The sequence below is a fragment of the Nocardia puris genome (assembly GCF_036051655.1).
In the GTDB taxonomy this organism is placed as follows: domain Bacteria; phylum Actinomycetota; class Actinomycetes; order Mycobacteriales; family Mycobacteriaceae; genus Nocardia; species Nocardia puris.
The window spans coordinates 5,951,416-6,008,443 of sequence record NZ_CP107943.1 but is presented as its reverse complement, the minus strand read 5'-3'; the positions used below and the strand labels follow the sequence as shown (position 1 = coordinate 6,008,443).

The following is a 57,028-nucleotide window of genomic DNA, read 5'->3' as shown; positions in this document are numbered from 1 at the left end:
GCGCATGGTCGACGACGCCTACGACTACATCGAGCGCGGAGTCGAGGCGGGCGTGATCAAACCCAGCCGCGACCCCATGGCGCGGGCGCGCCTGATCGTGACCCTCAATACCGGCGCCGTGATGCTCTGGGTCCAGCTCCACCACGCCGACGGCGAGGAGGTGGACTTCGCGCAGGTCATGCGGGCGGTCGCCGAGGAGTTCACCCCGCCCGTGCTCGAGATCTACACCCAGGGTCTGCTCGCGGACCCGTCCCTGCTCGACATCCTCACCAAGGAGAAGTGATGACCGACGTCATCGATATCCGCGGCCTGCGCAAGACGTTCGGCCACGTCACCGCCCTCGACGGCCTCGACCTCACGGTGCGCGACGGCGAGATCCACGGATTCCTGGGCCCGAACGGCGCGGGCAAGTCCACCACCATCCGCGTGCTGCTGGGCATCCTGCGCGCCACGTCCGGACGGGCCGCGGTGCTCGGCCGCGATCCGTGGACCGACGCGGTCTCACTGCATCGCGAATTGGCCTATGTGCCGGGCGATGTCACGCTGTGGTCCGCGCTCAGCGGCGGTGAGACCATCGATCTGCTGGCGCGCATGCGGGGCACCCTGGACCCGAAGCGCCGCGACGAACTGGTCGAACGCTTCGACCTCGACCCGACCAAGAAGGCGCGCACCTACTCCAAGGGCAACCGGCAGAAGGTGGCGCTGATCTCGGCGCTGGCCTCCGACGTACCGCTGCTGCTGCTCGACGAACCGACCTCCGGCCTGGACCCGCTGATGGAGCAGGTGTTCCGCGACTGCGTGCGCGAGGCCAACGACCGCGGCACGACGGTGCTGCTGTCGAGCCACATCCTCTCGGAGGTGGAGGCGCTGTGCGACCGGGTGACCATCATCCGGGCCGGGCGCACCGTCGAGAGCGGCACCCTCGCGGACCTGCGGCACCTCTCGCGCACCGCCATCACGGCCGAATTGCTCGGTGACCCCGGCGATCTCGGCCGCATCCCGGGCGTGGCCGACATCGAACTGGACGGCACGACCCTGCGGTGCCAGGTCGACAGCGAACACCTCGGCGAACTGATCCGCGTGCTCGGTGACGTCGGGGTGCGCAGCCTCACCAGCGCGCCGCCGACGCTGGAGGAACTGTTCCTGCGCCATTACCACGTGGACGGGCAGTCCGCCGACACCGCGACCGAGAGCGCGGTGGCGTCATGACCGCCACGCTCACGGCGGGAGGTGCGCATCGCGCTCCCGCCACCACCACCGTGCGGGGCGTCGTGGCCGACTTCACGGGCACCGGCCACCTGCTGCGCCTGGCGCTGCGCCGGGACCGAAGCGTGTTGCCGGTCTGGGCGATTCTCATCGGCCTCATGCCGGTGTTCCAGTTCCTCAGCATCCGCGACCTGTACACCACGCAGGCGCAGCTGGACACCTTGGCGCAGACCACCGCCGCCAATCCGGCGCTGCGCGCCATGTACGGGCCGGTGTTCAGCTCGGAGCTCGGGTCGATCGGCACCTGGGAGGGCGGGGCGATGTACTCCGTCATCGCGATCGCGGCCGTCCTCACGGTCATCCGGCACACCCGCGTCGAAGAGGAGTCCGGGCGTGCGGAGCTGGTGGCCTCCACCGCCGTCGGGCGCTTCGCCGGGCTCACCTCGGCGCTGCTGCTGACCTGGGGTGGCGCGCTGCTCGCCGGAATCGTCTGCGGCGCATCGCTGTACGCGTCCGATCTGCCCGCCGCCGGGTCGGTGGCGTTCGGCGCGGCGCTGGCCGGGTCGGGTGCGCTGTGGGCGGGTGTGTCGGCCGTGGCCGCCCAGGCGAGTGCGGGCGCCCGGGTCGCGCGCGGTGTGGCGTTCTCGGCACTCGGCGCGGCGTTCGGCCTGCGCGCCGCCGGTGACGCGGGAAACGGTGTGCTGTCGTGGTTCTCACCGCTGGGGTGGAGCGCGCAGATCCGTCCGTTCGCCGACGAGCGCTGGTGGGTGCTGATCCTGTTGTCCGGCGGCACCGCGCTCACCGTCACGGCGGCGTATTCGCTGCTGCGGCACCGTGATACGGGCTCGGGCATGCTGGCCGAACGGCCCGGCCCCGCCCGCGCGGCCCCGACGCTGAACGGGCCGTGGGGATTGGCGACGCGCTTGCAGCGCGGCACCCTGCTGGGTTGGACGTTCGGGTTCGTGCTCTACGGCCTGCTGATCGGCGGCACCGTCGGCAGCATCGGCGACATGCTCGCCGAGAGCGAGGAGCTCGCCGAACTCGTCACCCGCATGGGCGGTTCGGAGAGCCTGGAGGACTCCTTCATCGCCTACGCCGTCACCGTGCTGGCCGCCGCGGCCGCCGCCTATTCGGTGTCGGCGGCGCTGCGCCTGCACGAGGAGGAGACCGGCACCCGCACCGAGTTGGTGCTGGCCTGCTCGGTCGGCCGGATCCGCTACGCCGCGAGCCACCTCGGCTACGCCCTGCTCGGCCCGGCGGTGGCCCTGCTGGCCGCGGCGCTCGCCATCGGCGGCATCCACGGCGCCACCACCGACGACCTCGGCGGGCAGTTGTCCGGCACGCTGGGCGCGGCCCTGGTCCAGCTCCCCGCGGTCTGGGTCGTCACGGGACTCACGGTCGCGCTGCTCGGCTTCCTCCCCCGCTACGCGCCGCTGGCCTGGGGCGTCCTGTCCACCCTGATCGCCGTCTACTTCATCGGTTCCTTCGACCTGCTCCCCGACTGGACGATGAACCTCGTCCCGTTCAACCACCCGCCCAAACTCCCCGGCGCCGAATTCACCGCCACCCCGATCCTGTGGCTCCTGGCGATCGCCGCCGCCCTCCTCACGGCGGGGTTGTTCGCCTACCGGCGCCGCGACATCGGCTGAGAGAGCTCGACAAAAAGGTGACCCCGTCCGGGCCTGAACCGGGCGGGGTCACCTCGCGCGCCGGGCGATCGGGGCCGCGGCGCGCATCCCGGACGGCAGGAAGCACGCCGCACCGGAACATCTTTCGAGTCGGGCGTCAGGTCAGGCCGAGCTTGCCGGCGAGGCGTTCCAGATAGGCGCGGACCTCGTCGGCGGAGCGGTCGGGGACGCCGAAGACGGCCTCGGTCACGCCCCGCTCGGCCCAGTGGGCCAGTTGGGCGGCATCCGGGCGGCCGGCCAGGGCGATGATCTCCGGAGCGCCCTCGCGCCCTTTCTCGCGCCAGACCCGGTGCAGGAGTGCGATCTTGTCGTCGATGCCGCCTTCGGTGGGAGTGGTGATCCAGCCGTCGGCGTTGTCGGCGAGCCAGCCGAAGGTCTTCTCGGTACCGGCCGCGCCGAGCAGGACGGGGATGTGCTTCTGCACCGGCTTGGGCCACGACCAGCTGGCCCCGAACCGCACGAAATCCCCACTGTAGGAGGCCTCTTCGTCGGTCCAGAGGGCGCGCATCGCCTCGAGGTGCTCGCGCAGCACGGTGCGGCGCTTGTTCGGCGGCACCCCATGGTGGGCGAGTTCGTCGGTGTTCCAACCGAATCCGACACCCAGGCTGACCCGGCCGCCGGACAGATGGTCCAGCGACGCGATGGTCTTGGCCAGCGTGATGGGGTGGTGTTCGGCGGGCAGCGCCACCGCCGTGGACAGCGTGATCCGCTCGGTCACCGCGGCCGCCGTGCCCAGCGCCACCCACGGATCGAGGGTGCGCAGGTAGCGATCGTCGGGCAGGCTCGCGTCCCCCGTCTGCGGATGCGCCGCCGCGCGCACCACCGGGATGTGGGTGTGCTCGGGAACGTAGAACGAGGAGAACCCCGCCTGTTCGGCCGCCGCCGCGGCCTCGGCGGGCGTAATGCCCCTGTCACTGGTGAACAACACGATTCCGTACCGCACCGTCCGCACTCCCATCGCCGGAAACTAGAACAAGTTCTACCATCCTCGACGGCCGTGTCCAAGGGTTCGGCCTCGATCGATACGCGGCGGGCGCGCGGCGTGTGCCAGGGCACGATGCCGGACCCCACCCCGGGCGACTACGTTCGCGGGCATGGATGTGGACGCGCTACCGGGAGGAGACAATGTCGATCCGCGAGCCGATCCCATCGGCCGGCGGCACCGGCGGTGGCCACCGAAGGCAGTGAAACTGCCGGTGGTCACGCAGGCCATCAGCCTGCTCGTCGCCGACCGCCAAGCCACGGCCGACACCATCGTCGCCGCGCCCGCGCCGCTGCAACCGATCGATCTCACCGACGACGCCGCGGTGGCCGAAGTGCTCGGCCTCGCCATCCGCGTCGGCGAGGTGGTGCTCGCCTCGGGCACCGGCGTGGTGGACACCGCCACCCAGGTCCGCTTCATCGCCGCCACCTACGGACTGGCCCGCTGCGACGTCGACGTCACCTACGACTCCATCCGCATCTGGGCCGACCGCGGCCCCCAGCTCCCCCCGGCCAGCACCATGCGGGTCGTGCACTACCGCTCGCTGGACTTCACCCGCCTGGCCGCCGTCGACCGGCTGACCCGCCGCATCCGCACCCAGGTGGTGCCGCCCGACGAAGCCCGCGCGGCCCTGGACGCCATCGTCACCGCGCCCCACCCCTACCCGAGGTGGTCGGCGACGTTCGGCTGGTCGCTGCTCGCCGCCGCCATCGCGGTGCTGCTCGGCGGCGGCGCGCTCGTCGCCGCGGTCAGCTTCGCCACCACCGCCGCCATCGATCGGGTGAACCGGCTGCTGAACCGCTTCGGCCTGCCGTTCTTCTTCCAGCACATGATGGGCGGCCTGATCGCGGTCACCCCCGCCATCGTGCTCACCGCGCTCGCCGAACCGCTGCAACTCGAGGTGGACTCCACCCTGATCGTCGCCGCGGGCATCACGGTGCTGCTCAGCGGTCTGCAACTGGTCGGATCGGTGCAGGACGCGATCACCGGCGCACCCATCACGGCGACCGCCCGCATGCTCGAGGTGGTGATGATGACGGGCGGTATCGTCGCGGGTATCGCGCTGGCGCTGCGCTTGGCGCAGGTGGCGGGACTGCCGGTGCCCTCGATCGAGATGACCTCCGGCCGCGACATCACCGATCTGCCCGTCAAGATCGCGGCGGGCGCGGTGGCGGCCGTGGCGTTCGCGCTCGCCTGCTACGCGGAGCGGCGCGCGCTGGCCGCCGCGGCGTTCGGCGGCGCGGCGGGCACCATCTGCTACTTCCTGGTGCAGCAGGCGGGCTTCGGGCCGGTCATCTCCTCGGGGGTCGCGGCCACCGCGATCGGCATGGCCGGCGGTCTGATGGCGCGGCGCGCGCTCACCCCGCCGCTGGTCGTCGCGGTCGCGGGCATCACGCCGCTGCTGCCCGGACTCGCGGTCTACCGCGGGCTGTACTCGTTGCTCGACGACGATCCGCTGCTCGGCCTGAACCAACTGCTCGGCGCCTTCGGCATCGGCTGCGCGCTGGCCGCGGGCGTCACCCTCGGCGAATGGTGCGACCGCACGCTGCGCCAACCCCAGATCCTCAGCCGCTTCGGCTCCCTGCGCCGCCCCATCATCGTGCGCCGACGCCGACGCCCAGGACCCCCGACCTCCCGTCCCAAACCCATGCGCTGAGCACGCCGGGCGGGCCTGTGCCGGGACCGGCGATGCGGGTTGCGGGGGCCGCTCCCCCGCGACCGCTCGGGCGGCGCACGCCCCCGGACCCACCCACCGAGCGCGGGCGTCCGGCACACTGGGACTGTCGTGGGAACACCGGTGCGCGAGAAGATCGAAAACGGTATCGTCGGACCGGTTGGTTAGGGTAGCCATACTTCGCGGGTCGCCGCAGAGGAACGAGGTGGAGAACCATGTCGGAGACGGTGCCGTTCTCGGCGCGCATCCAGTCCGCCACCGCACGTCAGCACGAGCAGGCCGAGAACTCGAGCTTCATCGGTGACATGCTGGGCGGCGCGCTGGGGATCGATTCCTACCACCGCTACACCGGCCAGTTGTGGTTCGTCTACCGCGCCCTGGAATCCCGCTGGGAGGAGCTGGCGGCCGATCCGGTGGCGGGTCCGTTCATCAAGCCCGAGCTGGCCAGGACCGCCGAACTGGAACGTGATCTCGCGGCGCTGCTCGGCACGAACTGGCGCGCGGAGGTCACGCCGCTGCCGGCCACCCGCACCTACGCCGAGCGCATCGAGGAGTGCGCCCGCGACTGGCCCGCGGGCTACGTGGCGCACCACTACACCCGCTACCTCGGCGACCTGTCGGGCGGCCAGGTCATCCGCGGCACCGCGGAGAAGCTGTGGGATCTGCCGCGCCGCGGCGACGGCGTGCGGTTCTACGTCTTCGACGGCATCGCCAACCCGGCGGCGTTCAAACGCGAATACCGGGCACTGCTCGACGATCTCAACGTCGACGAGCTCGAGCGCAGGCGGGTGCTGGAGGAGAGCCAGCGCGCCTTCGACTACAACACCGCGCTCTTCGCGGAGCTGGCGGCGGAGTTCCCGGCCCGCCGCCCGTCCTGAGCCGGTCAGTACGCGCCCTCGCCGCGGGCGACCGCGCCGAGGGTCTTGGCGATCAGCAGCAGATCCAGCACCATGGACCAGTTCTCCACGTAGGACAGGTCCAGGCGCACCGAATCCTCCGGTGACAGATCGGATCTGCCGCTGACCTGCCACAGTCCCGTGACGCCCGGTTTCACCAGCAACCGCCTGCGCGTCTCGCCGTCGTAGCAGTCCACCTCGCGCCGCACCTGCGGGCGCGGGCCGACCACGCTCATCTCCCCGCGCAGCACGTTGAGGAACTGCGGCAGCTCGTCCAGGCTGAATTTGCGGATCACGCGCCCGACCGGCGTCACCCGCGGATCGTCCTTCAGTTTGAAGAACACCGGATTCCCGCCGTCCGCCTCGATCAGCGCCGCCACCTCGCGATCGGCGTCGGCGTACATACTGCGGAACTTGATCATCCGGAACGGCAGCCCGCCGCGCCCGATCCGCTCGGAGAGGTAGAAGACCGGCCCGGGGCTGGTGAGTTTCACCGCCACGGCGATCGCGACGAGGACGGGCGCGATGGCGAGCAGCACGATCCCCGCGGAGCACAGGTCGAACACCGCCTTGCCGGTCGACTTGGCGCGGTCGTACTGGGGTTTGGCGATGTGCTGCATGGGCATTCCCGCCACCAGCCGATTGGTCAGACGGGTGCCCGCCACGTCGACCACGCCGGGCGCGACGATGAGTTCCACCCCGAGCGGGTCCAATTCCCAAGCCATGCGGCGCAATTCGGCCGGGCCGAGATGTTCGGTGGCCGTCACCGCGACGGTGTCGGCGCCGCTGCGGCGCACCGCGTCCAGAACCGTGCGATCGTCACCCACCACCGAGACCATCCGCCCCGACGCCTCGAAACCGCCGTGCGCACCGCGCGGAACGCACACACCCACCACGCGATACCCGGAATCCGGGTCCTGGGAGAACGCGTCCGCCATGGCCCGCGCCGCCTCGGGGACGCCGACCACCAGCACCGAGGTGAGGTATTCGGCGTACCCGCGCCTGCGACTCCTGGCGTGCACGCGCCAGCCCAGCCTGCTCAGCATCAACCCGAGCAGGCCGAGCGGGAACGCGATGGCCAGATACCCACGCGCCACATCGATCCGGAACAGCAGCGACACGATCGCCAGCGCGCCGAACAGGCGCAGCGTGGCCGCGACCAGCCGCCGGTACTCCTCGGTGCCGCTACCCACCACCTGGGGCGAGCGGGTGTGACAGACGGCGAGGAATCCCACCCAGGTGAGGGCCAGCGACAGCGACACCGCCGTGTACCCCACGTCGTAGGGCAGATTCCACGCCAGCGGCGGCGCGACGGGTCCGCCGAAGCGGATCAGCTGCGCCAGCCCCACCGCCGCCGCGACCACGACCGAGTCGGTCACCACCAGCCTGCGAATGTAGGTGGCCTGCCAGCGTTCTCGCGCGGAGCGCGGCGCCGCGAGGCCGTCGCCACCGATCTCGTAGGTCATGGAACTCATACCTCCCCCTGGGAGTGATTCGTCGCCCCGATCCCCGTCGATCGGGCCCGCCGCCCCGCACCGGACCGCCGGCGGGATGCTCGCTCTGTCGACGGCCAACAGACGATTGTTACAGAACAAATTGCGTTTCGGGAATCGGATCGCAAGGCGCGCAAGGTATTCCGACAATTAGCTGAAGACTCGCGCACGGGGAATTCACCGCGGATATCTCGAACCCCGCCACGGGAATCTCACGAAGAACCCTCGACGGACGATTGCCACCAGGTGTCCGACCGGCATGCCGCACACGGCGTGTCACCGGTAGCGAGACGCGAACTCGGTCCTTTTCAGCCGATTCACCCACCGCCTGCGCGCCGGTGTGAGAAATGCCCCCCCGTGCGGATTTCCGCATTGATCGGCCGGCACTGTTCACGGTTCCCGCGTATTCCGATGCGTATTGGGAGAATTGAGTTCGGCGCGCCGAGAGGTTCGCATCCACGGATTCATCGCGCCGTCCGCGCGACCGGATCATTCCCCACCCACAAGCGCCCGGCGCGAAGGCGGTCCCCCGAGGATGCCGACCTCGGCGGCGGGCGGTACCGGGTCGCGACGGACGACTGGCCGCACGCCCCACAGACCGCGACGCCGGGAGCACCGATACGCGAACCACGAGGGGCGCCCTGAACAGTCACAGTGATAGCTGAAGATTAGCGACGCCCGGTACCCGCACTCGAAGTAACTGGAAAAGCTTGTCACACATACCGTTTGACCTGGTGCGATGGGTGAGGATTCCCACACCGTCGCGGAGCCGCCCCCGCTTGCCCCGGCGACGCCGCACCCATTACTGTTCCCTATCAGTCAGGACGAAGGTGTTCCTACTTTCGGCCCGGCCGCAGTTCTGGGGGGCCGAATCGTCGATGCCCGCATTCACCGCCGCATGCCGGATCACATTGTGCGACAACAGGTTCGAGTGAACAGCAGGAGGAAACGATGGTCTCCTACATCGTGACGGGCGGAACCGGATTTCTCGGGCGGCGGGTGGTGCAGGGCCTGCTCGACGCCGACCCCGACGCCATCGTCCACGTGCTGGTCCGCCCCGCGTCGGCGGCGAAGTTCGCCGAGCTGGCCGAGAACTGGCACGGCGGCGAGCGCGCGTTCGCGCTGCCCGGCGACCTCACGGCCGAGCACCTCGGCCTGCGCCGCGAGGCGCCGCAGGCCGACCACATCGTGCACCTGGGCGCGGTCTACGACATGACCGCCGACGAGCACACCTCGCACGCCGCCAACGTCACCGGCACCAAGTCGGTGATCGCCCTGGCGCGCGAGCTGGGCGCGGTGCTGCACCACGTCTCCTCGGTCGCCGTCGCGGGCGACCACAAGGGCAAGTTCTTCGAGGAGGATTTCGACCTCGGCCAGAACCTCACCTCGCCCTACCATCGCACCAAGTTCACCGCCGAGAAGCTGGTCCGCGAGTCGCGTGACCTGCGCTGGCGGGTGTACCGGCCCGCGATCGTGGTCGGTGACTCGCGCACCGGCGAAATGGACAAGGTGGACGGCCCGTACTACTTCTTCCCCGCCATCGCGAAACTGGCGAGCCTGCCCGCGGAACTGCCGGTGCCGCTGCCCGACCTGGGCGCCACCAATATCGTGCCGGTCGACTTCGTCGCCGACGCCATGGTGGAGTTGGTGCGCAGGCCCGGCCTCGACGGACGCACCTTCCACCTGGTGAATCCGGAGCCGCAGCCCTTCGACGCCGTCTACGGCGCGCTGGCCGCCGCGGCCGGCGGACCCACCGGGATCGGCCCGGTGCCCGGCAGCGGCCGCGTCCTCGAGGGGCTCGCGCAGCTGCCCGGCGTGCCCGCGGTCCGCGATTTCCTGTTGGGGCAGGTGGGGATTCCGGCGGAGGTCGCGCCGCACACCTCGTTCGCCTCCGAGTTCGTCTCCGATTTCACCCAGGCGCAGCTGCGCCCGAGCGGCATTACGGTGCCGCCCTTCGAGTCCTACGCCGAACGGCTGTGGACCTTCTGGCGCGAGAACATGAACCCCGACCGCGACCGGCCCGTCGCGACCGGCGATCAGCTCGCCGGCCGCACGGTCCTGATCACCGGCGCGTCCTCGGGGATCGGCCTGGCCACCGCGCACGCCGTCGCCAAGCGGGGCGCGATCGTGCTGATGGTGGCGCGCCGCCGCGACGATCTGGCCGCCGCGGCGGAGTCGGTGCGCGCCGAAGGCGGTGTCGCGCATGTCTATCCGTGCGACATCACCGATCCGGCCGGCGTCGACGAGCTGGTGCGCACCGTGCTCGACGAGCACGGCCACGTCGACTACCTGGTGAACAACGCGGGCCGCTCGATCCGCCGCGCGGTGGTGAACTCCACCGACCGCATGCACGATTTCGAGCGCACCATGGCGGTCAACTACTTCGGCGCGGTCCGCCTCATCCTCGGCCTGCTGCCGTCGATGCGGGCCCGGCGCTTCGGCCACGTCGTGAACATCTCCTCGATCGCGGTGCAGACCAAGGTCCCCCGGTTCGCCGCGTACGTGGCGAGCAAGTCGGCGCTGGACAATTTCAGCGAGATCGCGGCGGTCGAGAATCGCGATGCGGGCATCACGTTCACCTCGGTGCGGATGCCGCTGGTGCGCACGCCGATGATCGCGCCCACCGACCTGTACCGGTCGCTGCCGGTGCCCGATCCCGACCGGGCCGCCGCCATCGTGGTGCGCGCGCTGGAGGATCGCCCGGACCGCATCGACACCCCGGTCGGCACATTCGCCCAGGCCGTGGAGTTGCTGTTCCCCTCGGTGAAGCGCACCATCCTGCACCAGGGGTTCCGGATGTTCGGGGAGTCCACCGCCGCCCAGGGCACCAAGGTTCCCGCGCAGGTGTCGCCGGGCGCGTCCGCGGACAGCCCGTCGCGCGGCCCGCTCACCCTCCTCGCGCCGGTGATCCTGCCGCTGATGGCGTTGCCCAACCCCGCGGCGCGGGTCGCCCGGGTGGTGCCGGGTCTCCAGTGGTGAGCCCCTGCTGAGCACAGACGATGGGGCCGGATCGCGAAATCCGGCCCCACCGTTCGTCTTTCGACGGGTTCAGATCCGGCTCACCGCGAAGTGCGCGGCGGGCCGGATCGCCCATCCGTACAGGGTGTGCGCCCCGGTGTCGATTCCGCTACTGCACACGGGATCGCCTCCGGCACAGTAGTTCCCGGTGCGTTCCGCGTAGTGCCCCGGCACGCCCCACCCGGCGAGCCGCAGCGGATCACCGAACAACAGCACCGCCGCGATCCTCGGCGCCAAGGCAGGTGGCGCCGGATGGACACCGGGCACCGTCGTGACGAAACCCGTACCGAGTACGCCGTGCGTCACGACCGCACCCTGCGAATACCCCACCAGGAGGAAGCGCTGATGCGGGCAGCGCGCGGACTGCTCCACGAGATGCCGTGTCATATCGCGTGTTCCGTCGCTCAGCGAGGACGGCGCCAGCAGGTCGGCCGGGTAGCGCACCGCGTACGCCGACGCACCCGCGGGCAGCACCTGCCGCAAGGTGCCGAACAGTGGATCGCCGACGACGGCGCCCAGCCACCCGGGTTCCCCGGTGCCGCGCGCCACGACCACATCGACGGGAGCGCAGGCGTCCGCGGACGCCCTGGTACCCAGCCCTGTCGCCGCCCCGATCCCGACCACCAGCAAGAGCACCGCGAATACCCGTGCCAGTCTCCGGTTTCCGTGCAGAGTTCCCTTCCGATTCGCCATGTCGACCACCCACTCACGCCGTTGTGAGACTCACCGAGTGACGATTGTCACTGACAATTACTCGGTATCCGCGAGGGTACGAACGGCGGGGTATCGCGTCGAGCGATGCGATCCAACCGACACCGGTTCAGTGCACAATCGTTGTGCGCGTGGCCGATTCGCGCGAACAGGCGGCTGCGCCCGGCCGTGCGGCGACGCCGCGCGAGACGAGTCCCGCGCGGCGGCAACCTCATCCGGTGAGTACCCCGTCCACGCCTCGGTTATCCACCCGGTGACGACGAATTCGGCGTGGCCGCAGCCACTCTCAGCATCCTTCCGGCAAATGCCTGCGGCAAGGACACGAGGGTGCCCCTGGCGCGAATGCTGTCGCCGGGCGCAGGCAGGTGCAGGGCGCGCGCAGCGCGCGGAGGAAGGTCCGGTGTCGATCACGGCTCACAGCGCACGGCGTCCACGTCCACCGGCGGCGCGGCGGTCGCGGGCGGGGCCGGGTCCGGTACGGCGACCGGCGAGCCGTACAGCGACGCGTCGACCGGAACCACCCCCGAATCCGGCGATACACCCTCGATCTCCACTTCCCGCCCGAACGCGTCGGTGATGCGCAGGGCGAACGGCCCCGCCCCGGCACCGGAGACGGTCCAGTAGTTGTCCATGCCCCGGTACAGTTCGCGCCAGTGGCCGTCGGAGCCGCGTAACGCCACCTGCCGCAGCGGATTTCCCGCCCCGGTCACGAGCACCGCGAACCACGCGGGCGACGAGTCCGGCTTCACCACCACGCTCAGCCGCGGCGCGGGCTCGGGGTCGCGCACCAAGTTGTAGCCGACCGGCGCGACGCCCTGCGCGCGATCGGCGATGCGGTCGAAGGCGGCGGCGCTCAGATCCACCTGTCCCGGAGCACATCCCGGGCAGCGGTCCGCCACCAGCACCCGCACCTCGCCGCGCGGCCCGCGCACATCCAGGTACGCGCCGCACAGATCGGCCTGCCCGTACTCGGTTCCCGACAGCCCGACGTACAGGCCGTCGGGCGGCAGATCACCGAACGAACACGCCACAGCCTGCGACGACGCGTAATACCTGGCCTCACCCGGCACCTGCGGCCCGGCGTGCGTCGGCCGCGCCGCCACACCGGATCCGCCGAACGGGAAGGTCTTCGTAGCTACCACCCGCTCGCCCTCCGGCGGCACAGACTCACAACCCGCCGCGCCCGGCCGGGCAACCCATACGCCGACCGCGACCGCGACCAGCGCGGCACCCACCGCCGACCACCAGAACCCACTCCGAAAACCGCGCTGCTCCATCGGTGTTCGATGCACCGCTGTCTCAGACCTCCGACTCGCACCCCGCACACGGACTGTCCATCCCGACCGGTACAGCAAACCATCCCGCGGCGGCGGGCGGTAGTCGAACGAAAATTCTCCACCGGGCGCGTGTCGCGTGCTGGCAATTTCTCGGCAAACGCGAGGCGGGGTGCCGGGGACACGCCCGGACCGTCGGAAAAGCTCCGGTTCGGCCGCTACGACCCCACGCGCTCGAGCTCCGCGCCGATCTCCGGCAATCGGTGGTCCATGCGATCGCGTTTGGCACGCAGGTACCGGATGTTGTGTTCGGTCGGGGCCGTCCGCAGCGGCACGGCGCGCGTCACCGCGATCCCGTGCGCCTCGAGCCCGCCGCGCTTGGCCGGATTGTTGGTCAGCAGACGCACGGATCGGATGCCGAGATCGGCCAGCACCTCGGCGCCCGCCCCGTAGTCACGCGCGTCCACGGGCAGGCCGAGCGCCAGATTGGCCTCGACGGTGTCGGCGCCAAGGTCCTGTAACTCGTAGGCGCGCAACTTGTTCAGCAACCCGATGCCGCGCCCCTCCTGCCCGCGCAGGTAGACGACCACACCGCTGCCCTCGACCGCCACGGCGCGCAGGGCGGCGTCCAGTTGGTCACCGCAGTCGCAGCGCAGCGACCCGAACGCGTCGCCGGTGAGGCATTCGGAATGCAGCCGCACCAAGGCGTCCTCCGGGCCGGGCTGTCCGAGCACGAGCGCCAGCGTTTCGACGCCGGTGGCCGCGTCGAGATAGCCGAGGGCGCGAAAATCCCCGTGCGCGGTGGGCATTCGCGTCTCGGCGACCCGCGCGAGCGTCCGCTCCGCGCGGCGGCGGTGCTCGATCAGATCGGCGATGGAGATGATCGGAAGACCGTGCGCGCGAGCGAATGCCAGCAGTTCGGGCAGGCGCGCGACCTCGCCGTCGTCGCACACGACCTCCGCGATCACACCGGCGGGCGGGAGTCCGGCCAGCCGGGTGAGATCCACGGCCGCCTCGGTGTGTCCGGGCCTGCCCAGCACGCCGTCCGGGTGGGCGCGCAGCGGGAATACATGGCCCGGCCTGGTCAGATCGGCGGGTGTGGTGGCGGGGTCGGCCAGCGCGCGCAGGGTCCGGGCCCGATCGGCCGCCGAGATGCCCGTGGAGACGCCGCGCGCCGCGTCGACCGACACGGCGTAGGCGGTGCCCTTCGGGTCCTCGTTCACCGCCGTCATCGGCGGCAGCGCCAGCCGGTCCAGCGCCTCGCCCGGCATCGGCGCGCACAGCACGCCGCTGGTGTGCCGCACCAGGAACGCGATCGCGGCCGGGGTCGCCGCCGCGGCGGCCAGCACGAGATCGCCTTCGTTCTCGCGGTCCTCGTCGTCCACCACCACGACCATGCCGCCCGCCGCGATCGCGGCGACTGCCGCCGGGATCGGGTCCAAGGTCCGTTCGTGTGCCATGACCACACCTCCTATATGACTATTAGAAATAGATCTAGTAGTCATAGGAAGGCGGTGTCCCGCTCAGCGGGCCGCGCCGCGCGCCTTGCCCTTGGCCGCCCGCTTCGGCTTGCGCTGCGCGGTCAGCTTCTCCACGTCGGCCAGCAGTTCCCGGGCGAGATCGCGCTCGGCCTCGTAGTGCCGCACGCACCAGCGCAGCACCGCTCCGGGATAGGCCCACTGCGGATTCTCTTCCGCGCCTTCGGCATCCACCTCGGCGAAGTGGCGCATGCGTTCCACGTTGGCGATGTGCTCGGTGAGGATCTCGCGCAGGCGTTCGGGCTCGGCGAGGTGGCCGAGCCAGGCGCGCAGCATCACCGTGTGCTTGAGCACGGGCGGTTCCACCGGCGCGTGGTTGACCCAGTGCGCCACGGCGTCGCGGCCGGTCTCGGTGATGGCGTAGACCCGCTTGCCGCGCACGCCGTCGTCCTGGAGGACGGTGCGCGAGCGCGCGTAGCCGTGTTTCTCCAGCCGTTTGAGTTCGGCGTAGATCTGGCTGAACGACGGACTCCAGTAGAAGAACTGGAGGCTCCAGTCGGCCCACTTCTTCAGGTCGTAGCCGGACAACTCGTCGGCGTGCGAGAGCATCCCGAGCACGGCCCAGCTCGTGGCGGGCAACTCGGGGATCGCGCCCACCGCGTCACGCTTGGCTTCGGTCACCACCGGACTATATCGCTCAGGCATATACCGGACGGTAACTTGCTGTCAACGCCAGCGCGCGTGGCGCGGGAACAGCGCACGGCCGGCTTCGTGCGAGACCTCGACGAGCACGCGGGCCAGGCGCGCGGTGTCCAGCGCCGGGCGTTCGGCGGTGACCCGCCCCGAGAGCGAGAGCGCCGCGATGGCCGCGCCCCGCCCGCGGATCGGCACGGCGACGCAGGAGACACCCGCCAGCGACTCCTCGTTGTCCACCGCGACACCCTGGCGGTTGCGCACCCGGTGCAGTTCGCGGTGCAGTTCGGCGCGGTCGCACACCGTGCGGGAGGTCAACTGGGGCAACCGATCCCGCAGCGACGCCTCCACGATGCTCGGCTCCAGCGTGGCCAGCAGCGCCTTGCCCAGCGCGGTGCTGTGCGCGGGCATCCGCCCGCCGAGGCGGGTCGGAATGGTGGCGGCCAGGCGCCCGCCCGCCTTGTCGAGATACAGCACCTCGCGCCCGTCCAGCACGCCGAGGTGGCCGACCATGCCGGTGCGCTGGCACAGATCGTGCAGCAGCGGGCTCACCACATCGCGAATCTCGTTGTGGTCGGCCACGAGTCCGCCCAGTTCGAGCGACCGCATACCCAGCCGGTACCCGCCGGGCGCGTGCGCGAGCCAGCGCAGGCGGATCATCTGGTCCAGGATGCGGTGCACCGTGGAGCGCGGCAGGCCGGTGCGCTCGGCCAGTCCGAGCAGGGTCAGGGTCGGCGTCGCGCCGTCGAAGGCGTCTAGGATCAGCGTCATCCGCTCGATCATCGACACCGGCGGCGGCGCCGTCCTGGCGGTCGCACGACCCGCTCCCGTCCACTCACCGGACTCGGGATGGGTCAACATCTCGACCGTCATGGGGCACCTCCATCATCTAGCGGGTCCAGCATAGAAGTATTTCGATTAGGAATGTGTGGTTTCGGCACACATTCCTGTGTCACCCATCACAGTGCCGTCCGCCCGGCCGGGGCGAATCCCGGAAACTACGGAGATCGGTACGGAACTCTCCCGGCAGCCGGAATCCGCGCTTGACAGCATCCGCGCGCCACCGCCTACCGTCATGGCGAAACGACATATTCCGAATCGAAATCTGGAGCACCATGACCGCCGCACCCGACTACAAGGCCGTCCTGGGCCGGTTCTGCACCGGTGTCACCGCGATCACCGCGCACAGCGACGGGCAACCGGTCGGCTTCGCCTGCCAGTCCTTCTCGGCGCTTTCGCTGGACCCGCCGGCCGTCGCGCTCTTCCCCGCCCGCACCTCCACCACCTGGCCGCGCATCCGGTCGGCTGGACGGTTCTGCGTCAACATTCTGGCCGACGACCAGCGCGAGGTGTGCCGCAGGCTCGGGCGCAGCGGCGCGGACAAGTTCGACGGCCTGGGCTGGCGGCCCTCGCCGAACGGCTCACCGCTGCTGGACGATTCGCTGGCCTGGATCGACTGCGTGCTCGAGCGCGAGGTGGACGGCGGCGATCACACCATCGCCATCGCGCGCGTCACCGGCCTCGCCGAACTGCGCGAGGCCGCTCCCCTGCTGTTCTACCGGTCCGCCTACGAGCGGCTGGCCGCCGTCTGACACCTCCCGATCAGTGGGACCGCGCCTACCGCGCGTCCCCGTGCGGACCGCAGCATCGAAAGGGTCCGGATCGGCATAGTCCTGAGCGAAACACCGTGGAGGAAGCGACATCATGAGCACGGCGAACACCGACGACCAGGTGCGCGTGATCGACACCGGCGCGCCCCCGGCCCGCTACGCGCGCGGCTGGCACTGCCTGGGACTGGCGCGCGAGTTCCGGGACGGCAAGCCGCACACGGTCGCCGTCTTCGGCACCGAACTGGTGGTGTTCGCCGCGTCGGACGGCGGCCTGCACGTGCTCGACGCCTACTGCCGGCACATGGGCGGCAACCTCGGCGACGGGACCGTGAAGGGCGACGCGCTGGCCTGCCCGTTCCACGACTGGCGCTGGAAGGGCAACGGACGCTGTTCCGGCATCCCGTACGCGCGGCGGGTGCCGCCGCTGGCGCGCACCCGCGCGTGGCCGACGCTGGAACGCAACGGGCAGCTGTTCGTGTGGCACGACCCCGAGGGCAATCCGCCGCCGGAGCACATCACCATTCCGGAGATCGAGGGCGCGGGCAGCGCGGGGTGGAGCGACTGGACGTGGAACCGCATCGTCATCGACGGCGCCAACTGCCGCGAGGTGATCGACAACGTGGTCGACATGGCGCATTTCTTCTACGTGCACTTCGCTTTTCCGACGTACTTCAAGAACGTCTTCGAGGGCCACGTCGCCAGCCAGTACATGACCTCGATCGGCCGCGCCGACGTACAGGGCGAGCTGGCCAAGGAGGCGGGCGGCGAGAACGTGCTGCACTCCGAGGCGCACTACTACGGCCCCTCTTACATGATCGACAACCTGGTCAACGAGTCCGGCGGGCAGCGCACCCGCGCGGTGCTGATCAACTGCCACTATCCCGTGACGCGCACGAAATTCGTCCTCCAGTACGGCGCGATCGTGGAGAAGTCGCCCGGTCTCACGCCCGAGGAGGCCGACGCGATGGCCCAGCGGTACGCGAGCAGCCTGGGGCGCGGGTTCGAGCAGGATGTGGCCATCTGGCGGCGCAAGACCCGCATCGACAATCCGCTGCTGTGCGAGGAGGACGGGCCGGTCTACCAGCTGCGCCGCTGGTACGAGCAGTTCTACCGCGATGCGGCCGAGGTGGACGAGAAGATGACGGCCCGTTTCGAATTCGAGGTCGACACCTCGCGCGCCGTCACCGCGTGGGAGGCCGAGGTGGCCGAGAACCTGGCCGCGCGGGCCGCGGGGGCGTGAGCGCGCCGTGGCCGCCGTCGACTGCCTGCGCTGCGGAAACCGCGTCGCCGTCGTGAAATTCAGCCCCGCGCACACCAGCGTGCAGTGGAGCGCCGCCGCCGCACGCTCGTGCGCCGAACTCGGTGACGGGCCGTCGCCGGGGTGCGCGGCGCTGCGGCGCAGCATCGACGGCGCGGTGACGGCGGGGGCGCTGGGGTTGAGTATGCGGGAGCAGGATCTGCTGTGAACGAGCGCGAGGAGCGAAACCGGCGCCGCCGCACCGTACAAAGGCCGCATCCCGGCGAGGAGCGGGTATGAGTCTGTCGCTGCGCATCGTGGAGGTCGTGCCCGAGACCGCCGACGCCGTGTCGATCCGGTTCGAACCGGTGTCGGGCGAGCTGCCGCCGTACCGCGCCGGGCAATTCCTGACGTTGCGTCTGCCGTGTGCGGAAGGCGCGGTGGCCCGGTCGTATTCGCTGTCCATCGCGCCGCACGAGGGAGGTCCGTGGCAGGTCACCGTGAAGCGGGTGGCGGGCGGGCGCGGTTCGAACTGGTTGTGCGACAACGCCGCCGAGGGTCTGGTACTGGAGTCGCTGCCGCCGGGTGGCGTGTTCACGCCCGAATCCGATGCCGAGGATCTGCTGTTGCTGGCGGCGGGGAGCGGGATCACGCCGGTGCTGTCGATCCTGAAGTCCGTGCTGGCCAACGGAACCGGGCGCTGCGCCCTGGTGTACGCCAACCGCGACGAACGGTCCGTGATCTTCGCGCGGGAGCTGGCCGCGCTCACGCAGGCCCACGCCGACCGGTTCACGGTGGTGCACTGGCTGGAGTCCGTGCAAGGACTGCCGACACCCGAGCGGTTGACCGCGCTGATGGCGCCGTGGTCGCGGCGGCCCGTGTTCGTCTGCGGCCCAGAACCTTTCATGGACGCGGTCGGGGTGGCCGCCGGCGCCCTCGGCATCGAGCGCGTGTGTTCCGAACGGTTCGTCTCGATGTCGGCGGATCCGTTCGCCGCGCTGTCCACGTCGGCCGACTCCGCCGCCGCTTCCGTCGAGATCGACGGCATCACACACGAATTCGCCTGGCCGCGCGAGCGCGTCCTGCTCGACGCCCTGCTCGCGCGCGGCGTCGACGCGCCCTACTCGTGCCGGGAGGGCGCGTGCAGCGCCTGTGTGTGCCGGGTGCGCGACGGTGAGGTGAAGCTGCTGCGCAACGACGTCCTCGAACAGGAGGACCTGGCCGACGGCTACGTGCTGGCCTGCCAGGCGGTTCCGGTCACCGACACGGTCCGGATCAGCTACGACTAGGAGAAACAATCCATGGGTGTGATCAGTTCACTCGGCTACGTGCGGGTCTCGGTGCGCGAGGCGGCGGCGTGGCGGGAGTTCGCGTTCGACGTGCTCGGCTTCGCCGACGGCGGCGGCACCGACACCCTCCGGCTGCGGATGGACGAGCGCAGCGCGCGGCTGGAACTCGTCCCCGGCGCGACCGACAGCGTGCTCGCCGTCGGGTGGGAAGTGCGGGACGGGCGGGCCCTGTGCGAGGCGCGAAACGCCCTGCGCGACGCCGGTATCGAGGTGAAGACGCTGTCGGTCGCCGAGACCGACGCGCTGCGCGTGGAGGAGGCGCTCGCGTTCACCGATCCGGCGGGCACGCCGGTGGAGATCTTCCACGGGCCGGTGCTCGACCATAGTCCCGTCGTCCCCAAGTACGGCAGCCGTTTCGTCACCGGGGGTCTCGGGCTGGGCCACGTGGTGCTTCCGGTGCCCGACCTGGACGAGGCGTTCCGCTTCTACACCGACGTGCTGGGTTTCCTGCCGCGCGGGGCGTTCCGGCTCCCCGCGCCGCCGGAGGCCGGGCCGATGCGGCTGCGCTTCCTCGGTGTCAACCCGCGCCACCACAGCCTCGCCCTCATCCCGGCCGGCGGGGCGGACGGGCCCGGTCTCGTGCACGTGATGGTGGAGGTGGACTCCCTCGACGATGTGGGCCGCGCGCTGGACCGCGTCACCGCCGCCGGCTACCACCTGTCCTCCACGCTCGGCCGCCACACCAACGACAAGATGGTCTCCTTCTACGTCCGCACCCCCGGCGGCTGGGATCTGGAGTACGGCACCGACGGCCTGCTGGTTGACGAAACCGCTTACACCGCAGAGGAAATCACCGCCGACAGCTATTGGGGGCACGCTTGGGCCCGGTGACCGGCCCCGATCACCCCGACACCCGCAGGGCGTCGTATAACCACCGATGCGCGGGTCCCGCGGTCTCGACCATCCCCGCCTCGGCGGTCAACGCCCAGTACCGGTCGAAACACGGGTCGTCGTGGGCCGAGGCGGCGAGCAATCGCCCGCGCAACGCGGGCAGGTCGGTGACGCCCCTCGCCGAGGGCGCGGCGCCAGAAGCGCACCAGGGTGTCGCGCGCGCCGGCGCCGTCCACGATCTCCGCCAGCAGGGCCAGCCGATCCCCTGCCCGGGCCGGGCCACCGCACCGTCGAGCAGCGCGCACCGCCATTCCAGCGCGCCGATCTCGCGTTCGATCTCGTGCCGCCGCCCGGCGAGGGCCCTCCACCCAACTGGAGTTTCTACGGCGACCGGGCGCCCGGTCGCGCTGGACTTCTTCGACGGTCCCGGGGTGGCGTCGCTGCGCGGCCGGTTCGACTGAACAAACTGGAACACGTTCTTGTCCGGACCGGTGGGCTGTGGGAGGGTGGACCCGTGGATCTCGCGGCCGTAGAAGCCATCCGGCAGCTGAAGTACCGGTACTTCCGGACTTTGGACCTCAAGGCGTGGACCGAGTTCGCGGACACGCTCACCGAGGACGCGATCGGGCGATACGGGACCCGGGCCCTCGGCGAGCCGCTCGTCCTCGACGGGCGCGCGGCCATCACCGCATTCCTACGCGAGAACCTCGGCCCCGACGTGATCACCGTTCATATCGCGAACCATCCCGAGATCACCGTCGACGGCGACACCGCCACCGGGTCCTGGGCCTTCGAGGACACCGTCCTCGCGACCGCCTATGGCGTGGAGATCCGCGGGGCGGGCTACTACACCGACCGCTACCGGCGCGAGGACGACGGCGTGTGGCGGATCGCCGAGACCGGGTACCGGCGAATTTATGAGGCCAGCCGCTCGCTCGCCGACACCCCGAGCCACCGGCTCCTGTCGAACATGTGGGCCGCTACCGACTGATCGGGCCCGCGCGACTCCCCCGTATCACCGTGCCCCGCATCGCAATCCGGGCGAAGTTACTCACGCGACAGCTTGCGAGCGCGACGAGAACACGCAATAGTCCCTTCGACACCCGACACGAAAGGTCACACGATGCCGATCCGGTTCCGTGGATTGCCGTCGCGCGCGTTCGCGCTCACCGCGGCCGCCCTGGCGCTGCTCGCGCCGACCGCCGCGGCCGACGAGGGGAACCCGCGCGCGTACGTGCCCGTCGCGGGCGACGGCTCCGTCGTGGTGGTCGACACCGTCTCCGACCGGATCGTGGGGCGCGTCGAGGGCGTCGGCCCGCACACGGCGTCGGTGGCCGCCGCCCGCGACGGGCGGCACGTGTACGTGCAGGCGTTCAACCCGCCGTTCCTCGGCGCCGACGACGTCGCGGTGGTCGACACCGCCACCGGCGAGGTCAGCGCCCGCGTGCCGATCTCCGGCACCGACGGCTTCACCGCTCCCCTCGCCGACCCGGTCCGCGACCTCGTGTACGTGGTGACCGCGTACCCGGCGATCGACGTGATCGACACGACCACCCACACGCTGGTGCGCTCGATGCCGCTGCCCGGTCTGCCGCTGGCCGCCGAGATCGCGCCCGACGGCAGCCGTCTCTACGCGGTGTTCGCCGACAGCACCGCCGCCGTCTTCGATCCGGAGACGGGATTCCAACTGGGCGAACGCATTCAGATCGACGGCTCCGCGCCGTCGGGCGCCGCCGTGTCCCCCGACGGCGGCACGCTCTACGTGATGAACGCGATCGGCGACAACGTGTCGGTGATCGACACCGCGTCCTGGTCCCGGGTCGGCGCCATCATGCTGCCTTCCGGTAGCGCGCCGGTGTCGGGCGCGTTCAGCCCGGGCGGCGACCGCCTGCTGGTCGCGACGCCCGGCGCGGACGCGGTGCAGATCATCGATGTCGCCGCCGGCGCGGTGACCGGTTCGGTGCCGGTCGACGCGCCCGTGTCGGTGGGCTTCACCGCCGACGGCGCCAAGATGTACGTCGGCAGCCTCGGCCCGCAGGCCGCGCCGCTGCTGCTGCCCGCCGCCGGTTTCGAGGTCACCTCCGTGCTGCAACCGATCCTGCGTGCGGCGGGCGCACCGGGCGCGCTGGTGCCGTTCGACGCGTCCGACCTGACGCCCGCGGGCGCGCCCATCGCCACCGGCGCGGGCCCGGGCGGGAGCGTGTTCACCGGCTGAGTGCAGTACGGCCCGGCCTCTCCCGGTAGTCGGCCAGAGGGTCGTGACTGACGAACCGTCGCCAGGCGAGCCCAGGGTTGTCCCGGCGACGACAGCGTGGCCCGGCGGCGATCCGGACCGCGGGATCCCCGGACGATTCCGGGCAGGGCCTAATCTCGACGGTGACCAGACCACCGAGGAGGCCGGGTGCCCGCACACTCCCTGATCGGCAGGGATCATCCGGCGGCGCTGCTGCGGGAGCGGTTGCGCCGCACGGTGTCCAGCCACGGCGGCGTGACGCTGGTGTCGGGTGAGGCGGGCATCGGCAAGACCGCGCTCGTCACCGAGGTGGTCGGCGAATTCCCCGCCGCCGACGCGCTCGTGCTCACCGCGACCGCCTGGTCCGGCGACGGCACGCCAGGACTGTGGCCGTGGGTCCAGATCCTGCGCGGGCTGCGGCGCGCGGGCTGGGCGCAGGTGGACGCCGCGCTCGCGCACCTGATCGGCGAGACCCACGCTCCGACGCCGCCCGCCACCCCGCTGTTCCGCCTCGGTGATGCGGTCACCGAGGCGCTGCTGGCGGCCTGCGCCGAGCGCGCGGTGTTCGTGGTGATCGACGATCTGCACGCCGCCGACGCGGCCTCCCTCGCACTGCTCGCGTTCGTCGCCCGGCACTCCTGGTTCGAGCGGATCGCGGTGGTCGCCACGGTGCGCGCCGCCGAGATCGACCGTCCGGATCACCCGTCGCACACCGCCTTCGCCGATATCGCGGCCACCGCGCACACGATCGAACTCGGCGGACTGGACCCCAGCGACACCGCCGCCCTCATCGCCGCGCTGACCGGCCAGGCGCCGCCGGAGCGGATCGCCGCCACCGCGCACGCCCTCACCGGCGGCAACCCGTTCCTGGTCGACCAGGTGGCGCGGCTGTGGCAGACCGGCAATCCCATCGACACCCTCACTCCCGGCGTGCGGCACACCCTCGAGGCCCGTCTGGCCCCGCTCGCGCCCGCCACCGTCGAGGTGCTCACCACCGCGGCCCTGCTCGGACGCTCCTTCGCGGTGCCTGCGCTCGCGGCCACGACCGACGCGGTCGGCCGGGTCGACTCGAGCCTCGACGCGTCGGGAGCGGTCGGTGCGGCCGCGAGCGGCGCGGCAGTGGTCGGTGCGGGAGCGAACGGTGCCGCCGCGTCCGACGCGGAGGTGGACGGCGCGCTCGCCGAAGCCGTCCGCGCCCGTCTGATCGTCGCGGAGCGCGACGGCCGCTACCGATTCGCCCACGACTTGATCCGCGAAACCTTGGGCGCACGAGCCGGTTCCGCCGGCTCGAGCGCCCGTCACGCCGCCATCCTGACCGCGCTCGAACGTCTCCCCCGCGCGGTGTCCGGCGCGACCGCGGCCGACCTCGCCCACCACGCCGACCTGGCCGGCGACGCCGTCGATCCCGAGCGCACGGTGCGCCTGCTGCTCGACGCCGCCGCCGATGCCTGCGGACGCCTCGCCGCGGCGGAAGTGGCCGGCCACTACGGCCGCGCGCTGGCGCTGCTCCCACCCGAGCGAACGGCGCTGCGCGACACCGTGATTCTCGGTATGGCGGCCGCCCAGCAGGACGCGGGAGAGCTCGGCGCCGCTCGCCGCACTTTTCATGCCGCGCTCGACGACGCGCGGGCACGCGGCGCCGCCGAGTTGTTCGCCCGCGCCGCGCTCGGCCTGCACGAACTCGGCATGCCGGACCCGGAGCGCGAGGGCCGCCGCGAAATCGCGCTGATGGACACGGCTTCCGGCATGCTGCGCGCCGAACGGCCGCCCGCCGACGCCTTGGCGGTGCGGGTGCGCGCGGCGGGTCTGCGGGTGCGCGTCCACACCGGATTGCCCTTCGACCGCACCGAGATCGAGCGCGACAGCGCCGAAACCCTCGCTCTGGCACGCGAATCCGAGGACCCGACCGCGTTGACGGCGGCGCTGTTGGCCCGCCACGATGCGGTGTGGCGGCCGGGCACGGCGCGCGAACGTCTCGCGCTGGCCGGTGAACTCGCCGTCGCCGACCCGCTCGACCGCGACGACACCGCCGTCCAGGCCGCACTGCTGCGGGCCACCGCGCTGCTCGAACTCGGCGATCCGCGCGCCCACGCCGAGCTGACCGCACTGGCCGCGCGCGCCGACCGTTCCGCGCAACCGCGCCATCGGTTCGTCGCGCGTTCCCGCACCGGGGCGCTGGCCATGCTGTGCGGCCGTTTCACCAACGCGCGCACCGACATCGACGAGGCCTACGCGCTCGGCGAGCGGCTGGGCGAGGTGGACCGGATCCCGCTGTGGCTCGAACAGCGGTGGGCGCTGGCACTGTTCACGGAGAACCTGTCCGACGCGGACGGCTTCCTGGCGCGCTACCGCGAACTCGCGGGCGACTACACGACGGTGCCCGAGGTGATCACCGCCGCGAACCACGGCGACATCGCGGGGGTCACGGCCCGGCTGGACGCGGTCGAGGCGATGTACACGCGGTATCCGGCACACTTCCACGCGGGCATCCTCGTCGCGCAGGCGCACGCGGCCGTGGTCGTGGCCGACGAGGGGTTACGAGAGACCGTGCGCGCCAGGTTGTTTCCGCTGCGGGAGTACTGGGCGGTGGTCGCGGGCGGCGGTGTGGTCTACGGCCCGTACGCCTATTGGCTGGGCCGGGTGTGCCAGGCGTCGGGCGATCCGGACGGCGCCGTCGAGCACTTCACGGCGGCCGCCGAGGCGGCGCACCGGCTGCGCGCCGACCCGTGGCGGAGCGCCGCCCGCCATCGGCTCCGGTTGCTGGCCCACCGACCCGGCCATTCCCTTGCCGCGCGGGAACCGCAGCTGGACAACGAGTTCCGCTTCGACGGCTCGGTCTGGGTGCTGCGGTTCGCCGGGCACACGGCGCACCTGTCCGACGCCAAAGGGCTGCGCGACCTGCACACCCTGCTCGGCCATCCGGGGCACGACATCTCGTCGCTGGAGCTGTTCGGCGCGCCCGACGCCGGGGTCGTGCGCGCGGCGACGAAGCTGGGCGCCGATCCGCTCCTCGACGACACCGCCAAGACCGCCTACCGGCACCGCCTGGACACCCTCGACGCGGAGATCGAACGCGCCCTCGCCCGCGGCGACGACGAGCGCGCGTCCCGCCTGGACGGCGAACGCGCCGCGCTGCTCGAGCAGTTGCGGGTCGCGGCGGGGCTGGGCGGGCGGACCCGCCGCCTCGGGGACGACGCCGAACGCGCCCGCAAAACGGTGTCCTCCCGCGTCCGCGACAGTCTGCGCCGGGTCGCGCGGGTCCACCCGGAACTGGCCGAGCACCTGCGCGCCGGCGTGGCGCTGGGCACGGTGTGCCGCTACCAGCCCGCGCGCGACGTGGCCTGGCGGCTCTGAATCGTCTCGCGCCGCTGGTTCCGATCCAGCGCCTTGTGAGTGACAGCGAAAGGAGCACGACCATGCGACAGCTGACACCGTCCCTCTGGCAGACCGAGACCCTCAGCCCGTTCCCGGGACTCACCACCAGCGCCTACCTGTGGACCTCCCCCGAGGGCAACGTGCTGTTCTACAACACGACGTTCCCGGCCGAGTTCGACCACATGGCCGAACTCGGCGGCGTGGCGCACCAGTACCTCAGCCATCGCGACGAGGTGGCGTCCTCCCTGGCCACCGTGCGCGAGCGGTTCGGCGCGCGGCTGCACATCCACAAGGCCGACGCCGACGAGGTCACCCAGACCACCGTCGACGACCCCTTCGACACCCGCCACACCGCCGTCGCGGGGCTGGAGGTGATCCCGACCCCCGGCCACACCCCCGGCAGCGCCTGCTACCTCGCCACCATCGACGGCAGGACCCACCTGTTCACCGGCGACACCCTCTTCCGCCGCGCCGACGGCCGCTGGATGGCGGGCTACATCGAGGGCCACAGCGACCGCGAACCCCTGCTGGCCACCCTCGACCTGCTGGCCACCCTCACCCCCGACGTGGTGGTCTCGAGCGCGTTCATGGGCGACACCGGCGTCACCACCCTCGGCGACCGTCCGTGGGCCGACTGCGTCGCGGAGGCCCGCACCGCCCTGCTGGCGTCGGCGTAGGGGCGGTCCAGCGGCCGGAGCGGTCACCCACGCCCGCTCCACGAGCCGGCGCGCGGACACGTCCGCGGTTCGCCCCGCCGTCCTGGACGGGCCCGGGTCGGCCGTGGACCCGGCGGTGCCGTAATCGGTGGACGACGGGCGAGCGGGGCAGCATGCTCGGGGGATGACCTCGCTCGCGCCCGATGAATTCCGCTCCGAGACGATCTATCTGAACACGGCCTCGCACGGGCTGCCGCCCCGGCGGTCGCTGGCGGCGGTCGCGGAGGTGACCGAACGCTGGGCGGCCGGGCGCGGTGCGCCGATGAGCAGTGATCACCTGGTGCCGGAGTTCCGCGCGGCCTGTGCGCGGCTGCTGGCTGGGGCGCATGCCGATCACCTCGCGATCGGCGGCGGGGCGGCCACGCTGATCGGACCGGTCGCGGCCGCGCTCGCGCCCGGCGCGGAGGTGCTGGTGGCGAAAGGGGAATTCGCCTCGGTCACCATGCCTTTCGTGCATCGGGGTGATCTGGTGGTGCGAGCGGTGCCGCTGGAGAAGCTGGCGGCGGAGGTGCGGCCGGGGACCGACCTGGTGGCGGTGAGCGTGGTGCAGTCCGCGGACGGGCGGGTCACCGATCTCGCGCCGTTGCGCGCCGCGACCGAGGCGGCCGGGGCGCGCCTGCTGGTGGACGCCACGCAGGCGGCCGGGTGGTTGCCGTTGCGGTTCGCCGACGCCGACTACTGGGTGTGCGCGACGTTCAAGTGGTTGCTCGGCGCGCGGAGCGTGGCGTTCTTCGCCGCGGCGCCCGAGGCGGCCGCCGCGCTGCGCCCGCTCGCGCCGAGCTGGTACGCGGCGCGCGATCCGTGGGCGGAACTCTACGACCCGATCGCCCTGCCCGACACCGCCCGCCGCTTCGACGCGACGCCGGACTGGCTCGGCGTGGTCGCCGCGCACGCGGCCCTCGAACTGCTCGAGGAGCTGGGCATCGACCGCGTGCACGCGCACAACCTCCGCCTGGCAAACCAGTTCCGCACCGGACTCCGCGACCTCGGATTCGACCCTGTCCCAGGCGATTCCGCGATCGTCGCGGTCCCGGGCGCCGGTGATCTCGCGCCCCGGCTGGACGCGGCGGGCGTGGTCGCGTCGGCGCGGGCAGGCGGGCTGCGGTTCGCGTTCCACCTGCACAACGACGACGCCGACGTGGACCGGGCATTGAACGCACTGGCGGGCTGAGCTGGGCGGCGGTCACGTCGGCCGCCACTATTCCGCCGCCTCCCGCCCCGGCCTCGTCGCCGGGGCCGTGATCAGGGGGAGGTCGAGGGCGGTGCGGATGCCGGGCGGGGCCGCTACGACGGCGGGGACCACGTTGACGACGCGCATGGCGGTGGCGAGCAGGGTGGCGAAGTTGTGGTCGCCGCGCGGGCTGGAGGTGACGAGATCCAGTGCGTAGCAGGGGTCTCCGGTGATCTGGACGCGGTAGCAGCCCTCCGGGTGGGCGGGCTGGGGCCAGTCGGGGCGCAGATCCGGACGCAACCGCGTGACGTGCTCGAGCACGGTGACCACCCGGTCCCCGACCATGCCGCGCACCTCGAAACGCAGTGCGGCGGCGGTGCCTTCGGCGATGTGCCCGGTGGCGATGTCGAACGCGTCGGGGGCGGGCACCCGCTCGTAGGTCTCGGTGACGGCGTCGAGGGTGACGCCGATGCCCGCGGCCAGCTGGCGCACCACGCTGCCCCACGCCAGCGACAACACGCCGGGCTGCAACAGCATCGGCGTCTCGTCCATGGGCTGCCCGAAGCCCATGATGTCGAACATCACGGCGCGGTTGTCGTAGCTGGCGTAGTCGACGATCTCCACGCAGCGCAGCTCATCGATGCGCAGGCAGGTGCCCGCCAGCGCGAGCGGCAGCAGGTCGTTGGCGAAGCCCGGGTCGATGCCGTTGACCCACAGCGACGCGTTGCCCCGCGCCGCCGCCTCCTCGACCGGTTTCAGCAGGTCGTCGGGCAGCACGCCGTACGGGTATTGGAAGAACACCGGTGCGCACGCCACCACGTTGATACCCGCGGCGAGGAACCGGCGCAGGTCCTCGAGCGCCTCCACGAGGCGGTTGTCGGTCATCGAGCAGTAGACGACGCAGTCGGGACGCGACGCGATCAGCGCCTCGGCGTCGGTGGTGGCGGCGACGCCGACGGTCTCGTCGAGCCCCGCGAGGGTGCCCGCGTCCACGCCGTTCTTGGCGGGCCCGGACACCCACACGCCGGCCAGTTCCAGGTCGGGGTTGGCGAGGATGCCCGCCAGAGCGTGGCGGCCGACATTGCCGGTGCCCCATTGCACTACGCGAAAAGTCATGTCACAGGTCCGGTATCGGGAGGTCGAGGTTGGGAGAGATGAGCCCGCCGTCGGGTTCGAGCACTTTGCCCGTGAGATACCCGCCGGCCGGGGAGACGAGATAGAGCGCCGCGGCGGCGATGTCCTCGGGCGCACCGAGCGTGTGCAGCGGCGTCTTCGCCTCCAGTTCGCCGCGCATCGCGTCGTTCGCGGCGACGATCTCCAGCGCCGAGGTGCGGATGGAGCCCGGCGCGATCGCGTTGACGCGGATACGGGGATTGAGATCGAGCGCGGCCAGGCGGGTGTAGTGCGCCAGCGCCGCTTTCGCGGTGCCGTACGCGGCGAACGCGCGACCGGGCAGCCTGCCCATGGTGGAGGTGATATTGAGGACCGATCCCCCGCCCGCGGTGGCCAGGATGTGCGGCACCGCCGCGCGCACCAGGGCGTGCGCGTTGACCACGTTGAAGGTGAACGCTTCACTCAGCATCTCCGGCGTGGTGTCCAGCAGCGGGCAGGGCAGCGCGCCGCCGACATTGTTGACCACGATGTCGAGGCGGCCGAACCGTTCCACCGCCGCGCCGGCCAGCGCGGCCGCGGCGGCCGGATCGCGCAGGTCGGCGGGTACCACGTGTGCGTGGCGGCCGGTGGTGGCGACCTGCTCGGCCACGTCCTTCAGTTCGCTCTCGGTACGGGACGCGATGAGCACGTCGGCGCCCGCCTCGGCGAAGGCGACGGCGATCGCCCGCCCGAGCCCGCGCCCGGCGCCGGTGACCACCGCGACCTGCCCGTCGATCCGGAATCTGTCCAGGATCATGTGCGCTCCGATCCGCGCCGGGGTGCGGCGCGCGTCGCTCTCGGCGCGGTGCCGACCCGGATCACTGTCGAATATTCGACACCGCTTGTTCTATATTCGACATCGTAGGGTCCAGAAGCACACCGGCACAAGGGGTCGCCATGCCTGATATCGCGTCCGCGCGCTCACCGTCGCCGCCGACGCGGCGGGTAGTCGAGATCGTCGGGCTGCTCGCCGCGCGTCCCGGACCGAGGACGGTGGCGGGGATCGCCGAACAGCTCGGCATCGCCCGCGCGACGGCCACGGCGGTGCTCGCCGAGCTGGAAGCGGCGGGCTGGGTGGTGCGGGTGCCCGAGCGCGGCTATCGCCTCGGTCCCGGGTTTCTCGCGCTGACCTCCGCCCCGCTGCCCGGCGCGGTGGGCGACGTGCTCACCGCGCTCGCCGAGCGCACCGGGTGCGGCGCCACGCTCAGCCGCATCGAATCCGAGCACCTCACCGTGCTCGACGTGCGGCAGGGCCCGGACCGCGCGATTCCGGGAATCCCCGTGGGACATCGCATTCCGTTGCGTTTCCCGGCCGGGGCGGCGGTGATGCCGTGGCGCGCCGCCGCCGAGCAGAACGCCTGGCTGGCGACCGCCGCGGCCGCGGACCGGCGCACGGCGAGCGCGTTGCTGACGCTGGTCCGCCGTCGCGGGGTCGCGCTGTTCCGCCCGACCTCCGACGACGCCGGCCTGGTCGCCCTGCTCGCGGATCTGCTGTCAGCGGCGGGAACCGAACTGCTGCAACCGAATCTGCGCGCGCGGGCGCTGCGCCAGCTGGCCGCGCTCACCGCCCGCCCGTTCACCGCCGCCGAACTCGACGCCGACGCCGACCTCCCGCTCAGCTACCTCGCCGCCCCGGTCTTCGACGCCGACGGCGCCGCCGCCTACGAGGTCCAGCTCGGCCCCCTGCGCCCCACCACCACCCGCGCCGAACGCGACGGTTTCGTGAGGGCGACGCTCGACGCGGCGCGCGCGCTGACGGAGACGTTGACCGCGCGGGACGGGTGAAGGAGAGCCCGACGCAGGGGCCGCGATGGATCTGCCCCGGCCCGAGCGGAGGACCTCGCCTGTCTGGGGCGAACACGCCGGCTCAGCGCGTTAGGCGCACCGCCCGGATGTCCGCGGCGTCGATTCCCGTGGCGGGCGACCGCGCGCCGGGAAGCGCTCGGGGTCGGGTACACGCGGCAGTCAGCCGCCCAGCGGCTCGTACAAGATGATCGACCACACCGCGCCGGAGTCCACCACCACGCGACGTTCGTGCGGACCGGTCACCGGATCACCGACGCGAATTCCCGCCGCTCGCAATCGATCCAGGATCTCGTCCAGACCGGACACCTTCACCGACAGTGCGGCACCGTCGTTCTCACGGTCGGTGCCCGCGACCATGATGCGGGCCGGGCCCACGTCGAACTGGGCCCAGCGATCATCGTCGACGAATGTCGGTGGCGCGCCGAGCACCGCCTCGAGCAAGCCCACGGTCGCGAGCAGGTTCTCCGCGGGCAGGATCGTGCCCACGCGCTCGATGCTCATCACACCCCCAGTGCCCGGCGCAGCACCGAGAACAGCCCCGCCACCGCCTCTTTCGCGTCCGGCAGGTGGTCGGCCATACTGACGAAGCCGTGGAACTGCCCCGCGCACCGCACGATCTCGGTGTCGACCCCCGCGGCACGCAACCGCGCACCGTAGGCCTCGCCTTCATCGCGCAGCGGATCGCATTCGGCGGTCAGGATGTACGCGGGCGGTAGGCCCGAAAGGTCCTCCGCCAGTACGGGTGCCGCGTACGGGTCGGCGGTCGCACCACCGGGGCCCAGATATTGCTCCCAGTACCAACGTAAGTGGGCCGCCGTGGTGAAGTGGTCGTCGGCGTATTCCCGATACGAGTCCGTGTCGCACGACGGATCGAGCATCGGATAGATCAGCGCCTGAGACGCGAGCGTCGGGCCGCCCCGATCGCGCGCCATGAGCGCCGTCACCGCCGCGAGATTCCCGCCGGCACTGTCGCCCGCCACCGCGATCCGCGCCGGGTCACCCCCGATCTCGGCGGCGTGCGCGGCGACCCACCGCACCACCGCGTAGGCGTCCTCGGCGGCTGCCGGAAACCGGTCCTCGGGCGCCTGCCGGTAGTCCACCGACACCACGACGGTCCCGACACCGTTCGCCAGCGTCCGGCACAGCCGATCGTGACTGTCCAAGCCGCACAACGTGAATCCCCCACCGTGCAGGAACACCACGACCGGCAGATCACCTTCGCGCGACTCACGCTGCCCACCGTCATCCCCCACCGGCCAGTACACCCGCACGCGGACCTCCGACCCACCCGGCAGCCCTGGCACCGTCCGATCCACCACGGCCCCCACCTCGATAGGCTCCAGCACCGGGCTGGGCCGGGCAGCCAGCATCCTCCGCGCCTCGGCCGCGTCGAACACCTCGGTGCCCAGTTTCGGGAACGCCGCCGAGGCCAGGTCCACGATCACCCGCGCTTCCGGTTTCAACACGTCACCACCTCCCGAGAGCGAATTCCATTACCGGGCCGCTCATCTCACACCTCGCTCGGCGCGGCATGCCGTCCCGCCGACACGGCTGATCCGTTCGACTGCGCGCGGAAGTGCGGGATCACCGTCTCACCCCAGTGCCGGATCGTCTCCAGGCACACCTCCTGCGGCACGGTGCCCATCTGGATCAGGCACAGGATCTCGTCCGCACCCGCCTCCCGCAGCCGCTCCACGTAGGCGATGGCGTCCTCGGGGCGCCCGTAGGCGTGTTCGACGTTGAACACCGAGGTCGCGCCCGGCTTCACCGGGATCTTCGCCTCGTGCAGGTACGCCACGTGCTCCTCGGCGGCCTGCTGGATCGCCGCGACCTCGTCCACCGACCGGTCCACCGCCTCGTCCGGCACCGGGCCCGCGCCGTACCAGTGCTTGATCGACTGGGCGAAGAACCGCTGCCCGCGTGCGCCGATCTGCTGCGCCCGCTCCCGATCCTCCAGCACCACGGTCGGGCACAAGGCCGCGAAATGGTCGTTGACCACGGTAGAGACAAATTTCTCCCCCGTGCGCGCGGCGATCGCGCGATCGTAGGTGCGGCGCAGCTCGGCGATCTCCTCCACGCCGGCGAAACCCAGCACCAGCGCGCCGATGCCGTAGTCCGCGGCCAGCTGCAGGGTCTCCTTCTTGGTGCACGCCATGAACAGCGGCGGGTGCGGCAGCTGGACGGGGCGCGGCAGCAGTGGATGCGGGTCGATGTCGAGAAGCTCACCGTGCCACTCGAATTCGCCCTCCGGGTCCTGCCACGCGCGGCCGATGATGCGCAGCGCCTCCTCCACCTCCTGGTAGGTGCGCTCCGGATCGACCCCGCACATGGACGTCTCCTGCGGTGTCGCGCCACGGCCCGCGCCCAGGTTCACCCGCCCGTTGGAGAGCACGTCCAGCATGGCGGCGCGCTCGGCCGCCCGCACCGGGTGGTTGAAGTTGAACGGCATGCACACCACGCCGTGACCGAGTCTGATCCGCTCGGTGCGCGCGGCGACCCAGGTCAGGAAGATCTCCGGCGCGCTCATATGCGCGTACCACTTGAGCCCGTGGTGCTCGACCGCCCACACGGTGTCGAAACCCATCTCCTCGGCGAGCACGGCCTGCGCCACGCAGTCGCGCAGCACCTGCCGCTCGTGCGCCGCCGACGGATCGGTCATCTGCGCCTCGAAGATCATCGAGAACTTCATGCGTTCCTCCACATCTGACTATGCCTAGTAGAAATATTTCCGATGCTGAGGTGGAGGTCAGGACCATGTCTCGCTGGATGGGACTGCGCCGGGGCGGACCGGACCCGCGGCCATAGCGTCGAGTCGAACCCCAGAGAAAGGAAGGTCCGCGGTGAGTCGACTCGAAGGCAAGGTCGCGCTGGTCACCGGAGGCGCGCGCGGCATGGGCGCGGCCCATGTGCGCCGCTTCGCCGCCGAAGGCGCGCGGGTGGTGTTCGGCGATGTGCTCGACGAGGAGGGCGAGAAGCTGGCCGCCGACCTCGGCGATAACGTCCGGTTCGTCCACCACGACGTGACCAGCGAATCCGGTTGGGACACCGCGGTGTCCACCGCGCGGGCGGAGTTCGGCAAGCTCGACATCCTGGTGAACAACGCGGGCATCCTGAAGTTCAGCAGCATCGCCGAGATGACGCCGACCGAGTTCACCACCATCCTCTCGGTCAACGTGACCGGCGCGTGGCTGGGCATCAAGGCGGCCGCGCCGGCGATCATCGCGGCGGGCGGCGGCGCGATCGTGAACGTCTCCTCGGTGGAGGGCTTCATCGGGGCGGCCGGCCTGTCCGCCTACAGCGCGAGCAAGTTCGCGGTGCGCGGGCTCACGAAATCGGCCGCGCGCGAACTCGGCCCCCGGGGTGTGCGCGTGAATTCCGTGCATCCGGGCGGGATTTCGACGCCGATGACGGCGCGGGTCGCCTCGGAGGTCGGGGGTGACGCGTTCTTCTCCACGCTGCCGATCCCGCGCTGGGGCCGGCCCGAGGAGGTCACCGAGGCGGTGCTGTTCCTCGCCTCCGACGGCGCGAGCTATTGCAGCGGCGCCGAGGTCGTCGTGGACGGCGGCATGCTGACCGGCGCCGGATACTGAGCGGGAGTGCGGATGTCGCAGCAGCAGGACCGCGCGGCGGTCTACGACGTGGTGGTCGTCGGCTCGGGCGCGGCGGGGATGACCGCCGCGCTCACCGCCGCCTATCGCGGCCTCTCGGTGGTGCTGATCGAGAAGAGCCGGTCGTTCGGCGGGTCGACGGCGCGTTCCGGCGGCGGGGTGTGGATTCCCAATAACCCCGTGCTGGTGCGCGAAGGCGTGCCCGACAGCGCGGAACTGGCCCGCACCTACCTGAAAGCGGTGGTCGGAGACCGCGTTCCGCACGCGAAACAGGACGCGTTCCTCACGCACGGGCCACGCATGATGACCTACCTGTGCGCGCGGACGCCCCACCTCGAATTCGTCTACGACCGTGGGTATTCCGACTACCATCCGGAACGTCCGGGCGGTCTCGCGCAGGGACGCAGCATCGAACCGGCGGTCATCGACGGACGGCTCCTCGGCGCGGATCTCGCGCTGATCAACCGGCCCACCATGTCGGGCCCGAAGGGAATCGCGTTCACCGTCAGCGACTTCCACGACCTGAACATGATCGCCCGCACCTGGCGCGGCAAACGGACGGCGCTGAAGGTCGGCGCGCGGGCGGTGCTGGACCGGGTGCGCGGCAGGCAGCCGCTGAGCCTGGGCAAGGCCCTCGTCGCGCGGCTGTGGCTGGCGCTGCGCGACGCCGGGGTGCCGGTGTGGTTGAACACGCCGCTCACGGAACTGCTCACCGAAGGCGACGCGGTGGTCGGCGTGCGCGCCGAACGCGACGGCGTGCCGATCACGCTGCGCGCCCGGCGCGGAGTCGTGCTGGCGGCGGGCGGGTTCGAGCACAACCTCGCCTTGCGCGAGCGCTTCTTCACCGGGCCGGTGAGCACCGAGTGGACCGTCGGCGCCACCGAGAACGTGGGCGAGGGCATTCTCGCGGGCGAAAACGTGGGCGCGGCACTGGATCTCATGGACGACGCCTGGTGGGGTCCTTCCGTGCGCAATCCGGACGGACCGCCGTTCTTCTGCCTGGCCGAACGGTCCCAGCCGGGCGGCCTCATGGTCAACGCGGCCGGGGAACGGTTCACCAACGAGTCCGCCAGCTACGTCGACGTGGTGCACACCATGTACGAGCGGCACGCCACCGGTGTCGGGCACGTGCCCGCGCACTTCCTCATGGATCAGCGGTTCCGCGACCGTTACCTGTTCCTGGGAACCTTTCCGCGCCAGCCGATTCCGCAGAAGTACTTCGATGCCGGGATCATCAAGAAGGCCGGCACGCTCGCCGAACTGGCCGGGCTGATCGGCGTGCCCGCCGCGACGCTGACCGCGACGGTGGAGCGCTTCAACGGCTTCGCCCGCGCGGGCCGCGACGAGGATTACGGCCGCGGCGAATCCGCCTACGACCGCTACTACGGCGATCCGACGGTGCGCCCGAATCCGTGCCTCGCGCCGCTGGAGAAGCCGCCCTACTACGCCGTGGAGATGGTGCCGGGCGATCTCGGCACCAAGGGCGGACTGGTCACCGACGAGCACTCCCGCGTGCTGCGCGCCGACGGCGCGCCGATCGCGGGACTGTATGCGGCGGGCAATAATTCGGCCGCCGTGATGGGCAACAGCTACGCGGGCGCGGGCGCCACCATCGGCCCCGCCATGGTGTTCGGCTACATCGCCGCCACCCACCTGGCCGCGCACGCGGCCCGGGCACCCGAGGACAGGAGCGGAACATGGGCAGGGTGAGCGACCGGACGGTCCTGATCACCGGTGGCGCGCGCGGGATGGGTGCGGCGTTCGCGCGGCGGCTCGTCGAGGAGGGCGCGTCGGTGGTGATCGCCGATGTGCTGGCCGAGGAGGGCGCGGCCGTGGCCGCCGAATTCGGGGAAGGGGCGCGGTTCGAACCCCTCGACGTCACCGACGAGGCGGCGTGGCAGGCGGTGGTCGAACGGGCCGAGAGCGCCTTCGGGCCCGTCTCGGGCCTGGTGAACAACGCGGGCATCGTGCACGTCGATCCGATCGAGAAACTGTCGGAAGCCGACTACCGCAAGGTGATCGACGTCAACCAGGTCGGGGTGTTCCTCGGGATGAAGGCGGTGCTGCCGTCCATGCGCCGGGCGGGTGGCGGGTCCATCGTGAACATCTCCTCCATCGGCGGGATCATCGCGTTCAGCGGGATTCTCGGGTACGTGGCGTCCAAGTGGGCGGTGCGCGGGATGACCAAGGCGGCCGCGCAGGAGTTCGGGGCCGACGGGGTGCGGGTCAACTCGGTGCATCCGGGGGTGGTGGCGACCGATATGACGGCCACCTCCGAGCGGTCGCAGGGGATGGTGCACGATCAGCCGCTCCCCCGCGCCGCGACCGCGCGCGAACTCGCCGATCTGGTCCTGTTCCTGATCTCCGCCGAGTCGGGGTATTGCACCGGCGCGGAATTCGTCGCCGACGGCGGCTACACCACCCGATGAACCGAGGACATCCGTGAAGAACTTCCAGGACAAAGTCGCCGTCATCACCGGCGCGGGCGCGGGAATCGGGCGGGCACTGGCTCTCGAATTGGCCGGTGTCGGTGCGCATCTTGCGCTCTCGGGTCGCAATCTCGAGAACGTGGCCGAGACCGCCGCGCTGTGTGAGAAGGCCGGTGCGCGGGCGCGGGCGTATCAGCTCGACGTGACCGATCGTGCCGCCGTCTATGCGCACGCCGACGAGGTGCGGGCCGACTTCGGACCGGCGAATCTGCTGGTCAATAACGCCGGGGTGTCGCTCACCGCCACCGTCGAGGAACTCAGCTGGGAGGACTTCGAATGGATCGTGAACATCAACTTCTGGGGTGTCATGCACGGCACGAAAGCCTTTCTGCCGCAGGTGATCGCCTCCGGTGACGGGCATATCGCCAACGTGTCCAGCATGTTCGGTCTCGCCGCGTGCCCGAGCCAAGGCGCCTACAACGCCACGAAATTCGGCATCCGCGGCTTCACCGACGCGCTGCGCCAAGAGATGCGCATCGCGGGCCACCCGGTCGGCGTGAGCAGCGTGCACCCCGGCATGGTACGCACCGGCATCGCCTGGAAGGCCCGCGCGGGCGGCGACCGCGACCGCGACGCGCTGGCCGCGAATTTCGACCGCCTGGCCCGCACCACCCCCGAAGCCGCCGCCAAGACCATCCTGCGCGGCATCCGCCGCGACAAGGCCAAAATCCTCGTCGGCGCCGACGCCCGCGTCATCGACCTCCTCCCCCGCCTCCTCGGCTCCGGCTACCAGCACGTCATCACCGCCCAGATGCGCAGAGAGGTGAGCTGAAGCCCTGGTAGCGTCGGCGGAAGCAGGCTCGAGCCCGTGGCGTACGCGTGGCCGCACGGGCAGTCGATCGTCCAGTTCGGCCCGCGGGGCTGCTGCCGTGCTCACCGAGCCGGGGGTAGGTGGTGCCGTGATTTCCGGCCCGGCACTGTCGTCGGTCGCCCCTCCGCCGAGCCCCTACCGAGCTGCCGAGTTCGACGGGCGGCGCCGCCCGAGCTGATTCCCACAGCCCGAGCAGGCCCGTGCCGCACCCCTCGCGTGGCACGGACCTACCCGATTCGACGTCCTCGCGCGAGGACATGCCGGGCGCCTCGAACAGTTCGCGCACTTCGACATTCGCGTCGAGCGCGGCGTTGCGGCGCGTGGGTAGTGAGCCGCGAGTCGCCGCCAGGCACGCAGAAGTCGTCATCCAGGCCGACCTCGCCCGAGCCTCGAAGTGGTTCCGGGGCAGTGGGCCGATGCCGCAGGCGTCGGGTGTTCACACCGTGTCCGGGGTGCGGAGGCGGTCGGCCAGCAGGGCCGTGCCCGGTCCGGACAGGTGGGGTAGGGCGGCGGGGCGGCCGGTGAGCAGTAGAAGCAAAGGCGTTATGGGGCCGGTGATTTCGAGTCCCTTGCCCACCGACCAGTCGGTGTCGGTGGCGCGCAGGCGCAGGCCCTTCAGGCGGTGTTCGGCCCAGAAGGGCCAGCCCATCGTCCAGACCCGGGTGGCGGCGGTGGCGGCGGCGCGGGCGGGGAGCTCGATCGTGCGGCCGAGCGGGATCGCGATGTCCTGGCCGTGCACCATCACGTCGAAGAAGATATTGCGATAGTTGGTCACCGCGGGCAGAGTGCGCGAGGACGCCGTGGCGCGGATCTCGGCGGCCAGGTCGCGGCCCGGCTCGTCGGCGTAGCGGACCGCCACGTCGTGGTTGAGGCGGTGAAAACGCCCACGGGCGCGCCAGCCTTCGCGCACCATGTCGGCCAGACCCGGCGGCTGCGGCGCGAGCGCCAGGTGCGCCGCCACATCCCGCACGCGCCAGCCCGCGCACAGGGAGGGCACGTCCCATTCGGCGGGCGTGAGCTCGTCCAGCAGGTCCGCGATGACGAGGCGCTGCCATGCGACGACCCGCCACTGCCCGGCACGGTCCATCGTTCGCCTCCCGACGTAGAATAGGTCAGCTTCACTGACAAATATAGTCAGAGAAACTGACGAATACAAGGAGTGTGCGTGCCCGATTCGGCCGAGCCCAACGTGGGACTGCTGCTGTTCATCCCGTACCGCGCCATGGAGCAGCGCGTGTTCGACGCGCTCGCCGAGGCGGGGTACGACGACATCACCGTCGCGCAGGCCCGCCTCGTGCAGCGCCTCGCCCCCGACGGCACCCGCCTCACCGACCTCGCCGACCAGGCGCAGGTCACCAAGCAGACCGCCGGATTCCTGGTCGACCAGCTGGAACGCACCGGCTACGTGGAACGGGTCCCCGACCCCGCCGACGGCCGCGCCCGCCGCATCCGCCTCACCGCCCGAGGCGCGGCCGCGACCGACCTCGCCAACCGCACGGTCGCCGAGGTCGAAGCGGAATGGACCGCCCACCTCGGCCCCCGCACCATGGGTCAGCTACGCCGCGCCCTCACCACCTTGCGCACCCACACCGACCCGTACCTGTAGACCGCCCGCGCCGCGCGGCGGCCCCTCGCACGACGGACTCGAGCGCCCGACACCGCGAAGGACCCAGCTGCCGCCCAGCTTGCCGCTCACCCACCGCCACGCCCAACCAGCCACACCTGCACCGCCCACCCGACCACCTTGCTGCCCACCCAGTCACCACAGCGCCCACCCGCCAGCACTATGCCGCCCACTCGGCCACCACGCCGCCCACCTGGCCGTTCTGCCGCGAATACCCGGATCACCTCGGCGAACTGGTCGGGTTCGCCGACCTCGCAGCACCCACACGCGGCCGCGGTTGCCCGCCCGCCCTGCCTCCGCCCGACCACAACACGACGCCCAACCAGCCACACCGCGCTGCCTGCTCGACCACCACGCGGCCCCAACCGGTCGCCATGCCCCAACATCCTGCTGACCGGGACGACCGGTACTCCATCCCGCACCACCCCGGCAGGGTGGAACTATGCCGAGGCCGCGTCTCGGTGCCCGGATGCCCCGGCCCGCGCGGCGCTCGTGACCCACGCCCGCCGGAGTGCGGCGGCGTGTCGCGCATCGTGAATCCGAAGGAGTGCCATGACGACCGGAGTGCAGCGCCCCGCACCGCCCGTTGCCGAGCTGGACGGCGCGTGCGCGCTGGGACGCGACAGCATCGGCGGTAAGGCGCACAGCGTCGATCGGATGCGCGCCCTCGGGCTGCCGGTTCCGCCCGCGTTCGTCGTCACCACGGCCGGCTGGGCGGACTTCCGCGCGACTGGCGTTGTGGGAGAACATATCTGGGCTGGCGTGCGCGAGGGGATCGCCGCGTTGGAGCGCGGCACCGGGCGCCGGTTCGGCGACGCGCACCGTCCGCTGCTGGTGTCGGTGCGGTCCGGCGCGGCGGTGAGCATGCCCGGCATGATGGACACGGTCCTCAATCTGGGCGTGAACGACGGCGCCGAGCGGGTGCTGGCCGCCGAGACCCGCGACCCCCGGTACGCCGCCGACACCCACCGCCGCTTCCTGGCGCAGTTCCGCGAGATCGTGCTGGGCGATCCGGCGGGTCCCGTCCCCGCCGACCCGTGGGAGCAGTTGCGGGCCGCGATCGCGGCGGTGTTCCGTTCCTGGGATTCCCCGCGCGCCCGCACCTATCGCCGCGCCAAGGGCATCGCCGACGATCTCGGCACGGCGGTCACGGTGCAGGCCATGGTGTTCGGCAATCTCGACACCCGCTCCGGCACCGGCGTGCTGTTCAGCCGCGACCCGAACACGGGCGTGCGCCGCGTATTCGGCGAGTGGCTGCCCGGCGGCCAGGGCGAGGACGTCGTCTCCGGCCGGATCACCCCGCGCCCGCTGGACGACCTCGCCGCCGCCCTGCCCGACGTGCACGCACGCCTGCTCGCCGCCGCCGACACACTCGAACGCGACGGCCGCGACATGCAGGACATCGAGTTCACCGTGGAGTCCGGCGCCCTGTGGCTGCTCCAGGCCCGCCCGGCGAAGCGCTCGGCTCGCGCCGCCGTGCGCACCGCCGTGGCGATGGTGAGCGAAGGGCTCATCGACGCGCCGACCGCGCTGCGGCGCGTGGAGGCCGACCACGTGCGCGCGGTGTTGCGCCCGGCAACGGGCGAGACGACCACACCGCCGATCGCGCGCGGCGAGGCGGCCTGTCCGGGCCTGGCGACCGGCGTGGTGGTCACGGACTCCGACGAGGCCGAAAGACGCGCCGCCGCAGGCGAACCCGTAATCCTCGCGCGGCCCACCACCAGCCCCGACGACCTGCACGGCATGATCGCCGCCCGCGCGGTGGTGACCGAACTGGGTGGCGCCACCTCGCACGCCGCGCTGGTGAGCCGCGAACTCGGCCGCCCGTGTGTGGTCGGCTGCGGCACCGGCACGGTGGTGGCCCTGGCGGGCCGCCTGGTGACCGTGGACGGCGGCGCGGGCGCGGTGTGGGCGGGTGAGATCGCCGGAAAGCCCGTCGCGCGCGACGTTCTGGACGACATCGACATCCTCGCGCGATGGGCGGGAGTGGACCCCGACCGGCTGGCGGACGCCCTCGAAGCACCCAATTCCGGTTCTGCCACAATGATTTCCACTGCAACCAATGGACACGCGGCCGGGCCCGTCACCGACCTCGCGGTGCTCCGCCTCATCGGCATCAAGGGCCGGGTGGGCACCACCGCGCTCGCCGACAGCCTCGCCGCCGACCACGCCGATATCGCCACCCGCTGCGCCGCTTTCCTCGACGACGGCCGCTGCGCGGGCACGCCGACGGCGCTGCGCCTCACCCCGCACGGCCGGAACATCCTCGCCGACCTCTTGATTCGCGAACGCGACACCGTCGACCGCGACGCCCTCACCGCGGCCTACGACGAATTCTGCGCCGCCAACGCCGAACTCAAGGAGATCATCACCGCCTGGCAGATGAAGGACGCCGCCACCGTGAACGATCACACCGACGCCGCCTACGACGCCGCCGTCCTGGCCCGCCTCACCGCCGTCCACCACCGGATCGCCCCGCTGGTCCGGCGGCTCGGCGCGCTGGCCCCGCGCCTGGCCCGCTACGCCGGGCGCCTCGACCACGCCGTCGCCCGCATCGAGGCGGGCGACCACACGTGGGTGGCCCGGCCGATCACCGACAGCTATCACACCGTCTGGTTCGAACTTCACGAAGACCTCATCGGCCTGTGCGGGCTGGATCGCGCCGCCGAGGCCGCCGCAGGCCGAGCCCACTGATCCGGCCATGACGACCCACACCGCAAGCCGCTGGCTCGAATTCGCCGAGATCGACAATGTGCGCGACCTCGGCGGTCTCCCCGTCCACGGCGGCGCCACCACGCGCTTCGGCACGGTCTACCGCGCCAGCACCCCGCAGCACCTCACCGCCGCGGACCTGGACCGGCTGGTCGGCGAGATCGGATTGCGCACCCTGCTCGATCTGCGCAATCCCGACGAGGTCGAGCGCGAGGGCTACGGGCTGCTCACCACCACCTCGGTCCGGCTGGTGAACCTGCCGGTGCGCAAGGCCGCACGCGTCACCGCCACACCCACCGACCTCGTCCCGGACGGGGTGCACTACGACCTGGCCGCCCTCTATCGCGAACTCCTCTCCGGCAGTGTCGATTCCGTGCTCGCGGCGGTGCGCCTGATCATCGCGCCGGAGACGCCGGCGCTCGTCTTCCACTGTGCGGCGGGCAAAGACCGGACCGGCGTGCTGGCGGCCGTCCTGTTGGACGCCGTCGGTGTGCCCGCCGCGGCGATCGCGGCGGACTACGCGCTGTCCGGCGAGCGGATGCCGCGCGTGCGCGCCCGGCTCGACGCGCTCCCCTCCTACCGCGGCCTGCCGCCGGTCCGCACCGGCATCCTCGCCGTCGACCCCGCCGTGATGCTCCGATTCCTCGCCGAATTGCGCGCCGAGCACGGCGGTGCGGCGGGGTGGCTGCGCGCCCACGGACTCACCGGGACCGAGCTGACCGCGCTGCGCCGCGTCCTGGTGCACGGCTGACGCACCCCGCGCTTCGCCGGGAGCCCTCCGGCGTGTCAGGATGCTGGAGGCGAATCGTGAGGAGGGCGCCGATGGCGACAGTGACCCTGACACAGCAGAACTTTCAGCAGGTCGTGAGTGCGAACCACATCGTGCTGGTCGACTGGTGGGCGGGCTGGTGCGGCCCGTGCCGTCATTTCGCGCCGGTGTACGAGGCGTCCTCGGAACTGCATCCGGAGATCGTGCACGGCAAGGTCGACACCGAGGCCGAGACCGCCCTCACCGCGAGCGCGCAGGTGGACCGGTTCCCGACGCTCATGGCGTTCCGCGAGGGCCTGCTGGTGTTCAACCAGGCCGGCTTCCTGCCCGCGGCGGATCTCGAGGAGGTGGTCCAGCAGGTGCGCTGGCTGGACATGGACGAGGTGCGCAGGCAGATGACCGGGCTGTTGCAGGCCGAGGCGCAGGGGCAGCCCGCCGCCCCCTCGGCGCCGCCGCGCACGGCCGGACCGGCGCACGGCCCGGCCCGCTACGGCTGGCCGGGTCTCTGATCCGTCCGCACCGGAATCCTCACCGCGCCAACGGATCCTCGTCGAATCCGGCGAGGAGATCATCGGCGCGCGCCAGCGCCTGATCCATGCTCGCGCCGAGATCGTCCAGCAGCGACAGCCCGCCCAGCATCCCGGACAGTTCGCCCCGCATCCGCTCCAGTTCGGCGATGTCCGGATCCACCGGCGCCCAGACCACGCCCGCGCGCCACCCCTCGGCGTCGTCCAGCCAGCCGCACAGCACGTCGCGCACCAGGCAGTGGTCGGTCGTGTAGAACTCGAGTCGGTCGCCCTCGCACCGGCGGTGCTCCACCTGGTACATGCCGTCGGGCAGGCGCCGGGCCGTGATCACCTCCCGCCCGCGGGCGAGCTCCAGCCACGGCCCGCGCGGCGCCGCCCCCGGTTCGCCCCCGTCGTTCGGCACATCACCCATCGAGCCAGTATCACCCGTCGGCGACCGAAACCCGCCACCACCCTCGGATCCGCGGAGCCGCGCTCAGTCCGAGAGCAGGGTCACCGTGCCCGCGGCGCCGTCGACGCGCACCTTCTGCCCGTCGCGCAGCCGGGCGCTGGCGGTCTTGGTGTCGACCACGCACGGGATGCCGAACTCGCGGGCGACGATGGCCGCGTGCGAGGCCGACCCGCCGATATCGGTGACCACGGCGGCGGCGTAGGCGAACATGGCGGTGTGGCCGGTGTCGGTGACCGACGCGACCAGAACGTCGCCCGGTTCGATGTCGTCGTCCAGGGAGAGCACGAGTTTCACCGTGCCCTCCACCACGCCCGCGGACACGCCGATCCCGCCGAGGCTCTCGCCGGCGTCCAGCGCACCCGCCGCGGGCACCGGCTCCCACCGCCCGGTGATCACGTCCGGCATCCGGATCGCCCGCAGCCGTTCGCGTTCCGCGCGGCGGCGGCGCGCCCGCTCGGCCACATCCGCTGGGGGAACGAATATTTCGTCCAGAGTCAGGTAGTGCACGTCGGTGGCGTCGGGCAGCACCGTGGCGCGCACCAGGCGCTCGCCGCGCTCGCGCACCGCCCCGCGCAGGCAGTGGGTGATCCGGACGACGGCGTCGCGCGCCCGCTCCCGCGCCACGGTCGCCCCGGCCGCCATCCGCGCCGTGCGGCTGGTCGCGGGCTCGGCCGGCGGGCGCTGCGGTGCGGGCAGTTGCGCGGCCCGCGCGGCGGCCGTGACCAGCAGAGCGGGCCGGTCGCCGAAGGTCGGATTGCTCAGTTCGCATTCGCCGGGCCCGCGGTGCCCGACGGTGGCCAGCTCCGCGTCCAGCGCGGCCGCGAACGCCGGTGACGCGGCCCGCGCGCTGTCCACGTCGCCCTCGCGCGCCCGGTCGTAGAGCGCGCTGTCGGCCCGGCACAGCGCCGCCAGGCGTTCCACCGCCAGCATGGGTTTCGCCGATTCGAGGCGGCTCAGGTCGATCGGCACCTCGCCCGCGTCCTTGCCGCGCGCGTGCACGGCGGTGGCGGCGCCGGTCATCATGACGCCGATCGAGGCCGCCTGCCACGCCTGGTGCAGCCGGTCGCGCCAGAGCAGCGCCCGCACGTGCAGTTGTTCGTCGGTGAGGGCCGCGATCCGCTCGGGCGGCAGCGCTTCGGCGCGCGCGGCGGCGTTGATCGCCTCGGCCGTCGCGGCGTAGCGCCGGGCCGTGGCCAGCACCCGGGCGGTCGCGCGCCAGGTCGCCGCCGTGCCGGCCAGGCCCGTGGGCATCGGCGGTTTCCCGTGCGGTTGCAGGGCGATCTCGGCGGGAATGTTCCCGTAGGCGTCGCGGCGGATGCTCTCCTCGTCCCAGCCGGGCATGTTCTCGGCGGCGAGGACGCCGATCGAGGCGTTGATGTAGATGTGGTGCCCGAGCACGGTGGTGACGCGACTCGTCCAGTGTTCCAACGCGATACCGTCCAGGGCGATCATGGTGCCCATGGCCTCGTTGGCGAGCCGGATGGCGCCGGCGTGCAGGTCGATGGTGAGCGGGGTCATCGGGCCGGGCAGCGCCTCGGAGGTGTTGGTGGCGGTGTGCACCGGGTAGCGCGGGTCGACGCGATCGTCGAACTCGCCCTCCAGCCTCTCGGGCGCGACGTCGACCAGGTGGTGCCCGTCCGAGGTGGCCGCGCGGGCGGGAATCACGTGCGCGGGCAACGGGATCGCACCGCGCCGCGTTCGGAACGCCCCGCCGGCCGGGGCACGGCCGACCAGACCGCGCACCAGATCAGCCGCCGCCTCCCCCGCGTTCCATCCGCAGCGGAAACCCCATTCCTCCCGCGCGGCAGCCGGATCCAGCACCGGCCTGGTTCCCGACCACCCCGGCACCCACGCCGAATAGCGAACACCGGCCCCGCGCAACAGAATCCGCAGCTGGCCCTTCGTGATCACACCGGGCGCGGCCAGCTCGACCTCGCCCACGCGGGGTGCGGTCACCGCCACCACCAGGAACCGGTCCAGATCGTCGGCGTGCAGCAGCTGGAACTCGGCGGTCGGCGACCCCGCGCCCAGGATCGGCTCCAGCGCCCGCCGCGTCTGGTGACCCACCCGGCGACCGACGACCGGCGCCGTGCGGATCAGCAGGACATCCGCACCGCAGCTCCGGACGGCTTGCGCCACCGCGGATTCCGCGATGCCGGACCACCGCGCGCCCGCCACCACCGGAACGATCAGCCGCGCACCGGCTTCCCGCGCCGCCACGCCGATGGCGGACACATCGGGACCCGCGAGGTGCAGGACGGCGTCGCAACCGGCCGCCGCGCGCGTGCACACCGCCCGGTCGGTGGGGTCACCCGCGACGAACTCGACGCGCGGATCGACGTGCCGGTGCCACCGGCGGTCGAGGCCGATCACCCGGTGGCCGGCGGCCAGCAGCATGCGCGCGGGCGCGGGACCGCCCGGCTCGGTGATTCCGGTGATCAGAACCCGCATCGACATCTCTCCTCACTACCCGGGCGCGAACGTGACGCCGTTCACACACCATTCCCAGCGGCGCGCCCGCGCAACCGCCGCAGTCCCACTCACCGGGAGGCATCGATCGACCACCGGGACCACCGGTATCCGTGAGGCACGCCGGCCACCACGCTGACGGCATGAGCGAACGGACCGAGGGCACCTCCTGCCGGCGGGACTCCCCCGAGACCGCCGCCCGTTCCAGCGCGACATGAACGTATGGGTCGTGGTGGACGAGCAGGCGTTCGAGGAAGTCCCCGAACAGCAGCGCTGGGGTGTGCGCCCCACCCACGTCGCGGAGACCGCCGAGGAACTGGAACGGTTGATCGGCACTCCCCCGGGCGCGCTCGCCGCCACCCTCACCCGCTACAACGAATTCGCCTCGCGCGCCGAGGATCCGGACTTCCACAAGGCCGCCCGCCGGCTGCGTCCCCTGCGAGATCCGCTGGCCGCGATCGACGTGCGCACCGGGATGCGCCCGCCCGCAGAATCGGGCGACCGGCGCGGCACCGGGGCCTCGGTGTTCACCCTCGGCGGCCTGCAGGGCGAGGGCTACATCAGCGGCACCTCGCTGGGCGAGGGCACCTACTTCGGCAGGCGCGCGGGACGCGCCGCCGCTCGCACCGCCTGACCCGCCATCCGATACACAGGAGGACACCCACATGACCAACAAGGTGCTCGACCGGGTCGAAGACCTGTTGCCCGCGCTGCGGGACCGCGCCGCCGGTACCGACCGGGACCGGCGGGTGCCCGCCGCGAGCATCGCCGAGCTCACCGAGGCCGGCGTGTTCCGCATGCTGCAACCGTCGCGCTTCGGCGGTGACGAGTCCTCGCCGGTCGCGTTCTACGAGGTGATCCGGGCGATCGCGGCGGCGTGCCCGTCCACCGGGTGGGTGTCGTCGGTGCTCGGCGTGCATCCGTGGCAGCTGGCGCTGTTCCCGCTGCGCGCGCAGGAGGACGTGTGGGGCGAGGACCCCGACACCCTCATCTCCTCGTCGTACGCGCCCACCGGCACGCTCACCCCGGTCGAGGGCGGCTACGAGGTGACCGGGCGCTGGAGCTTCTCCTCCGGCTGCGATCACGCGCGCTGGGCGTTCCTCGGCGCGCTCGCGCCCGACGAGAACGGCACGCCCAGCGACTATCTCACGATCCTGGTGCCGCGCGCGGACTACGCGATCGACGACGTGTGGCACGTGGTCGGCTTGTCCGGCACCGGCAGCAACGACATCGTCATCGAGCGCGCGTTCGTGCCGCACCACCGCGCCTACAGCGCCACCGAGCAGTCGCAGTTGCGCGGGCCGGGCCAGGAGGCCAATCCCGCTGCGCTGTACCGGATTCCGTTCGCCGGGGTGTTCTCCAACACCATCACCGCGCCCATCATCGGCGCCGCGCAGGGCGCCTACCGGGCGCACATCGAGCGGATGCGCGAACGGGTCCGTTTGTCCTACGGCGGGCAGAAGGTGGCCGAGGATGCGTTCGCGCACGTGCGGGTCGCGCGCGCCGCCTCCGAGATCGACGCCGCGATCCTGCAAATGGAACGCAATATCACCGAGCAGTTGCGCTATGCCGAAGCGGGCGAGCCGATTCCGGACGAAGTGCGCCTGCGCACCCGCCGCGACCAGGTGCGCGGCACCGAGCGCGCCATCGCCGCGATCGAGCTGCTGTTCGACAACTCCGGCGGGCACAGCATCCGCACGCCGAACCCGATCGAACGGCACTGGCGCGACGCGCACGCGGGCAGCGTGCACGTCATCAACGACGTGGAGCGCGCGCTGGCGATGTACGGGCGGGGCGAATTCGGGCTCGCCGTCGAAGACCGGATGGTGTGACGGTGGCGCCTACCGAGACCGGCACCGCGCGCCACGTGCGCGCCGACGGACTGGATCTGCGCTACCACGAGGCGGGTTCGGGTCCGCCGCTGGTGCTGCTGCACGGCTCCGGCCCCGGCGTGTCGGGCTGGGCGAATTTCGGCGCGAACTTGCCCGCGCTGGCCGCGCGCTTCCGCTGCCTGATCCTGGATCAGCCCGGTTTCGGCGACAGCGCGCGGCCCGCCGTCTACGACCGCAACTATCTGCGCATCGCCGCCGACGCGGTGCTCGCTCTGCTCGACGCGCTCGAGGTGCCCCGCGCGCATCTGCTGGGGAACTCGATGGGCGGCGCGGTGGCCACCCTCGTTGCCCTCGAGCACGGCGACCGCGTGGACCGGCTGGTGCTCATGGCGCCGGGCGGGGTCGGCGCGAATGTGCTGGGACCCGAACCGTCCGAAGGGATTCGCCGGCTACTGGACTTCCTGGCCGACCCCGGCCCCGACCGCGTGCGGGACTGGTTGCGCACCATGGTGTCCGATCCGGCGACACTCACCGAGGATCTGGTGCGCACCCGGCTGGCCGCCGCGACCGATCCCGCCGCCGTCGCCGCGCTGCGCGACGCGTACGCGACCTTCGCCGATCCCGCTCTCGCCGAACGGGTTCCACTGTGGGCGCGGTTGCGCGGACTCCGGCACGAAGTGCTGCTGCTGTGGGGGCGCGACGACCGGGTGACGCCGCCCGAGGGCGCGCTGCTGCCCTCCCGCCAGCTGCCCAACGCCGACCTGCGGTATTTCGGCCGCTGCGGGCACTGGGTGCAGATCGAGCGCAAAGCCGCGTTCGAACGGGCGGTCCTGGACTTCCTGACCCACGGCCACGGCTGACCCACGAAACGCACCGAAAACGGGGCGCGCCGGAGCGGTGGCGGGCGCTAGCCTGCGCATATGACGTGGATCGCTCCGGATGTCGAACGGACCCATGCTCCGTTCGTCGCCGACGAACGCCCGATGCTGCAGGGGTGGCTCGATCAGCACCGCCGCACCCTGCTGTGGAAATGCGCGGGGCTGGACGCCGACACCCTACGCCTGCGCCCGCTCGTGCCGTCCACCCTCTCGCTGCTCGGGCTCGTCCGCCACCTCAGCGAGGTCGAGCGCGGCTGGTTCCGCATCGCCGCCGCCGGGCAGCCGCTCGACTATCTCTACTGCGACGAGGCGAACCCGGACGGCGATTTCGACGACATCGCCGACGCCGACCCGGCCGAGGCGTTCGAGGTCTACCACCGGGAGGTGGCGGCCGCCGACGCGTCCGTCGCGGACCTGCCGCTGGACCACACCTTCGAATTCCGCGGCGTGCGGTTCGGCCTGCGCTGGGTGTACGCGCACATGATCGAGGAGTACGCGCGCCACAACGGGCACGCCGACCTGGTGCGCGAACACATCGACGGCCGCACCGGCCGCTGAGCGCTCAGCGCAGGTGATCGGCCACCCAGCCGGCGATCCCGGCGCGGGAGCCGAAGCCGAGTTTGGTCATGATGTGGTCGACGTGGCTCTCGGCCGTGCGCACCGAGATCACCAGCTCGGCGGCGATGCGCTTGTTGCTGTAGCCGGCGGCCACCAGCCGCGCCACATCCTTCTCGCGGCGCGTGAGCACCTCGGCCGCACCGGGTTTCGGCTCGGGCGCGGCGGGCTCGTCGCCCAGCGCGTACGCCACGGCGGCCTCCGTGCCGAGTGCCGCGCCACGCTCGAACGCGGCGCGGAAGGCACTGTCCCCCATGGCTTCCCGTACCTCGTCGGACACCTTGTCGCCGACCACCTGGGTCATCGCGTGTGCGAGGCGCTGGGTGCTGCCGCGCCGGATCGTGGTCGCCGCGCCCATCAACCGAGCCGCGCGCTCGTGCGCGCCCGCCGACGCGGCGACCCAGGCCAGGCCGTCCAGACCCGACGCCGTCCACACGCACCGGTCGAACCGGCGGAACAGTTCCACCGCCCGCCGCAGGTCCGCGGCCGCTTCGAGCAGCTCACCGCGCCGCCAGCGGTCGGTGCCGGTCGCCCAGTACGCCAGCCCGCCCAGCAGGTGCGAATCGTGCGCGGCGGTCCTGGCGGCGAGTTCGGTGGCGATGGCCGACGCACGCTCGTCGTCGAGCACCAGCGCACACACGTAGGCGAACGCGTAGCACTCCATCTCGGTGCCGTGGTGCGCCACCTCCCGCGCGCGGTCCGCTCCGGTCAGCGCGATCTCCAGCGCCCGGCGCGGATCGTCGCCGAACGTCAGCAGCGCCGACAGCAGCGTGGCCTCCACCAGCACCTGGGCGGCATCGAGTTCCGTTGCCAGCTCGACGCATTCGCGCGCGTAGTGGGTCGCCATCCCGATATCGGAGAGCATGGCAGCGATCACCGAGGCGGCGGCCAGGGCGCGCGCCCGGTCCACGGTGGGCGCGCGGTCCTTGTCCAGCGCGTCGAGCAGCCAGCGGTAGCCCTCGAGCAGGAACCGGTAGTGCTCCCAGAACGGGCGCAGTTCGGTGGCGATCTCCAGCGCCCGGTGCGCGCCCTCCGGATCGGCGAGCGAGAAGCGCAGGGCCGCACGCATATTGGCGTGCTCGGTGGTGACATCGCGGAACCACCGCACGTCCTCGCCACCCCAGTAGGCGGTGCGGCCGCGGCGGGCGATCGCGTGGTAGTGGTCGCGGTGGCGGATGCGGACGGCGCGTTCGTCCCCGGCGTCGCGCAGCCGGGCCAGCGCGAACTGGCGCAGCGGTTCCAGCATGGTGTAGCGGCCGCCTTGGTCGTGCCGGTGGCCGAGGACGGACTTCTCGACCAGTCCGGTGAGGGCGTCGACCAGCGCGCCGGGCGGGTCCACCCGGCACACCGCCTCGGCGGCATCCAGGTCGAAACCGCCCGCGAAAACAGCCAATTGGGCCCACAGGCGCTGCTCGTCGGGGGTGCACAGGTCGTAGCTCCAGCGGATCGCCGCCTCCAGCGTCTGCTGGCGGCGCGGGGCGGTGCGCAGCCCTGTGGTGAGCAGGCGCATCGCGTCGTCCAGCCGGGCCAGCACCTGCTCGGGCGTGAACATCCGCAGCCGCAGCGCGGCCAGTTCCAAAGCGAGTGGAATTCCCTCCAGCCGCCGGGTGATCGCGGCGAGGGTGGCCCGATTCTCCGGTGTGACAACGAAATCCGGGTTCGCGGCGGCGGCGCGGTCGATCAGCAGGCGCAACGCCTCGGCCTCGCCGAGGATCTCGCCGGTGTGCTCGTCCACCTCCGGCACCGGCAGCGGCGCGACCGGCACGACCTGTTCGCCGTCCACGCCGAGGGGTTCGCGGCTCGTCGCGAGCACCCGCACGTGCGCGGTCGCGGGGATCAGCTTGCTCACCAGCGCCGCGCAGGCGTCGATGAGGTGTTCGCAGTTGTCGAGCACGATCAGCAGGTGCCGGTCCGCGAGATAGTCGATGAGCCCGGCCAGGGGCGCGCTCGTGTCGTCGCGCACGCCGAGCGCCTGCGCCACGCTCAACGCGACCAACTCCCCCTCGCTGACGTGCGCGACCTCGACCAGCCACACACCGTCCGGGAACGCGCGGCGCACCACCTCCCCGACTCGCCGCGACAGCCGCGTCTTGCCCACGCCGCCGGGCCCGGTCAGGGTGACCACCCGCGCACTCCCCAGCAGCCGCTTGGCCGATGCGACCTCGTCCCCGCGTCCGACGAAGCTCGTCACCTCGACGGGAAGGTTCCCGGTACCACGCCGCACCACGCCGAATACTTTCGCACGGCCATGCCGCACGGCGGGCGTTTTACCGACAATCGGCCGTTTCGGAAACCGGTTCCGCCACATCGGGAGCACGACCGTCCGGCGAGCACCCCCGGCTCAGGACTCTCCGGCCGCCGCCCGCGCGTCCCGCGCTTCGGCCTCGGCCAGTGCGCGCAAGGTCCGCAGTTGTTTGCGCATCATGATCACGTCGCCGGCTACCAGCAGCCGCGCGGCGAACGCGGGTGCGGCGCACCGGACCCGGACCGCCAGACGCGTGCCGCCGCCCTCGGCCCGCACCGCGTACGTGACGCAGATGCCGTCGCCCGACACGAGGGTGAGGTGGCGCCCGAGCACGAACGATTCCAGCGTGAACAGCCGCATGAACCGCTGCCCCACCGCGAGTTCGGTGAGTTCCGGGTCACGGCGGCGCGGACTGCGGCGGCCCAGATTGTTGAGCAGGTCGTAGCTGTAGGGCGCGACCCGCAGCTGGCACAGCCAGCCGAACACGAGCGCGGGCGGGGCGTCGATGCTGATGGCGCGGTCCGCCGCGAACGCGCCGGGCAGTACCCGGTCACACGGCAGCGGCGTCTCGCACTCGGCTTCGGTGGCGCCCCAGACCTGTCCGGGCGTCATGCCGCGGCCGCGATCTTCCGCAGCATCCACCGCACCACCAGGACGTGGCCGCCGGTGCCGATCACCAACGCGCGGTACACCTTTCCGTGCGGACCCGGGAACTCGGCGCGGGTGATCGCGCGCACCGTGGTGCGGCCGGGCCCGTGCTCGTCGAGTTCGAAGATCAGCTGATAGCGGGAGAACCAGTGCCGCCCGTGCAGCGCCAGGCGGCTCGGTTCCTCGGCGGATTCGACCGCGAAGCCGGTCATCGCGCCGGACGGGTTCGCGGGGTCGGTCCCCGCGACACGACACACCGCTTTCCAGGCCCGGTCCCGATTCGCGTCGACTTCTCTGGCATGCTCATCGATATAGGACAATCGCTCCATATAGAAGGAACGTACTAGTAGTGGCCCCACCTCGCAAGCACGACACCGATGCGATCCTCGACGCGGCCCGCGCGCTCGTCCTCGCCGACGGCCCGCGCGCCGCGAGCGTGGCCGCGATCGCCGCCGCGAGCGGCGCACCCGTGGGCACGCTCTACCACCGGTTCGGCAACCGCAACGGCGTGCTGACGGCCGCCTGGCTGCGTGCGCTCGCCCGTTTCCAGGAGCGGACGCTCGCGGCGGCCGCGCCGGACGACCCGGTCGAGGCGGGCGTGGCGATGGTCGCCGCGGCGGTGGGCTTCGGGCGCGACCTGCCCGACGACGCGCGGTTGCTGCTGGAACTGCGGCCGCGCGATCTGCTCGACGGCGCGCCGGACGCGGAGTTCCACGAGCGGCTGAGCACCATGAACGCGCCGCTGTTCGGGCGGTTGCGCCGCATGGCGCGCGAGCTGCTGGGCGGGGACGGCGCGCGGGAGCTGGACGCGATCAGCCGCGCCGTGGTGGACCTGCCGTACGCCGCGCTGCGCAGGCACGCGCACGCGCCGTCGCTGCCGGACTGGCTCGACGCGGACCTCACCGGCGCGGCCCGCACCCTGCTGGAGTCCTACCGACGGTGACCGGGCCCACAGGCCCGGGCCGCGAGCATTCGGCGGGCAACCGATAACTTGTTCTCATGGACGAACAGCGGGTGGACGCGCTACCCACCGCGGAACACCACGAGGGCGGCTTCCGCCCGATGGCGGAACTGATCGACGCCGCGACGCGCGACGTCGACATCTCCCGCGGCGGCCCGCACTACGGCGAGCTGGTCGAGCAGACGCGCGCGCTGATGGACCGGGTCCGCCTGTCCTCGCCGTCCGACGACCTGGCGCTCGAGGCGATCACCCTGCTGAAGGAACTCAACGCCAAGCTGGACGGCGCGGTGGTGGACGAGTGGTCCGCCCCCACCTGGACCCGCGCCGACCTCCCGGCGCGCGGCAACATCACGCTGCCGCCGTACGTGGTGGACGAGGCGGGCCGCGACGGCGTCACCGCCCGCGTCACGTTCCGCACCTTCCATCTCGGCGGCAACCGCGCCGCGCACGGCGGCCACATCGGCGTCGCCTTCGACGATCTGCTCGGCATGGCCGCCGCCCTGCATGCGGGCGCGGTCACCCGCACGGCCTCGCTTACCGTCGACTACCGCTCCATCACCCCGCTCGACACCCCGCTGCGCCTGCACGCCTTCGCCGAGCGCATCGAGGGCCGCAAGGTCTACGTCCGCGCCACCCTGCACGACGGCGACCGCCTGTGCGCGGAGGCGAACGGCTTGTTCATCGTCCTGAAGCCGGGACAGCAGTAGGGATCACCCCGAGGGCCGCGACCCGGTGAATCCGCGTTTTTCGCAGCGGATTTCGGGTCGCGGCCTTTCGTGGTGCTGTGCCATGCTCGATGGTGCGTGCCGAGGCCCTTCGGAATGGCAGTCGATGCACCTTTGCATGGTCGGCACCAATTCGATTGCCCCTCGTCGACACCCGGCCCACGCACGGGAAACCACCTGAACAGAGCCGGTTTTCAGGTATCGGACACGCGGAATCGGCACCGATTCTTGCAGGTGATGCAACTATGCAGACCGTGAACAGACGTCGGTCGGTACAGCAGACCGCCCGGCGCGCCGCGTTCACTTCCCCGGGAAGAACTCCGCCCGGTACTCGCCGAATCGCTCGTCCACCTGATCGGCGGTGAGCCCGAAATCATCGAGCGTGTACCGATGCGAGGGCCGCGCCGCGCCCGACGTGCTCTCGGCGTGCAGTGCCGCCATCGCCCGCTCGGCCTCCGGACTCAGCGTCAGCCCGAACCTCCCGTAGATCGCGGCGACCGCACCGAGGGGATCGGCCACGAAATCGTCGTAGTACACATCGGCGAATCGCGACGGATCGTGGCGCGCCCGATCGCGCCGGAAGCGCTCGGCGCCGCGCGCCCACAGGTCCAGCTGCGTGCTGCCCACCACCGGCCCGCGGAACTTCTCCGACCAGCCCGCCGACGCCTGCTCGTTCAGGCTGCACACCGAGGCGATGATGGTGCGCGGGTCACGGTGCATCTGGATGACCAGCGCGTCCGGATACACCTCGAAGATCGCGTCCAGCGCGAACAGGTGGCTCGGGTTCTTCAGCACCCACCGCTTCCCGGCGTCGGGCAGGCCGATCAATTGCAGGTTGCGCCGGTGCCTGCGGTAGGCGCCGGTCCAGTCGCGCCCGGCCAGCCACTCCGAATAGCCGGGCAGGTACGCCAGGCATTCGTAGGACACCGACATCGCCGACTGGCGCAGCAACTGCCAGCACTCCTCCACCTGGTCGGCGGAGATGTGGTGCACGCCCATGAACTCGGGATGCTCCACGTGGTGCTGCTCGAACGCGGCCTCGATCCGCTGGTACACCGGGTTGCCCGGCCAGGTCTCGCGCGGCGGGCGCGGCTGCGGCATCTCGGTCAGCCACATCTCCAAGCCCTGGTGCGCCGGGTCGGCGTTGAGCAGCCGGTGCACGGCCGTGGTGCCCGACCGGGGCAACCCGGTGACGAAGATCGGCCGCTCGATGGCCACCTGTTCGTGGTCGGGATGCTGTTTCCACGCGTGCTCGCTGAGCAGGCGGGCGATGAGCGCACCGCGCAGGAACGCGCGAGTGATCTTGTTGCCGAACGGCGTGAGCTCGGCTTCCTTCGCGTAGGAGTCGAGCAGCACGCCCAGCCCCTCGCGGTAGTCGTCGGCGCCGAAATCGTCCAGCCCCACCACCTTCGTGGCCGAGGCGTGCAGATCGTCGACCGTGCCGACGTCGTCCCTGCCGATCATGTCGTGCTGTCTCCTCATCAGTGGTGGTACTCGCCGCCGTTGACATCCAGGCAGGCCCCGGTGATCGCGCGCGCCAGCGACGAGGCGAAGAACACCACCGCGTCGGCGATCTCGTCGGGTTCGGGCAGTTTGCGCAGATCGATGGTCTTCGCGGTCTCGGCGTAGATCTCCTCGGGCGTCACCCCGCGCTCCTTGGCGAGGTAGTTGAAATACCACTTGAGGTTGTCGGCCCAGATGTAGCCGGGCGCCACCGAATTCACCCGAATGCCTTGGGGCCCCAGCTCGGTGGCCAGGCTCTGCGCGAGCGCCAGCAGGCTGGCCTTGGCCATCTTGTAGGGGCCGAAGGTGCGCCGCGAATGCCGCAGCACCGCCGAATTGATCATCACCACCGAGCCTTTCGTCTCGGTGAGCGCCGGGACGAACAACCTGGTGAGGCGCAGCGCGGCGAGCACGTTGGTCTCGAAACCGGCCCGCACCTGGTCGAGATCCACCACGGCCAGATCGGTGATGGGCGGGATGGCGAACGCGTTGTTCACCAGGGTGTCCACGCGCCCGAACGCACCGGTCGCGGTCTCCACCAGATGCCCCACCGCGTCCTCGTCGTTGATATCGGTGGGCACCACCACCGCCCGCCTGCCGAGTTCGGCGATCTCCTTGGCGACTTCGGTGAGCCGCGATTCGGTGCGCGAGGCCAGCACCACGTCCGCACCGGCCTTCGCGCTCTGCACCGCGATGGCCCGCCCGAGACCCGGGCCGACGCCCGACACCACAACGACCTTGTCCTGCAACAACATCAGCCGAGCATCCTCTCCGCCACGGCGACCTGGCGCGCCGCGATCCGCGCCTTCCATTCCTCCGGCGTCACCCTGGCGTCCTCGTAATACGGCAACCGGGCGGGCAATTCGCTCACGTCGACGATCTCGACCGCCGGCCCGTCCTCGGGTTTCAGATCGCGCGAGAGCCGCTGCCACCGGAACTGGAGATAGCCGCGCGCGTGGCCGGTGCGCTCGATCCAGTTGGCCAGACCGGGATTCCGTTCGCTCACCACCAGGCGGATCATGCCGTCGGGGTCGACGCGCGCCTGGTCGGCGGTGAGGCTGGTCTGGTGGTTGAGGTAGTCCAGCGAGATGTACCACATGCTGCCGAGCTGGAAGCCCTGGTACGGCGCGTCGGACTTCGGGACCGTGATGATCATGGCCTGCTCGTCGGCCAGGTCGTAGTGCCCCACCGAGGAGAACTGGGTGGCCAGCCCGCCCGGGGTGGGGCGCGGTTCGGTCATCGTGTTCACCGGCAGGTTCAGGTAGAACCACTTCGGGAACGCCAGGAAGGTCTGGATCCGCGAGACGAGCATCTTGCCCGCCACGCCGTAGCGCTTCGTGAGCAGATCCCGGGTGAGCGGCGGGGGCGCGTCACCGACCCGGTCCACACGCTGGATGCGCAACTGTCCGGGGCGCTCGGTGGCCCAGTCGCTGAACACCTCGCGCACCACGAGCATCGCCGAATCGGGCGCGAGGTGGACGTAACCGCGCCGCGGCTCGCCCGGACCGAGGCGCAGTTCGAAGGAGCCGTCGGCGGCGATGTCGAGTTCCCGGTCGTCGAAGGCGGT

Annotated in this window: 52 protein-coding genes and 1 pseudogene (2 of these 53 running past the window's edge); 31 read left to right on the top strand and 22 right to left on the bottom strand. The window is 71.6% G+C overall.

The window, feature by feature from the left end; genetic code table 11:
* The 3 genes in view from OHB21_RS27805 to OHB21_RS27795 are tightly spaced (each overlapping or abutting the next) and all read left to right on the top strand, a layout consistent with a single transcriptional unit that may run on beyond the window.
* On the top strand, positions 1–283 hold the 3' portion of the coding sequence (locus OHB21_RS27805; protein WP_195124156.1) for a TetR/AcrR family transcriptional regulator. Its footprint begins 353 nt before the window's first position; only the last 283 of its 636 coding nucleotides appear in the window; its start codon lies off the left edge, out of view; its stop codon occupies positions 281–283.
* Entirely contained in the window at positions 283–1,209 is a 927-nt protein-coding gene (locus OHB21_RS27800) for an ABC transporter ATP-binding protein (protein WP_067502412.1), read from the top strand. The genes OHB21_RS27805 and OHB21_RS27800 overlap by 1 nt, the downstream gene beginning before the upstream one ends.
* Positions 1,206–2,855 carry an ABC transporter permease gene (locus tag OHB21_RS27795; protein ID WP_195124155.1) on the top strand — a complete coding sequence of 550 codons (1,650 nt, stop codon included), beginning with the start codon at positions 1,206–1,208 and terminating at the stop codon, positions 2,853–2,855. The genes OHB21_RS27800 and OHB21_RS27795 overlap by 4 nt, the downstream gene beginning before the upstream one ends.
* Positions 2,856–2,991: 136 nt before the next feature.
* Here OHB21_RS27795 and OHB21_RS27790 read toward each other — a convergent pair whose 3' ends face one another.
* On the bottom strand, positions 2,992–3,837 hold the full coding sequence (locus tag OHB21_RS27790) for an LLM class F420-dependent oxidoreductase (protein WP_195124501.1): 846 nt from the start codon (positions 3,835–3,837) through the stop codon (positions 2,992–2,994).
* Between the two features lie 247 nt (positions 3,838–4,084).
* On the opposite strand from OHB21_RS27790, the gene OHB21_RS27785 reads away from it, so the two are divergent.
* A complete protein-coding gene (locus OHB21_RS27785; protein WP_067502597.1) occupies positions 4,085–5,533 on the top strand; it encodes a threonine/serine exporter family protein in 1,449 nt (482 codons plus the stop codon).
* A 233-nt stretch (positions 5,534–5,766) separates the two neighbouring features.
* A complete protein-coding gene (locus OHB21_RS27780; RefSeq protein WP_067502418.1) occupies positions 5,767–6,429 on the top strand; it encodes a biliverdin-producing heme oxygenase in 663 nt (220 codons plus the stop codon).
* 5 nt (positions 6,430–6,434) lie between these two features.
* Here the strand turns inward: OHB21_RS27780 and OHB21_RS27775 are convergent, their stop codons facing one another.
* Positions 6,435–7,922, bottom strand: coding sequence for a sugar transferase (locus OHB21_RS27775; RefSeq protein ID WP_228788435.1), 1,488 nt, complete (start codon positions 7,920–7,922; stop codon positions 6,435–6,437).
* Positions 7,923–8,891: 969 nt separating this feature from the next.
* Between OHB21_RS27775 and OHB21_RS27770 the strand changes: the two genes are divergently transcribed.
* A complete protein-coding gene (locus OHB21_RS27770) occupies positions 8,892–10,919 on the top strand; it encodes an SDR family oxidoreductase (protein WP_067502421.1) in 2,028 nt (675 codons plus the stop codon).
* A gap of 69 nt (positions 10,920–10,988) precedes the next feature.
* On the opposite strand, the gene OHB21_RS27765 is transcribed toward OHB21_RS27770, so the two are convergent.
* The 5 genes from OHB21_RS27765 to OHB21_RS27745 all read right to left on the bottom strand — a co-directional run bounded on the left by OHB21_RS27765 (position 10,989) and on the right by OHB21_RS27745 (position 15,987).
* Positions 10,989–11,651: a cutinase family protein gene (locus OHB21_RS27765; protein ID WP_113975032.1), complete on the bottom strand. Its 663-nt coding sequence runs from the start codon at positions 11,649–11,651 to the stop codon at positions 10,989–10,991.
* 425 nt (positions 11,652–12,076) lie between these two features.
* Positions 12,077–12,904 carry an expansin EXLX1 family cellulose-binding protein gene (locus OHB21_RS27760; protein ID WP_195124154.1) on the bottom strand — a complete coding sequence of 276 codons (828 nt, stop codon included), beginning with the start codon at positions 12,902–12,904 and terminating at the stop codon, positions 12,077–12,079.
* 257 nt (positions 12,905–13,161) lie between these two features.
* On the bottom strand, positions 13,162–14,403 hold the full coding sequence (locus OHB21_RS27755; protein ID WP_195124153.1) for a bifunctional 3,4-dihydroxy-2-butanone-4-phosphate synthase/GTP cyclohydrolase II: 1,242 nt from the start codon (positions 14,401–14,403) through the stop codon (positions 13,162–13,164).
* Between the two features lie 63 nt (positions 14,404–14,466).
* Positions 14,467–15,126, bottom strand: a complete 660-nt coding sequence (locus OHB21_RS27750; RefSeq protein WP_067502429.1) for a PadR family transcriptional regulator — start codon at positions 15,124–15,126, stop codon at positions 14,467–14,469.
* A gap of 21 nt (positions 15,127–15,147) precedes the next feature.
* The gene (locus tag OHB21_RS27745) at positions 15,148–15,987 is read right to left on the bottom strand and encodes an IclR family transcriptional regulator (protein ID WP_067502431.1); all 840 of its coding nucleotides are present in this window, start codon (positions 15,985–15,987) and stop codon (positions 15,148–15,150) included.
* Between the two features lie 242 nt (positions 15,988–16,229).
* On the opposite strand from OHB21_RS27745, the gene OHB21_RS27740 reads away from it, so the two are divergent.
* From OHB21_RS27740 to OHB21_RS27720, 5 genes are all read left to right on the top strand, one after another.
* Positions 16,230–16,706, top strand: a complete 477-nt coding sequence (locus OHB21_RS27740) for a flavin reductase family protein (protein ID WP_195124152.1) — start codon at positions 16,230–16,232, stop codon at positions 16,704–16,706.
* A 112-nt stretch (positions 16,707–16,818) separates the two neighbouring features.
* The gene (locus OHB21_RS27735) at positions 16,819–17,964 is read left to right on the top strand and encodes a Rieske 2Fe-2S domain-containing protein (protein ID WP_195124151.1); all 1,146 of its coding nucleotides are present in this window, start codon (positions 16,819–16,821) and stop codon (positions 17,962–17,964) included.
* Positions 17,965–17,971: 7 nt separating this feature from the next.
* Positions 17,972–18,190 (top strand): hypothetical protein, encoded by a 219-nt coding sequence (locus OHB21_RS27730; protein ID WP_067502436.1) that lies wholly within the window; start codon positions 17,972–17,974, stop codon positions 18,188–18,190.
* Between the two features lie 67 nt (positions 18,191–18,257).
* Entirely contained in the window at positions 18,258–19,250 is a 993-nt protein-coding gene (locus OHB21_RS27725) for a ferredoxin--NADP reductase (RefSeq protein ID WP_195124150.1), read from the top strand.
* A 12-nt stretch (positions 19,251–19,262) separates the two neighbouring features.
* Positions 19,263–20,141 (top strand): VOC family protein, encoded by an 879-nt coding sequence (locus tag OHB21_RS27720; protein WP_195124149.1) that lies wholly within the window; start codon positions 19,263–19,265, stop codon positions 20,139–20,141.
* A gap of 10 nt (positions 20,142–20,151) precedes the next feature.
* Here OHB21_RS27720 and OHB21_RS27715 read toward each other — a convergent pair whose 3' ends face one another.
* The gene (locus OHB21_RS27715; protein ID WP_195124148.1) at positions 20,152–20,616 is read right to left on the bottom strand and encodes a hypothetical protein; all 465 of its coding nucleotides are present in this window, start codon (positions 20,614–20,616) and stop codon (positions 20,152–20,154) included.
* Positions 20,617–20,655: 39 nt separating this feature from the next.
* On the opposite strand from OHB21_RS27715, the gene OHB21_RS27710 reads away from it, so the two are divergent.
* From OHB21_RS27710 to OHB21_RS27690, 5 genes are all read left to right on the top strand, one after another.
* Complete coding sequence (locus tag OHB21_RS27710) at positions 20,656–21,132, top strand: nuclear transport factor 2 family protein (RefSeq protein WP_067502446.1); 477 nt, start codon at positions 20,656–20,658, stop codon at positions 21,130–21,132.
* A gap of 132 nt (positions 21,133–21,264) precedes the next feature.
* Positions 21,265–22,356: a YncE family protein gene (locus OHB21_RS27705; protein ID WP_067502448.1), complete on the top strand. Its 1,092-nt coding sequence runs from the start codon at positions 21,265–21,267 to the stop codon at positions 22,354–22,356.
* Between the two features lie 186 nt (positions 22,357–22,542).
* Complete coding sequence (locus tag OHB21_RS27700; protein ID WP_195124147.1) at positions 22,543–25,728, top strand: ATP-binding protein; 3,186 nt, start codon at positions 22,543–22,545, stop codon at positions 25,726–25,728.
* A 62-nt stretch (positions 25,729–25,790) separates the two neighbouring features.
* A complete protein-coding gene (locus OHB21_RS27695; RefSeq protein WP_067502452.1) occupies positions 25,791–26,426 on the top strand; it encodes an MBL fold metallo-hydrolase in 636 nt (211 codons plus the stop codon).
* Between the two features lie 163 nt (positions 26,427–26,589).
* Positions 26,590–27,636: an aminotransferase class V-fold PLP-dependent enzyme gene (locus tag OHB21_RS27690; protein WP_067502455.1), complete on the top strand. Its 1,047-nt coding sequence runs from the start codon at positions 26,590–26,592 to the stop codon at positions 27,634–27,636.
* Between the two features lie 27 nt (positions 27,637–27,663).
* Here the strand turns inward: OHB21_RS27690 and OHB21_RS27685 are convergent, their stop codons facing one another.
* Entirely contained in the window at positions 27,664–28,752 is a 1,089-nt protein-coding gene (locus OHB21_RS27685; RefSeq protein ID WP_195124146.1) for an NAD(P)H-dependent amine dehydrogenase family protein, read from the bottom strand.
* Position 28,753: 1 nt separating this feature from the next.
* Positions 28,754–29,545, bottom strand: coding sequence for an SDR family oxidoreductase (locus tag OHB21_RS27680; RefSeq protein WP_067502460.1), 792 nt, complete (start codon positions 29,543–29,545; stop codon positions 28,754–28,756).
* A 140-nt stretch (positions 29,546–29,685) separates the two neighbouring features.
* On the opposite strand from OHB21_RS27680, the gene OHB21_RS27675 reads away from it, so the two are divergent.
* Complete coding sequence (locus tag OHB21_RS27675) at positions 29,686–30,573, top strand: MarR family transcriptional regulator (protein WP_195124145.1); 888 nt, start codon at positions 29,686–29,688, stop codon at positions 30,571–30,573.
* A gap of 180 nt (positions 30,574–30,753) precedes the next feature.
* On the opposite strand, the gene OHB21_RS27670 is transcribed toward OHB21_RS27675, so the two are convergent.
* From OHB21_RS27670 to OHB21_RS27660, 3 genes are read right to left on the bottom strand one after another with little or no spacing between them, the layout of a single operon-like run.
* Positions 30,754–31,095 (bottom strand): VOC family protein, encoded by a 342-nt coding sequence (locus OHB21_RS27670; RefSeq protein ID WP_067502464.1) that lies wholly within the window; start codon positions 31,093–31,095, stop codon positions 30,754–30,756.
* Positions 31,095–32,060, bottom strand: a complete 966-nt coding sequence (locus OHB21_RS27665) for an alpha/beta hydrolase (RefSeq protein ID WP_324191945.1) — start codon at positions 32,058–32,060, stop codon at positions 31,095–31,097. The genes OHB21_RS27670 and OHB21_RS27665 overlap by 1 nt, the downstream gene beginning before the upstream one ends.
* A 44-nt stretch (positions 32,061–32,104) precedes the next feature.
* Entirely contained in the window at positions 32,105–33,283 is a 1,179-nt protein-coding gene (locus OHB21_RS27660) for an LLM class flavin-dependent oxidoreductase (RefSeq protein ID WP_195124144.1), read from the bottom strand.
* A gap of 151 nt (positions 33,284–33,434) precedes the next feature.
* On the opposite strand from OHB21_RS27660, the gene OHB21_RS27655 reads away from it, so the two are divergent.
* The 4 genes from OHB21_RS27655 to OHB21_RS27640 are packed head-to-tail and all read left to right on the top strand — an operon-like array spanning position 33,435 to position 37,463.
* On the top strand, positions 33,435–34,184 hold the full coding sequence (locus OHB21_RS27655) for a glucose 1-dehydrogenase (protein WP_067502470.1): 750 nt from the start codon (positions 33,435–33,437) through the stop codon (positions 34,182–34,184).
* 12 nt (positions 34,185–34,196) lie between these two features.
* Positions 34,197–35,912 (top strand): 3-oxosteroid 1-dehydrogenase, encoded by a 1,716-nt coding sequence (gene kstD, locus OHB21_RS27650; protein WP_067502473.1) that lies wholly within the window; start codon positions 34,197–34,199, stop codon positions 35,910–35,912.
* Entirely contained in the window at positions 35,900–36,631 is a 732-nt protein-coding gene (locus tag OHB21_RS27645) for a glucose 1-dehydrogenase (RefSeq protein ID WP_195124143.1), read from the top strand. The genes kstD and OHB21_RS27645 overlap by 13 nt, the downstream gene beginning before the upstream one ends.
* A 13-nt stretch (positions 36,632–36,644) precedes the next feature.
* Entirely contained in the window at positions 36,645–37,463 is an 819-nt protein-coding gene (locus OHB21_RS27640) for an SDR family NAD(P)-dependent oxidoreductase (protein WP_067502496.1), read from the top strand.
* Positions 37,464–37,938: 475 nt separating this feature from the next.
* Here the strand turns inward: OHB21_RS27640 and OHB21_RS27635 are convergent, their stop codons facing one another.
* A complete protein-coding gene (locus OHB21_RS27635) occupies positions 37,939–38,589 on the bottom strand; it encodes a maleylpyruvate isomerase family mycothiol-dependent enzyme (RefSeq protein WP_067502498.1) in 651 nt (216 codons plus the stop codon).
* 78 nt (positions 38,590–38,667) lie between these two features.
* Between OHB21_RS27635 and OHB21_RS27630 the strand changes: the two genes are divergently transcribed.
* The 4 genes and pseudogenes from OHB21_RS27630 to OHB21_RS27615 form a co-directional block, all read left to right on the top strand.
* Complete coding sequence (locus OHB21_RS27630) at positions 38,668–39,108, top strand: MarR family winged helix-turn-helix transcriptional regulator (protein ID WP_195124142.1); 441 nt, start codon at positions 38,668–38,670, stop codon at positions 39,106–39,108.
* A 570-nt stretch (positions 39,109–39,678) separates the two neighbouring features.
* Positions 39,679–41,820 carry a pyruvate, phosphate dikinase gene (locus tag OHB21_RS27625; RefSeq protein WP_228788434.1) on the top strand — a complete coding sequence of 714 codons (2,142 nt, stop codon included), beginning with the start codon at positions 39,679–39,681 and terminating at the stop codon, positions 41,818–41,820.
* A 7-nt stretch (positions 41,821–41,827) separates the two neighbouring features.
* Positions 41,828–42,589 (top strand): tyrosine-protein phosphatase, encoded by a 762-nt coding sequence (locus OHB21_RS27620; protein ID WP_195124141.1) that lies wholly within the window; start codon positions 41,828–41,830, stop codon positions 42,587–42,589.
* Between the two features lie 71 nt (positions 42,590–42,660).
* Positions 42,661–43,005 (top strand): annotated as a pseudogene (locus tag OHB21_RS27615) (thioredoxin family protein); the annotation flags it as partial.
* A gap of 130 nt (positions 43,006–43,135) precedes the next feature.
* Here OHB21_RS27615 and OHB21_RS27610 read toward each other — a convergent pair.
* Complete coding sequence (locus tag OHB21_RS27610; RefSeq protein ID WP_067502508.1) at positions 43,136–43,546, bottom strand: hypothetical protein; 411 nt, start codon at positions 43,544–43,546, stop codon at positions 43,136–43,138.
* 63 nt (positions 43,547–43,609) lie between these two features.
* A complete protein-coding gene (locus OHB21_RS27605; RefSeq protein ID WP_195124140.1) occupies positions 43,610–46,036 on the bottom strand; it encodes a PEP-utilizing enzyme in 2,427 nt (808 codons plus the stop codon).
* A 232-nt stretch (positions 46,037–46,268) separates the two neighbouring features.
* On the opposite strand from OHB21_RS27605, the gene OHB21_RS27600 reads away from it, so the two are divergent.
* Genes OHB21_RS27600 through OHB21_RS27585 form a run of 4 tightly spaced genes read left to right on the top strand, consistent with a single transcriptional unit; the run spans position 46,269 to position 49,322 of the window.
* Positions 46,269–46,688: a hypothetical protein gene (locus tag OHB21_RS27600; protein WP_195124139.1), complete on the top strand. Its 420-nt coding sequence runs from the start codon at positions 46,269–46,271 to the stop codon at positions 46,686–46,688.
* A 31-nt stretch (positions 46,689–46,719) separates the two neighbouring features.
* On the top strand, positions 46,720–47,886 hold the full coding sequence (gene hsaA, locus OHB21_RS27595; protein WP_195124138.1) for a 3-hydroxy-9,10-secoandrosta-1,3,5(10)-triene-9,17-dione monooxygenase oxygenase subunit: 1,167 nt from the start codon (positions 46,720–46,722) through the stop codon (positions 47,884–47,886).
* Between the two features lie 2 nt (positions 47,887–47,888).
* Positions 47,889–48,746: an alpha/beta fold hydrolase gene (locus OHB21_RS27590; protein WP_067502614.1), complete on the top strand. Its 858-nt coding sequence runs from the start codon at positions 47,889–47,891 to the stop codon at positions 48,744–48,746.
* A 60-nt stretch (positions 48,747–48,806) separates the two neighbouring features.
* The gene (locus OHB21_RS27585) at positions 48,807–49,322 is read left to right on the top strand and encodes a DinB family protein (RefSeq protein WP_067502521.1); all 516 of its coding nucleotides are present in this window, start codon (positions 48,807–48,809) and stop codon (positions 49,320–49,322) included.
* A gap of 4 nt (positions 49,323–49,326) precedes the next feature.
* Here the strand turns inward: OHB21_RS27585 and OHB21_RS27580 are convergent, their stop codons facing one another.
* The 3 genes from OHB21_RS27580 to OHB21_RS27570 form a co-directional block, all read right to left on the bottom strand.
* Complete coding sequence (locus OHB21_RS27580) at positions 49,327–51,606, bottom strand: ATP-binding protein (protein WP_328436192.1); 2,280 nt, start codon at positions 51,604–51,606, stop codon at positions 49,327–49,329.
* A gap of 114 nt (positions 51,607–51,720) precedes the next feature.
* Positions 51,721–52,266 carry a hypothetical protein gene (locus OHB21_RS27575; RefSeq protein ID WP_232331604.1) on the bottom strand — a complete coding sequence of 182 codons (546 nt, stop codon included), beginning with the start codon at positions 52,264–52,266 and terminating at the stop codon, positions 51,721–51,723.
* Entirely contained in the window at positions 52,233–52,601 is a 369-nt protein-coding gene (locus tag OHB21_RS27570; protein ID WP_067502526.1) for a hypothetical protein, read from the bottom strand. The genes OHB21_RS27575 and OHB21_RS27570 overlap by 34 nt, the downstream gene beginning before the upstream one ends.
* 20 nt (positions 52,602–52,621) lie before the next feature.
* On the opposite strand from OHB21_RS27570, the gene OHB21_RS27565 reads away from it, so the two are divergent.
* Together OHB21_RS27565 and OHB21_RS27560 are read left to right on the top strand one after the other, a co-directional pair.
* On the top strand, positions 52,622–53,215 hold the full coding sequence (locus tag OHB21_RS27565; protein WP_067502529.1) for a TetR family transcriptional regulator: 594 nt from the start codon (positions 52,622–52,624) through the stop codon (positions 53,213–53,215).
* A gap of 56 nt (positions 53,216–53,271) precedes the next feature.
* Positions 53,272–53,940: a PaaI family thioesterase gene (locus OHB21_RS27560; RefSeq protein ID WP_067502532.1), complete on the top strand. Its 669-nt coding sequence runs from the start codon at positions 53,272–53,274 to the stop codon at positions 53,938–53,940.
* 318 nt (positions 53,941–54,258) lie between these two features.
* Here the strand turns inward: OHB21_RS27560 and OHB21_RS27555 are convergent, their stop codons facing one another.
* The 3 genes in view from OHB21_RS27555 to OHB21_RS27545 are tightly spaced (at most 17 nt apart) and all read right to left on the bottom strand, a layout consistent with a single transcriptional unit that may run on beyond the window.
* Positions 54,259–55,422, bottom strand: a complete 1,164-nt coding sequence (locus tag OHB21_RS27555) for a sulfotransferase family protein (RefSeq protein ID WP_067502534.1) — start codon at positions 55,420–55,422, stop codon at positions 54,259–54,261.
* A 17-nt stretch (positions 55,423–55,439) separates the two neighbouring features.
* Entirely contained in the window at positions 55,440–56,216 is a 777-nt protein-coding gene (locus tag OHB21_RS27550; protein ID WP_067502536.1) for an SDR family oxidoreductase, read from the bottom strand.
* Positions 56,216–57,028, bottom strand: the 3' portion of a protein-coding gene (locus OHB21_RS27545; protein WP_067502620.1) for a hypothetical protein. It continues 351 nt past the right edge of the window; 813 of the gene's 1,164 nt are visible here — the last part of the coding sequence; the start codon falls outside the window, past its right edge — the gene reads right to left on this strand; it ends in the stop codon at positions 56,216–56,218. The genes OHB21_RS27550 and OHB21_RS27545 overlap by 1 nt, the downstream gene beginning before the upstream one ends.

Bases quoted from the DNA above. Each gene is read 5' to 3' on its own strand.
- OHB21_RS27795 (WP_195124155.1), top strand. From the start codon at position 1,206: ATGACCGCCACGCTCACGGCGGGAGGTGCGCATCGCGCTCCCGCCACC.
- OHB21_RS27720 (WP_195124149.1), top strand. From the start codon at position 19,263: ATGGGTGTGATCAGTTCACTCGGCTACGTGCGGGTCTCGGTGCGCGAG.
- OHB21_RS27800 (WP_067502412.1), top strand. From the start codon at position 283: ATGACCGACGTCATCGATATCCGCGGCCTGCGCAAGACGTTCGGCCAC.
- OHB21_RS27560 (WP_067502532.1), top strand. From the start codon at position 53,272: ATGGACGAACAGCGGGTGGACGCGCTACCCACCGCGGAACACCACGAG.
- kstD (WP_067502473.1), top strand. From the start codon at position 34,197: ATGTCGCAGCAGCAGGACCGCGCGGCGGTCTACGACGTGGTGGTCGTC.
- OHB21_RS27765 (WP_113975032.1), bottom strand. From the start codon at position 11,651: ATGGCGAATCGGAAGGGAACTCTGCACGGAAACCGGAGACTGGCACGG.
- OHB21_RS27620 (WP_195124141.1), top strand. From the start codon at position 41,828: ATGACGACCCACACCGCAAGCCGCTGGCTCGAATTCGCCGAGATCGAC.
- OHB21_RS27770 (WP_067502421.1), top strand. From the start codon at position 8,892: ATGGTCTCCTACATCGTGACGGGCGGAACCGGATTTCTCGGGCGGCGG.
- OHB21_RS27775 (WP_228788435.1), bottom strand. From the start codon at position 7,922: ATGAGTTCCATGACCTACGAGATCGGTGGCGACGGCCTCGCGGCGCCG.
- OHB21_RS27755 (WP_195124153.1), bottom strand. From the start codon at position 14,403: ATGGCACACGAACGGACCTTGGACCCGATCCCGGCGGCAGTCGCCGCG.
- OHB21_RS27740 (WP_195124152.1), top strand. From the start codon at position 16,230: ATGACCGCCGCACCCGACTACAAGGCCGTCCTGGGCCGGTTCTGCACC.
- OHB21_RS27570 (WP_067502526.1), bottom strand. From the start codon at position 52,601: ATGGAGCGATTGTCCTATATCGATGAGCATGCCAGAGAAGTCGACGCG.
- OHB21_RS27725 (WP_195124150.1), top strand. From the start codon at position 18,258: ATGAGTCTGTCGCTGCGCATCGTGGAGGTCGTGCCCGAGACCGCCGAC.
- OHB21_RS27735 (WP_195124151.1), top strand. From the start codon at position 16,819: ATGAGCACGGCGAACACCGACGACCAGGTGCGCGTGATCGACACCGGC.
- OHB21_RS27695 (WP_067502452.1), top strand. From the start codon at position 25,791: ATGCGACAGCTGACACCGTCCCTCTGGCAGACCGAGACCCTCAGCCCG.
- OHB21_RS27605 (WP_195124140.1), bottom strand. From the start codon at position 46,036: ATGCGGGTTCTGATCACCGGAATCACCGAGCCGGGCGGTCCCGCGCCC.
- OHB21_RS27750 (WP_067502429.1), bottom strand. From the start codon at position 15,126: ATGCCTGAGCGATATAGTCCGGTGGTGACCGAAGCCAAGCGTGACGCG.
- OHB21_RS27625 (WP_228788434.1), top strand. From the start codon at position 39,679: ATGACGACCGGAGTGCAGCGCCCCGCACCGCCCGTTGCCGAGCTGGAC.
- OHB21_RS27745 (WP_067502431.1), bottom strand. From the start codon at position 15,987: ATGACGGTCGAGATGTTGACCCATCCCGAGTCCGGTGAGTGGACGGGA.
- OHB21_RS27645 (WP_195124143.1), top strand. From the start codon at position 35,900: ATGGGCAGGGTGAGCGACCGGACGGTCCTGATCACCGGTGGCGCGCGC.
- OHB21_RS27660 (WP_195124144.1), bottom strand. From the start codon at position 33,283: ATGAAGTTCTCGATGATCTTCGAGGCGCAGATGACCGATCCGTCGGCG.
- OHB21_RS27780 (WP_067502418.1), top strand. From the start codon at position 5,767: ATGTCGGAGACGGTGCCGTTCTCGGCGCGCATCCAGTCCGCCACCGCA.
- OHB21_RS27635 (WP_067502498.1), bottom strand. From the start codon at position 38,589: ATGGACCGTGCCGGGCAGTGGCGGGTCGTCGCATGGCAGCGCCTCGTC.
- OHB21_RS27675 (WP_195124145.1), top strand. From the start codon at position 29,686: ATGCCTGATATCGCGTCCGCGCGCTCACCGTCGCCGCCGACGCGGCGG.
- OHB21_RS27600 (WP_195124139.1), top strand. From the start codon at position 46,269: ATGAACGTATGGGTCGTGGTGGACGAGCAGGCGTTCGAGGAAGTCCCC.
- OHB21_RS27550 (WP_067502536.1), bottom strand. From the start codon at position 56,216: ATGTTGTTGCAGGACAAGGTCGTTGTGGTGTCGGGCGTCGGCCCGGGT.
- OHB21_RS27670 (WP_067502464.1), bottom strand. From the start codon at position 31,095: ATGAGCATCGAGCGCGTGGGCACGATCCTGCCCGCGGAGAACCTGCTC.
- OHB21_RS27685 (WP_195124146.1), bottom strand. From the start codon at position 28,752: ATGACTTTTCGCGTAGTGCAATGGGGCACCGGCAATGTCGGCCGCCAC.
- OHB21_RS27705 (WP_067502448.1), top strand. From the start codon at position 21,265: ATGCCGATCCGGTTCCGTGGATTGCCGTCGCGCGCGTTCGCGCTCACC.
- OHB21_RS27610 (WP_067502508.1), bottom strand. From the start codon at position 43,546: ATGGGTGATGTGCCGAACGACGGGGGCGAACCGGGGGCGGCGCCGCGC.
- OHB21_RS27555 (WP_067502534.1), bottom strand. From the start codon at position 55,422: ATGATCGGCAGGGACGACGTCGGCACGGTCGACGATCTGCACGCCTCG.
- OHB21_RS27680 (WP_067502460.1), bottom strand. From the start codon at position 29,545: ATGATCCTGGACAGATTCCGGATCGACGGGCAGGTCGCGGTGGTCACC.
- hsaA (WP_195124138.1), top strand. From the start codon at position 46,720: ATGACCAACAAGGTGCTCGACCGGGTCGAAGACCTGTTGCCCGCGCTG.
- OHB21_RS27690 (WP_067502455.1), top strand. From the start codon at position 26,590: ATGACCTCGCTCGCGCCCGATGAATTCCGCTCCGAGACGATCTATCTG.
- OHB21_RS27585 (WP_067502521.1), top strand. From the start codon at position 48,807: ATGACGTGGATCGCTCCGGATGTCGAACGGACCCATGCTCCGTTCGTC.